Here is a 48,513-nt window from a genome sequence, read left to right as displayed (position 1 = left end):
TACAGACTAATAGTAGATGAACCATTTAAGGTAATTTCTTTACTTAAATCGATATGGTCTGTCTCTGTTATCGTGGCCATGACGTTATAGTCCATGGAAAAGACGCTCCCTTTAACGATTTCGCCATCTACATTTAAGAAGTTATAAGCGAGTGGACTTCTTGCACCCATATATTCAAAAACTTTCGTTGGCGTAGCAGCGCCTTTTTGGAAAGGCGTGGTCGCGGTACTAGCAAAATATTGGTCAATGCCATCAACTTTTAACGCAGACAATGTAGCAACATAGTTACCAATACCTTGACCTAAACTGTCAGTGCCCAAACCAAGATTTAAGCCATAGCCAGAGCTCGTTCCACTTGGTTGTAATTGCTTATAGCGACCAATGGTATCCATTAAGCCAATTGCTAAGGTAGCAGATCTATTATCATCCCAGTTAATCGCAACGCTGGTCACTGCAGAGCAGGTAATAGTGACCGCATTAGACAGCGTTTTTATAGGCAGATTAGTACTATAAGTACTATGCAGCGAAGAGGTAGATATATGTCCATAGTCAATTACTCCATTCGCGGCAAGCGCAACCGAACACGGCGGTGGCGTATATTCTCCAGTCACGGTGAGTTTGCCGGAAGGCCCTACTGCAGGGTCGGCAAATGCGCTAGAAATTGACATAGCCAGTAATGGCAATGCCAACAATTTTAGCGATATTTTTACTTTCTTTCCTGACATTTTTCTTTCCTTTTTATCGAAATAATAGAACAAGCACACTACTTAATGAGACACACTCGCCTCATAGGGTTTTACAAAATAGCCATACAAATTTGCCGGCGTGATGGTCACTTTTTGAACATCAGAAATTTGATTATTCAGTTTTACGTTAACCGTATCTCCAGGCAATAAATAAGAGCGAGGTAGTGAAGCACTGATTTTTTGCGGTTGTACGCTTATGATGGGTGACATGCGGATAACATAAGCACCTGTATTTGTTACCTTTAAGGTATCTTGACTCACCTGTTCCCATTTCAGCAACGTCCAAGGCTCTAAATTCTCTTTCAGACCCGCTGGGTGAATAATCAATGGCACATTTTGACGCAGCGTAATCTGTAATTTATCGGCCGTTTTATCAGAAGCTGGGATGCCTTCAAAGATGGCGCGTTTAAACTGCTCAACGGCTTTCGCTGGCGTTTTCATCATAAAACGCACGGTCTGGCTATCACCGGGATTCACCCGAACAACGGGAGGAGTAACAATCAATGATTCCTCTTTATCACCCGGCAGGTTTTCCACCGATGAATAGAGCAATACCGGGGTAGGATCGGTGTTTTTAAGCGTCATCACCCCTTCCCCTTCTTCCGTATTCACCACCACAACAGAAGTTTCAAGTTTCATCCCGGATGCATGTGCATAATTAAGAGGAAATAATAATGGTGATAAACAAGATAAATAAATAATAGAAATCTTTTTCATCTTCGGTGTAAAACTAAATTTAATTAACATATTCAAACACTCTCCCTAACATAATAAGACAGAAAAACGCTATCTGCTGCATATGAGAGCTTCAGATAGCGCTTTTATTAGCTATAATTAATTCAGAATAAAAAATTACTTAATGCTTGTTATAAAAATCATACCTACAAGTTTTATTTAAATCACTCTAAGAAAACCCCATTCCAATTAACTTTCCATAAGATTTTTTTATCACGTTGATTTTATTGAATTTGTTTGCGTAAACCATACCTGAAATCATTCTTTAATTTTGCTACATATAACTAACCACATGATAAATAATGAGTTAACTAAAAATCAATAAAAATGGCCACTTCCATAAAAAAAACCTGGTGTATAGTGAGCCTCGTCAGTTAGCTCGTTGCCAAAGTAAAGCGTCAGGAAATATCTAATATTATTTCTCTGATATGAATGATGCTATATGGATAACAGTATCTGCTTGGAAACAATTAAACATTCATCTATGTCATTAATACTAATGCATCAGAAATCTGAATGAACTAAACACATATGAATAAAGGAAATATAAATATGAAAGCTTCAAAAATGTTGGTGTCTGCGTTATCTGTTTTGACCATGATGGCGGCAGGTTCTGCAATGGCAGCTCCGGTTGCTACACCAATTACCGTTAATGGAGGTTCTATTAATTTTACGGGAGAAGTCACTGATGCCGCATGTATCGTTAACCCTGAATCAGTTAACCAAACTTACGCATTGAGCCCTCTCAAAACAAGTGAAGTAGCAGCAGGTAAGACCGGAGCATCAACTGAAGTCAGAATCTATCTGGAAGAATGCAGCACTGAAGTCTATAAAACCGCGTCCTTTGCTTTTAAAGGCGTGCCTGATCTCAATGACCCAACTGTGCTGGCAAACGCCCCTGGCGCTGGTGGCGCACGCGGCGTAGGCGTACAGATGAAAGATATGGATGGCAAGGTTATTAACTTCACTGCCGCTGACGATAAAGGTGCGAAAATGCAGCTGATTGAAGGCACTAACGTTGCAATTTTCTCTGCTGCTTTAGTTGGTACTTCAGAGACTGCAACACCAGGTCATGTATCTGCAACAACTGACTTTAAAGTTCATTACGAATAACATTTTATTCGTCGTGTATAAGTTATAGAAATTAATTTCTATCTAACGCCATAATTTTTTATGGCGTTCATTTAGATTATAGATAACACATTGAATACACTTAATTAATACTTTTCATCCAACCTCTGCTATCTCGATAAAAATTAATTAAGTGTCATCACCATAAATCTAAGATTTTAACCTCACTTTTTAAGTGCTATCAGAAAATATAAACCAAGGCTATAGGTTATGAAAAACGTAAAAGTCAACTCGCTAATAAATTTATTACTCTTCAGCTCAATTTCTCTCTGCGGATCATCAGCTGCCATAGCCGGTGGAGTCGGTCTTGGTACGACAAGAGTGATTTATCCACAGAATAGTTCGCAGGCATCTTTATCTATTCAAAACACCGATGCCAGCAAGGTTTTTCTGATTCAATCTTGGGTATCCAATCCTGATGAAAATAAGAGTGCTGATTTTATCATTACCCCGCCTATTTTCGTGATTCAGCCCAAAAAAGAAAATACGATGCGGATCATGTTTGTGGGGAAAAAACCACTACCAACCGATCGTGAATCTCTTTATTACGTAAACAGTAAAGCAATACCTTCAGGAAAACCTGAAGAAGGAAAAAATACGCTCCAGATCGCAACGCAAACAACCATTAAAATGTTTGTGCGTCCTGATAATCTGCCTACACCAAGCATCGACGCGCCTAAATCTTTGCGCTGTAAACTAATCGGCAGCAACCTAAACGTAAAAAATCCTTCTCCTTATTATGTGACGCTAGTTAGCCTCAAAGTTGGCAATCAAAAAATGCCAAACACCATGGTTCCGCCAAAATCAGAGGCACAGGTTCCATTACAAGGAGGCCCTGGCGGAAACATTACATTCCAGACCATGAATGATTATGGTGCCATGACCGATCAACAAACATGCTCCATATAACATGCCAGAGAACATGCCAGAGAACATCGTCAAGGATTGGCGTTATCTATTTCTATATTTTTCAGGATTGAAAGTAAGATGAAAAAGCAACTTTATTTCGCATCAGTTCCACAAGCGAGATCTGCTATTAGCCGTTATGCCCCTGTTGTTTTTTCATCACTGGCTATTGTTTCTCCCGTGCAAGTACTCGCTGAGCAATATTTTAATCCGGCATTTCTATCCAGCGATCCTTCCGCTATTGCGGATCTCTCACGCTTCAACAATGAAGGTGGGCAGGCTCCGGGGAGCTATCGCGTCGATATCTATATAAACGATACCTTTATCTCTACGCGTGACGTGGACTTCAAATATTCAAAAGCATCGGCGGCGGAGCCGGAGAAAAATACGACAGCACCTGTCGAAGCATCATCAAAAACGAAATCGTCGGATACAACTGATACGCTCGTGCCATTTTTCAGTATCAAAGAACTGGAAGCGCTTGGCGTAAACACAAAATCCCTGCCTACTCTCAAAGAGACCGCGCAAGATGATCAAGATCATAAAGAGGTCAATCTGGAATCCATAGTTTTAGGAAGCAGAGCCTCTTTCGATTTTGAAAAGCAGCGTCTTGATTTGAGTATTCCGCAAATTGCGATGAAAAATGATGCTCGTGGCTATATTGCCCCAGAGAAATGGGATGAAGGGATCAATGCCCTGCTGTTAAATTACAATTTCTCGGGTAATGAAACGAAGGCTAACAACGAGCGCCAGTCTGACAAGTTTCTTAGTTTGCAAAGTGGAATTAACCTCGGAGCATGGCGCTTACGTGACAGCGCCTCGTGGAGCAGCCAGAGTTCTAACAGCGATCACTCTAGTGAGATTCAACATATTAGTACCTATGTTGAACGTACTATTATTCCGCTGAAATCTGAACTTGTTGCCGGAGATACCAGTACGTCTAGCGACGTTTTTGACAGTGTTCCCATTCGTGGTATACAGCTTTCGTCTGATGATAATATGCTACCCGATAGTCAGAGAGGCTTTGCGCCAACAATTCGCGGTATTGCAAAGAGCAACGCAAAAGTAACGATAAAACAAAACAACTATGTTATTTATCAAACCTATGTAGCACCCGGTGCATTTGAAGTTAACGATTTATTCCCAACTTCATCCAGCGGCGATTTACTGGTTTTAATTGAAGAAAGTGATGGCAGTATTAATTCTTACTCTGTCCCTTTTTCCGGTGTACCAATTTTACAACGAGAAGGTCGGGTAAAATATGCCGTCAGTGCCGGAAAATATCGTAATGGGGGTAATGAGCAGGATAGCCCTGAATTTGGTCAGGCAACAGTAATTTGGGGTTTACCTCATGGAATAACTGCCTATGGTGGTACACAGTTATCTGATAAATACCGTAGTTTCGCGGTTGGGTTGGGCAAAAACTTCGGTGATTTAGGCGCATTTTCTGTTGATATCACTCAGGCGAACAGCACGCTGGCAGATGACACTACCCATCAAGGGCAATCAATGCGTTTTCTATATGCTAAAGCGCTCAATAATTTTGGGACCAACTTCCAATTGCTCGGATATCGTTACTCTACCGAGGGTTTCTATACCTTAAGTGAGACCACCTATAAAAGAATGAGTGGGTATAATGACACCGAAAACGAAGGTAATAAAAAAGACAATAACGATCAGCCCAATTATTTTGATTATTATAATCTGAACTATACCAAACGCGGGAAGTTGCAGGCCAATATTAGCCAGCAAGTGGGAAAGGAAAGCGGTCTATTTGTCTCTGCCAGTCAACAAAGTTATTGGCATACCGATGAAACTGATACCCTGATACAGTTCGGATTTAATAGCACCATCTGGAATGCCAGCTATACCCTGGCATATAACTATAATAAAGTGCAAAACCAACCAGATGCAGATCAGGTTGTCTCATTCAATATTTCTATTCCTTTGGCTCAATTGTTATCTCCGGCCCAAGACGATATGGCGCAGCCTGGACATAATGCGTATGCCACCTACAGCGGAAATAGAGATAAGAACGGTAACACAACTCAGCAGGCAGGTATTAGCGGAACGTTACTTGACGACAATAATCTCAGCTACAGCGTGATGGAAGGCTATGGAAATAACGGTGTCGGCAATAGCGGCAGCGTGAGCGCCGGCTACCAAGGGGGTTATGGTAGCACAAACGTTGGGTACAACTATGGCGCTGACTATAAGCAGTTAAACTACGCTATATCTGGCGGTATTGTTGCCCACCGCAATGGGATCACGCTCAGCCAACCTCTTGGCGATACCAACGTGCTTATCGCCGCGCCCGGTGCAGATAATGTCAGTGTTGAAAATAACACTGGGGTGAAAACTGACTGGCGTGGATATGCCGTTGTGCCTTACGCAAGCAGCTACCGCCAAAATCGTATTGCGCTCAATACCAATACATTAAATAACCACACTGATATCGATGATGCCGTGGTTAACGTTGTACCTACGCAAGGAGCGATTGTGCGCGCTAACTTTACCGCACACAGCGGCGTGAGAGCGTTATTAACCTTCATGCACAATGGTAAACCCCTACCCTTCGGTACCAGCGTGAGCAGAACCGATATTACTGCCAGCGGCATCGTAGGTGACGCAGGGCAGGTGTATATGTCAGGGCTACCGCTAAAAGGAACCTTGAATTCACAATGGGGCCCGGCCGCAAGCGACCAATGCCAAGCTAATTATGTATTACCTGAAGACAGTCTTAATAAGGCTATCGTCTATGCCAATGTGGTATGTAAATAGAAAATTTTTTCATGACGATATGTATGCAATATGGCAGGAAAAACGTGCCAGCAATCTCATATTTTATTAACCAGGTCATGACGATTAGAAACAGGTTTTCAAGAAAAAGGAACGACATGCGCAGCCTATTTACCTTATTTCCTCCTCGCTCAGCCATATTACTTGGGCTGTTTGTTATCAGTTCATATAGCCATATGGCTTATAGTGCCGATCCAGGAATATGCGCCCCCAGCAATGGCATGGTGCCCGAATTGCATATTCAAATGAATATGACTACACCACCAGTTGGCGTTACTACAACTCAAGGGTATAGCTATCCCGTTGTCGCGGCGATGCCAGGACCTATCAAATGCCAGCCGACAGACCCAGCGCCAAAAATTAGTACCGTATATTCATTTAATAATGGTTACTTAGGTCGTGACGCTGGGGCTAATATAACTATTGATGATCCTTACCATCAAGGATACAGGATGAGGTTACAACTGGGTACAGTACCCGGATTCACCACCTTTAACCGATGGGCAATTCCAAATACGAGCGCACCGACTATTACGGAGGCCGTTTACGCCGCGGTTATGGTTTTTCCACCAAGTACCAATCTTGATCCACATGATATCATTCTAAATCATGTTTTTTTGGGATATTACGCCGTATCAGAATTAAGTACATCTGATATCGGTATTCCTGAGAGCACCGATGGTTTGACTGCAGTTTATGTTTCAGGGAAGCTACATATTCCGCCTAAGTGTCAACTTCAACTGGATAAACCTGAAGTGATAATGCCAGATCACTTTGCCGCTGATTTTACTGCGGCAGGCGCGGGCGGGATCTTAGATGATGCGCCCACCCGCTTGGGCATCCAAGGACTATGTTCAGGCGGAGGAGGCTCTGGAGACGGTGATTTAGTGCATATTTCCATATCATCACTCTACTCAGGTGATGGGCAAAATATTATCGGCATTCAAAATACGCCAGAGATTGGTTTGATAGTACGCGATGGTCAAGGAAATATACTTCCGGTCAACAGTTCTGAGGTAGCCCAAGTTCCAACAACTCAAATGACTGTGGGTGAACGACATGAGGGATACTTTGAATATCCATTGTCATTCCAACTAGTCTCACGGACCGGGACGGCGCCAAAGCCAAAAAACTATAACGTACAGATCTCCGTCATATTATCAATGGAATAGTAAAACCATTATGAAAAATAAATGGAACATAGGTTTTTTCATACTTAGCAGCCTCTTACCTTATGCAGGATATGCTAATATAGTTTACAATGGTTCAACGCCTATAAATATAAGAGGAACTATATTACCCAGCTCATGTACTATCGCCAAGAAAAGCCAAGCACAGAGTATTAATCTTGGCTCCTATGCAAATAATACATTAACTGCCGTGGGGAAAATATTAACGACAAGAACGTTAAGTATATCGCTGACGGGATGCAACGATGGAATTATAGGTACCGTAGTGACGCTTACAGGAGATCAAGACCAAGACGATAATACGTTATTGGCACTGAGCAATCCAGAAGCAGAGGGTACAGTAAAGGGCTTAGCTATACAAATTAGAGATAACGCTGACAATACTATTCCTATAAATAGCCAATCATTACAACAGAAGTTGGTCGCGGGTGATAGTAATGTATTAACGTTTAAACTGGCATATAAAGTAACTAAACTGCCAGTAACGGTAGGAGATGCTAACTCCGTGCTATATCTCGATTTGGCTTATCAATAGGATTAATCATGCTAAATAATAGCACCATTCCTAATAAAGGAATTCATAGTAATAGTTTTCATAAACTACTGTTGGTAACCATACTCTTTTTAAGTTCTGGAATCGCTCTGCCAGCGCTTGCTCACGACGTTACAGTAAATATTACCGGAAAGGTAACCAATGGCACCTGTTCAGTATCATCCGATTCCATAGATAAACCTGTTTATCTAGGAAGTGTGCCCATCAGCCTATTCTCTCGTGGTAGCACGAGTTCGCCTCCAGTGCAATTTACCATAAATCTGGAGAATTGCGGCACTATTAGCCGTGGTGTGCAGGTTACATTCACTGGGACGCCTGATGAGAATGCCCTTGATTATTTCAAGCTCTCATCAGACAGTACAGCAAGCGGTATCGGTATAGTCATTACGGATGATACTAGAAGAGTAATTCCAGTAGGTGGAACATCAAAATCTTATTTAATCACGGATGGAGCAGCCACTAAATCACTTATTTTTTATGCAAAAATGGCTGCCGACGGCTCTGCCTTAAAAACCGGAACAGTATCGTCGAGTGCGACATTTACTACCGCTTATCCATAGAGATACTTTATGAGACCCTTTGAGAATAAAAAATTTCACAGTCTGTTTTACATTATATTAGTATCCGTATTACTTTCAGAAAATGGGTATGCCGGAATAATGATAGGTGGAACTCGTTTTATTTATCACGGGGACAGCGAAAAAGGTCTCCCTTTTCTGGTTAAAAACTCAGATGACTTACCCTATTTAACTCAAACAAAAATATTACCTGACAACACGCAAGGAAATAACATACGGCAGGCGTTGCCTAATTCTGAATCAGCGAATTTTGTTGCTACGCCTCCCCTGCTGCCACTGAGAAAAAAACAGGAAAATTACATACGCATCATCCGCACTGAAGGAAAACTACCCGATGACAGAGAAAGCTTATTTCAATTAAGTATCGCGGCGATCCCATCTGGCAGGCCGACAGGAAATGATTTACAGCTGGCCATTCGTTCACGATATAAATTGATTTATCGTCCCTCGGGTTTAAAAGGAGAACCAAACCAAGCCTACCAACAATTACGCTGGCAGCGACATGGGGCACAGGTCACGATTGAAAATCCAACGCCCTATTACGTGACACTATTCCAGATGGTTATCAATGGAAAATTACAGCCGGCTGAAGGCGTAGTGGCTCCTTTTGGCAGCCGAACCGAATCATGGTGTCCAAAGAATGGCGGGTGTGGTTTTAAATGGCAAAGCCTTGACGATTTGGGCACACCAACATCTGCTTGGGCGATTACTCCCAATGGAACAGCACAATTAGGAAACGCCATAGGCAAAGTAACCCCAGTGGTCGAAGCGAAGGAACAGGATAAAAAAAGCACAGAGGGTCATGTCAGTCCTAAGCTCCCATAGCCATTTGTTTGCATGTCCTTCAAGGCCCTCTTGACGTATTCCTGCGTATTTTCCGGCAAATTTTGTGCATTACTCCACATCAGCCCGGCGCATTTATTGGGCTCTTTGTTAACCGGAACGCCATCAAAACGCTTGGCTTCAAACCATAAGTCAATATACGTTCTTTCATCAGATTTACGATGCAGCGTATAGATCAGTTTTAAAGCCGATGGAGGAATGACAATGCCAATTTCCTCTTCGGCCTCTCGCACCGCAGCGGTCAGTGCCGACTCTCCCTCTTCAACATGGCCAGCAGGCAATGACCATTTACCATCATCAAATCCCGTATTTTTGCGCTGAAGCAGTAAAATACTTTGCTGCTGGCGGACAATAATATACACCGCTAAATAAGGCCGAAACTTAGGCATCACAAACTCCCTCTGCGCTAAAAGTATTATGGTATCAGCCTTTCCGCGCGCGTTGCATCAATAGCCCGCCACCTTTCTGCCAGCTATAGCCAGGATTGCTAACTGCGTCATAACGTGAGCACGGCACTTATGCTATGCTCCGCCCCTCAAAATTGACAAAGGACAAAGAGAGTTCTCATGCGCAAGATAACCATCGTCATGATCATCATGGCTGCCGCGGTATACGCATATAACTATATGTAAGTTTTACCCATAAACTGGCGCTGCTTCTCTTGGCATCGCCCTTTATCATCTCCTCACGCTTCTCACCGTCTCATAATAAATCCCTGTGTTTTGTTCCTGATAGCTCATAATAAATTTCAATTGTTCTCTTAAATCTATTAGAGTTGCCGTCCAAAATCATTAGGCACATAACAATGATCGAGCTTATCCACAAAAATGCGCAACACCTAACGCTACGCGACCGACTAAAAGTCGCCGAGATACGCGCCTTAAAAATGAACGTAGGCTGGTTGTTAAGCGTGCAAATCGCATTTGTTTTATTTGTTTTTTGTCGCGATTATTTTTACGTCAGTCACCAAATGCCTGCGGATCCCGCTTTATCTACCCTTCTCGAAACCGCGCTCGTCGTAATAATGGCAATACTGTGCGGTTATGTGGCCGTTTTACGGTTTACCCGCGTCCTTGAAAAGCAGTTTGAAAACGTCATGCTAGTCATAACGTTAAGCATTGGGGTGATGTGGTGCATTATTCTTTCTCTGCTGTTTTACAGTGATTTCAGCCATCTTATTTTTGCTATTTCAACTTTGCTGATGCTGTCGTCGTTAATTGCGCTCTATCCTTCATCGCGGCACCTCTTTTTCGCCACCACGCCGATATGGGCCATTATCGTTGTGCACGCGATGTTTTTTAGTAAAACCTTAAGCTTGGTTTATCTCGCGGGATATCTGGTCTTTGCCGTCTTGTTCGAAACGGGGCGCCGTCTATTACGCCGCTGGTTTGTGTTGGCGGTAACGAGAGAGCATCAAAATGTTCGGCTAGCGAATAAGCTCACACTAATGTCGCAGCAAGACCCGCTTACGGCGCTGGCTAACCGTCGCCACTTTGATCGTGAACTACAGCAGGCGATTGCAAGGGCGACAACAACCGGCCATCCCTTGTCTATTATCTTGATTGATGTCGATTACTTTAAAAAATATAACGACCGCTATGGCCATCAGGCTGGCGATGCATGCCTGATCCAATTAGCCAAACGCTTCCAACAGGCAGTACGCTGCGCACAGGATTTAGTGGGCCGCTATGGCGGTGAAGAGTTTATTATTTTATTGCCGGATCAGGACAAATACGCGGCTGAAAGAGTTGCTGAACGACTCAAGGACTTAGTATTCACCTTAGCACTGCCCCACGATCAATCAGACGTTTCCCCGTATGTTTCACTTAGCCAAGGCATTGCACAGTGGCAAAACGGCGTGGATGCTAAAACGCTAATAGAAAATGCCGATCAAGCGTTGTATCTCGCCAAACAGCAGGGCCGCAATACCGTTCGTCTCGCGCCATAAACAAAAAAGCCAACCCGAAGGTTGGCTTTTAGCCTATAGCAGCGACAAAAATTACGCAGTGGTTGCTGGTTTCTTGTTGCCGCGATACGGACGACGCTGCTGTGACGATGGCGCATCACCACGGGCTTCAGGTTTACGACCTTCTCCCGCTGCACGGCGCTGGCCACCATTGTTGCTACGTGGCTTCTCACCGGAGCGAGCACCATCGCGCGACTGACCATTGCCTTGGCTGCGTCCTTGAGACTGGCCGCGACCTTGGCCTTGCCCACGTCCCTGACCTCGACCTTGGCTTTGACGGCCATTTTGGATCGGATCGGCTTTGATGCTTGGATCTGGCTCGTAGCCTTCAATCGCAATACGTGGGATCTCACGTTTCAGCAAACGTTCAATATCACGCAGCAGCTTATGCTCATCCACACAGACTAAAGACAATGCTTCGCCGGTGGATTCTGCACGGCCAGTACGGCCAATACGGTGTACATAATCTTCCGGCACGTTTGGCAGCTCAAAGTTGACCACATGCGGCAACTGATCGATGTCCAAACCACGTGCGGCAATATCGGTTGCCACAAGCACACGAATCGAACCGGCTTTAAAATCAGCCAGCGCGCGCGTACGAGCACCCTGACTTTTATTACCGTGGATCGCTGCGGCGGTAATACCATCTTTGTTCAGCTGTTCAGCTAAATGGTTAGCACCGTATTTGGTACGGGTGAAAACCAGCACCTGCTGCCAGTTATGAGTGCCAATAAGCTGAGCCAGCAGCTCACGCTTGCGGCGCTTGTCAACGAAATGCACTGACTGCTCAACCTGCTCAGACGCGGTGTTGCGGCGAGCCACTTCAACGGAAGCCGGATTAGTCAGTAATTTGTTTGCCAGCTCTTTGATTTCATCAGAGAAAGTCGCAGAGAACAGCAGGTTTTGACGCTTGGCAGGCAGCTTAGCCAGCACACGACGGATATCGTGGATAAAGCCCATATCCAGCATGCGGTCAGCTTCGTCCAGCACCAGAATTTCTACGTTGGATAAATCAACCGCACGTTGATGTTCCAAGTCCAGCAAACGCCCCGGCGTGGCGACCAAAACATCAACGCCACCGCGCAGTTTCATCATCTGCGGATTAATGCTAACGCCGCCGAAAACCACCAGCGAGCGGATATTTAAATATTTGCTGTAATCACGTACGTTCTCGCCGATCTGGGCAGCCAGCTCACGCGTTGGCGTTAGGATCAGCGCACGCACAGGACGGCGGCCTTTTACCGGCTGCGCATCCTTAGAAAGCAGCTGTAACAGCGGCAGCGTAAAGCCTGCGGTTTTGCCGGTACCGGTTTGGGCACTGGCCATCAGGTCACGACCCTGTAAAACTACCGGGATCGCTTGAGATTGAATAGGCGTAGGTTCGCGATAGCCCTGTTCTTCAACAGCGCGCAACAATTCGGCACTCAGGCCGAGAGTATCAAAAGACATATTAGGGTAAAACTCCAAATCCACCTTGACCCGAAAGGTCGGGTGCAGTTTCCGGGTGGATTTATCAGACGCGGTAGATAGGTGATCACCACGAGGGATAGGCACAAACTGCGAGTGCAACATAATTGTGGGGGATTCTAACAGAAAATGTGATCGGCGTCTGATATGTTTTTTTAGTAGAGGAAATTAGAGGGTTATTCGATAGCTATATGTTACTGCCGTTGAAGGTTTCGTACGCCGGTCAGCAAATACGTTTCTATGGAACCGCTGGCGTAGGCGTCCGATGAGAGTCCCGTTGCGCGGGGACTCTCAACTCGCGCGCTTTTACCGCGTCGTGTGGCCGACCGGTCTCAGAGCGCACTTCCTGTGCGCCCTCGCCCTGCCACCAGCATCCCTGCTGGCGGCTCTAAAATGCATTCTTTCAACATGAAAAAACACAAGACAAAAGACAATTTTAGTTTTTGTCTTTTAAGTGTTTAAGTCTTGGTAGGGAGAGCCGCCGATACAGGGATGTATCGGTGGAGTTTGGGGCGCCCTGGATGGGCGATACCAAACCGGAGCGGAGATGGCGTCTCGGATAAAAGCGCGCGAGTGCAGAGACCACGCGCTGGTGGTCTCTGCCCGTACGCCTTCACCCATGCAGCAATGAAACTCGGTATAAACTGGCGGGCGGAATATTACACAAAGGTGTCATCAACAGCAGTAAATCCTCACCGCTCCCTCAACGCCTCTTTCACCTTATTCAACGGCTTAATCAAATAATCCAGCACGGTTTTCTGCCCGGTTTTAATCTCTACGCTCGCCACCATGCCGGGTAGGATCGGGAATTTTCGCCCTGCTTTGTTACTCAGCTCCGCGCTCTTGGTGCGCACATACACGCGGTAATAATACTGATCGCGACGCACTTCATCTTGCAGCGTATCCGGTGAAACGATTTCCACCGTGCCATTCAAGTTGCCATAAATAGAAGAGTCATAGGCGGTAATTTTCACCGTTGCCGCAAGCCCTGGGCGGATATAGGCGATATCACGCGGGTTAATGCGCGTTTCAATCAACAGCTGATCTTCCAGCGGCACGATTTCCATCAGTTTGCCGCCGGGTTGCAGCACGCCGCCAACCGTCATCACCTGAATATCCTTCACAATGCCGCGCACCGGTGAAATCATGGTGACACGATCGAGCTGATCCTCTTTCCCCGCCATCACTTCGAGCTGAGCGTCCAAATCCGCATTGTTTTTTACCTGTTCTTCACGCGCCCTTAGCGCGTATTGGTTGCGCGCATCATCAATTTTTCCCTGTAGTTCGCTGGCCTGTCGCTGCAAACGGATCACTTCAACCTGACTCGCCGCGCCTTTCGCCACCAAAGGCTGCGTCATTTTTAGCTCAGCGATCACCAATCGATACGACTCTTGTAGATTCGCCACGGTTTCATTGAGGTTACGGCGGCGTGAGTCATAAAGCTGCCGTTCACGCGCCACCAACTCAGGCTCAGCCAACGTGCTAGCACTAAACTTAAGTGGTTCTCCGGTCAGCTCCGACCGTAATCGTTCCGATGATGCTCGTAGCGCACGGGCTCTGGCCGCTGCTTCGCCGTAGTTTGACTGAAAGCGCTTCGGATCGAGCCGCGCCAAAACCTGCCCTTTTTTGACAATATCGCCTTCGTGCACCAGCAGCGCAGAAACAATACCGCCGTCTAAACTTTCAATCAGCTGGGCACGGATCGAGGTTGTTACCTTACCCGTACCGACCGTCACTTCATCCAGCGTGGCAAAATAGGACCAAACAAAAAAGAACGTCATTCCCGCTAACGTTAACCACACCACCGAGGAGTAAAAGCGCGACTGGCGTGCCATGTCTTCCTGCATTGTGAGCTCTGCCATACTGCCTCCCGTTAGGCCACAACCGATGTCACGTTGCTATTACGCTGGGTCTGGCCGAGGATTTCATCTCGCGAACCGTCAGCAACCACTTTTCCGCCGTCCATCACAATAATTCGGTCAACCAGAGATAGCAGCGCCGGACGATGGGTCACCAGTATCAAGGTTCTTCCCGCCATCCAGCTTTGTAGCTGCCTTATCACATAGCTTTCGAGCTGTTCATCCATCGATGCCGTTGGCTCGTCCAACAACACAACCTGTGGATTACGCACAATCATGCGGCTCAGCATCACCATTTGCCGCTGCCCACCGGACAAACCACGCCCGCCTTCGTTGATCATACGGTCGAGGCTGGCGGCATCTTTTTGCACCATGCTCAATGCACCGCTGATGCGCAGCGCTTGAATCAGCTCCTGATCCGTTGCATGCGGATGGCCTAACATCAGGTTTTGCCGCAGGGTGCCAAAAAATAGCCGTGAATCTTGCGAAAGCAGCCCAATCTGGCGCCGCACATCGACCGGATCGATATGCGCCATATCCACGCCGTCGATAATCAGCTTGCCCTTACTGGCTTCGGCTTGCCCTGACAGCAGCTTCAGCAAGGTTGATTTACCGGCCCCCACCTTGCCAATCAGCGCCACCCGTTCGCCCGGCTTAATTTCCAGCTCAGGGATATACAGCGCCTGCTCACCCTTTTCGATGTCATAGCTATATTGCAGATTGTCGAGCTGATAATGTCCCGCCAGCGCCGGACAGTGCGCCATCTTGTGCTCGGGATCGCGATCGAGCGGCTTCTTCAGCAGGTCGTTCAACCCCGTCATCGCGCTCTTAGCATGTTGCCAACGTGAAAACACCATAGTGAGCTGCATTAAAGGCGCAATCGTGCGCGACGACAGCAGGCTACAGGCCACCATGGTACCGGTCGTAATATCGCCCGCTAGGACCAGATACGTTCCCAGCACCAACATACCGGCATAGGTCACTTGCTGCACGGTAGAAGCCCACCCGCTCAAACGAGCGCCCCATACGCGCTGCTTCATCCCTATGGCCGCGCTCACATGATGCGTTTGCTCCCATTGACGCTGGAAATAGGGTTCTGCCTGTAGCGCCTTAATATCCTCAACGCCTTCAATCGACTCCACCAGTACCGCATTACGAATCGCGCTTTCACGCATGCCTTCTTTGGCAAGCTTCGCCAGCGGCCACTGGATCAGAATGCCGGGGATCACAATCAGCGGAATGGCTATCAGCGGGATCGCCACCAGCGGCCCACCGACCATCGCCATAATCACCAAGAACAGCAGCACAAACGGCATGTCCATGGCCGCCCCTACCGTGGTGGAGGTCAGCAGTTCACGCACCTGATCGATTTCACGCAGTTGAGAAATAAAAGAGCCGGTCGATTTTGGCCGCGCATCGTTTTTAATCGCCAACGCACGGGCAAAGAACATCGACGACACTTTTAGGTCGATGTGCTTGCCCATCAAATCGGAGATATGCGTCCGCGAGAGGCGGATGAAATACTCTAAAAATGCCGCAAACAAAACGCCCACAAACAGCACCCACAGCGTAGGATATGACTGCGCAGGGATCACGCGGTCATACACCTGCATGGAAAACAAAATTCCCGCCAGTGCCAACACGTTGCCCAGCACCGACGCCATAGAGATTTCTGAAAGCTTGCGGCCTGCATGTTTAAAGTGATGCCAAAACCAATGCTGCTGATAGGGCTGCACAAAATCATCAATGCGTGAATCGTGCCCGCGCGCGGCGATGCCAAGCAGCACCACGTCTGGCTGAATGCGCCCTAGCAGAGCATCAAGCTCTTCCTCTCTCACCATGTCGCCGCAGTCGCTTAGCCAGTAGCTGACGTGCTTTTCAGCATCGAGGTTTTCCAAGATCAGCACCGAACCATCTTCTAGCTGCGCCATCACCGGCATCACTTCGTTGCGCCAGCTCACGCTGTTTTTCGGTCGAATGGTTATCTGTAAACCCAGTAACGCCCCTATCCGCTCTAAGCGGCGCTGTAACGGAAGATTTTCAAACCAGCGCATTTGCTGCTGTAGCGCCGGAATATCACAGGGAAGTCCAAAGCGCCCTGCGGCGCGCACCATCGCTAAAATCCACTTATCGGCGCCTGAATGTTGATCTGCCATCACATACCTCTTCTGGATTTAACGCGCTTGTTATAATGCAGGCAGAGTGTCGCCCGTGACCTTTGGCCGAGAAATATTCAGCATATCTAATAAGTTATCGACTGCACCCGCATAGCGAACCGCCGCATCCCAAACGTCATAGCGAGCCACAATCGCCGCGCTATCGGCCTGCAATACGTCTTGCTCGACGCTGAGCAGATCGTTCAGGCTACGTTTGCTGAGCTTGTATTCATCCTGATACACGCTGCGCGTATGTTCAGCCGAGCTAAACTGGTCTTCACCCGCTTCCTGACGCTGCTGTGCGCCAATCAAATCAGCATAGGCCACCGACGCCTTTTGGTTGAGATCCAGCTTGCTGGCCTCAACCTCTGCCAGTGCCGCTTGGCGATCGCCTTCAGCCGCATCTACCTTGGCGCTGGTCGCTCCCCCTTGATAAATCGGTGCTTGCACCACCAACTGCACCCGATCGTCCCAATAAGAGCTGTCGCTATTTTCATAACGGGTTCGCCCTGCCTGTACAGAAATCGTCGGCCAATGCTGCGCTTCCGCCTGCCGCACGCGCTGCTCAGCGGCCAATTGCTTAGCCTGAGCGCTACGCACCGCGCTGTTCTGTTCATAAGGAAGGTCTTTGATGGTGATCTTTTGATCGAGCAGGTCTTTGGGAAGGTCAGGAAGGTTTTCTGATACCACGCCGGTCAGCACCGTCAGGTTAGCCTGAGCGGAACGTTCTTGCGCACGGTATTGTTCATAGGTGGCGTTCATGCCAGCGATGCGGGTTTCTGCTTGTAAAACGTCAGACTGAGAGCTAAGTCCGGCATCTGCGCGCAGCTTCGACATCTCTCTCACCGATTCAAGCGAGGCCAAATTGCGCTTGGCCGCCGCCATCAGCTCCTGATAGCGTTTTACCTGCAAATACGCCTGAACCGTTTGCTGCCCCACGTTATTGAGTACCGTATAGAGCTGATAATCATAGGCCGCGCCCAGATTTTGTTGTTCATCAATACTGCCGCTGGTTTTGCCAAAATCATACAGCAGCTGATTTAACGTCACGCCCGTAGACGCATTGCTATTGAGTGAACCAGAGGAGTCTGTTTGATGCGAGCGCCCCGCCGCACTTTGCAGCGATACCTGAGGATACCAGGCACTTTTTGCCACGGTGAGGTTCGCTTCGCCTACGTGGATCTGTGCCGATGCCTGAGCAATTTGCGGATGGCGGCCAAATGCTCGCAGGATAGCTTCTTTAATCGTGAGCTCATCTTGCGCCTGTTCAGACGGCGCGGATTGCCACTGGTAGTTCGTTGTGGTGGTTTTAGCCCATACCGGTAACGCAGCGAAACAGCCCAAACCACAACACATCCAGACCGTTACCGGCCATTGTTTTATGCGCTTTATCATGTTGCCCCACCTTTACATCGTGATGATGGCTTATCGGTTTTATGTGTTAGAGCTCATCCTGCTCTGTGTTCTCTTTTCTAAAACAAGGAAAGAGAAAATCTTTATTGCACTCACTTACTGTGTAAAATTCCGCCCGCCTCTCCGCTCCGCATTTTCATGTTGCTCCGCGTAGGCGTTCGGGTTAGGGACGCCAGCGCGTCCCTAACTTTATCCGTGATGGCATTTCCGCATCGGGTCGGCATGCGCCATCCTTGGCGCCTCCTCCCCTCACGCCAACACCCCGTTGGCGTGGCTCGAACAACCAAGACTTAAACTAAACACCTGACGAAAACAGAATGCTTCGTCACTACATCAAGTTCACATGCAGACCTTGTTGAATCAGCACGTCTCCCAACGTGCTGCTGCCGGTTGAGGAGTTGTGGTAAACGTCGTAGGTCACGCCGTTTACTTCACGTTGCCCGCTGACATCCCAGATATCGCCCTGTCCATGCACCAAATTGACCCGATCGCCGATGCTCCCTTTGATCAACAAGTCATCCTGAGGTTTATCCGTGACGTTCAGTGCTTCCTTGAGATCCAAGGTGATAGAGTTATTACCCGTCTTGCCCAGATCGAAAATCTCAATGTGTTCGACTTTCAGCCCCAGCGAGGTGAGATCCAGGTTGAGATTGCTACCGTCCAACACCAGCGTATCGGTGCCCGCTCCGCCATCGATATGGGTGAAGCCCAAATCGCTAACGTGAACCTTATCGCCGCCTGCGCTACCGGTGACTGAGCCGCCGCTGCTATGCGTGCCGTCGGCCAAATCAATAGTAACGCCGCCGATGGTGAAGGTACCGGAAGTGGATGTGGCCGCCGAATCATCAAGACTGGTCGCAGAGTGACTCTGTGACAGATGATCCTGTGAGTCAGACTGACTGGCCGCGACATCATCGAGACTCATGGCCATCATCATTGCCGGTGCTGGCGCAGAGGTTGGCGTGATATCAATAATGTGACCATCCAGACCGACGTTAACGACCACGCCGTTGCCCGCTGAGTCGTGTGCGCTGAGGTTCACCACCTTGTTGAGCAGGAGAAGCTGCAGCAGGTTTAGGGTTAAGTTTAGTGAAGCAGACCAGTTGCCGTTGCCATCCACCGTGGTGTTAGCAGAAAGCGTATCGTTGAGCAGCGAAACATGCACCGCGGCGCCATTCTGCAGATTCTGGGAGGTTCCTGTGATCACCAACAGTTTGCCGCCAAACAACAGGTCGGTTAACGGTGGCAGAGTCACAATGTTGAGTCCCAGCAGCGGTTGAGCTAGCTTGACCCCCACATCAACGCCGGTGCTGTTGGTGTTGCCTACCACGTCGGTGACTTTCACGCCGATGTGCAATGGACCATCGGTCAGCAATTTCAGCTGAGTTGAGGTTAGATTGAGCGACCACGTGCCGTTCGCATTCACCGTGGCCTGATAGTCTATGGTACCGACTGTCACCACCACTTTGGCACCCGGCAACGCGCTCGTTACCGTACCGGTAAGCAGCTGTGAAACGCCGGACTCGGCGATATTCAAAATACCGTCACCGAATATGCCGCTCGTAATGCCCACGGTTGGCTGGTGGGTGATCACGTTGAGTGAACCACCCGCACTGACCGTATTGCCGATCGGGTTAGTCAACGACACGTTGACGCCTAAACTGCCATCGCCCAACAGTGACAAATCGGTTTTCGGAACGTTAATGCTCCATGAACCGTCATTCCCTACCGTCGTTAGATAAGATTTACCGCCCAATGTTACGGTCAGCTGAGAGCCTTGCGCATTGGTACTGGTACCGCTAATCACCTGTGCGCTGGCTAAATCAGTGATATTCAGGCCACCGTCGCCAAAAACGCTGCCGATAGTCAGCGTTGGCAGAGCATGCGTAACCACCGACAATATGCCGTTGGCGCTCGCAGGGTTACCCGCCGCATCCTTCGCCGTGACTCCAACCGTTAAGCTCCCATCCAGCAGCGCTTTAAGATCCAATGGCGATACAGACAGGCTCCATGCCCCGCCGCTGCCCACCGGCACCGTGTAGGTTTTGCTGCCCAGCGTTAGCGTGAGCGAACCACCGGCCAAATTCGTGGTAGTACCGCTAATCAGCTGCGACGTCAGCAAATCACCGACGCTCAGCACAGAGTCACCAAACAGGCTACCCAACGTAATGGTCGGCAAGTTGTGAGTCAGCGTGGTCAGTATCGTCGGCAACGAGCTGGTGTTGCCCACCGCGTCGGTCACGCTCACGTTGATATTCAACGGTCCATCAGGTAATCCGCTCAGCAATCCTGCCTTCAGCGTAGCGCTCCACGTTCCGTTCGGGTTGATCGTCGCCGTTAACGGCGTACCGTTAACCGTGATGTTCACCGTACCAGAAGTCAGGTTTGTCACTTTGCCGCTGATGACTTGATCCACCAGCGATTCCGCTTTGTTGAGGAACCCGTCGCCGCTTAACAACGGATCGAGCGTGATGGTTGGTAGATTGGTTAGCCCTACTTTCACGCCGGCCGTGGCCGATGACGTATTGCCGCTTGGCGTGGTCACGGTAACCGTTGCCGTCAGGCTACCATCGGGCAGTTGAGCGAGATTGGCAGGCGTTAACGCAATGCTGAATGTGCCATTGGCTAGCGTCACACCCGTAAAGGTTTTGCCACCGATCAGTACGTTCACCGTTGAATCCTGTGGCGCACCGGTCGCCGTACCGGTAATTAGCTGGTTAGTCGTCGCATCTACCGCGTTTAACAAACCATCACCGAACAGGGAAATGCCGCTGAGAACGGGTGGTGTTAGGTCAAGTTTAAGCCCAACGCTCTGGTCAACCGGGTTACCGGCAATATCATTGCCTTTCACCTCAACCGTGACGTTGCCACCAACCACACCCTCAAGAATGTCGAGGATTTGCGGCGTGACGGCAATGCTCCACTTGCCGTTGGCGCCAACTACCGCCGTCGCTACCTGAGAGCCGCCAATCAACACCTTCAGCGTTTGTCCTACCATGCCGCTGGTCGAGCCGCCGATCGTCAGACCGCCAGCCAGCGCTTCGGTTAATGACAGCACGCCGTCGCCAAACAGCGGATCCAGCACCACCGTTGGCAGGTTATGGGTAATCACGTTCAGGTTGGTGCTGCTGGTCACCACGTTGCCCGCTGGATCGGTGGCGATAATCACCACTTTTACCGAGCCGTCTTGCAAGCCTGCCAAGACATTTTGCGGAATGGTGGCACTCCACGTGCCGTTGGCGTTGACCGTTGCTTGGTAGGTACCAATCCCCAGCTGTACGGCAACCGTGGTACCGGTGACCATATTGCCAATTGTCCCTGTAACCACATTGTTTGCGGTACTTTCCAATTGGTTCAGGAAGCCATCACCTATCGCAACCACGTTTTGAATCAGCGGTAGATCGGTCAGCGCCAAGTCCACATGCACCGGCGTATGCACAATATTGCCGTTGGCATCAGTCAGCACCAGATCGAAGTCCAAGGTTTTGCCGGTCGCGAGTAGCCAACGGCTTGGGTCGATATTGATACTCCATTTACCGTTGTTGCCCACGCTAACCGTGTATGTCTGCCCGAGGATCGTGGCCGACACGGTTGCACCGGTATAGTTGCCGCTCACGGTCCCCGTCAGGGTTTGCGTCAGCAGCGACTCCGCCAGGTTCAGCACGCCATCGCCACCAATCAGCGTATTGAGCGTATCGCCAAGGCCCGGATTTAACGCCACGTTCAAGCCCACGTTGACTGGAACGCTCACGTTGCCCGCGCTGTCGGTGCTGGTAACGGTAATCACCTGCGGCCCATCGGTGAGGCCTTGCAGATCTACCTTAGCAACGTTTAACGACCATTTACCGTCGTTGTCGGTCTGTACGGTCACGCCAGCCAACGTGCCCACTTTAATCGTGACGCTGCTGTTCGGCTCCGCCGAACCATTCAGCAAGATCCCCGCGCCGATATTGACAGTGTTGAGCAAACTGTTAATTACGCCGCCAATGCTGAGCGGGTTAATGCTGACTAACGGGATCGTGGTATCAACCAGAATTGGACGGTCAACCTCAACGCTGTTGCCTGCTTTATCCGCCAGCGTCGCGACAATTATTGGGCTGCTCTGCCCAAGCGCGGCCATATCAGTAACTGGAATAATCACTGACCATTTGGCACCGCCTGCACCATCGGTAACAACGGCGGCGCTGTAGGTTTTGTTGTTGAGCGTTATCTGTACGTTCTGGCCAATTTCCGTCACGCTCGCCGTACCGCTGAGCGTTTGCGGCACCGCCGCCTCAGAGGCGTTCAGAATATTATTGCCCGCAAAAGCATCAATAGTCAGCGTTGGCGCGGTGAGATCGACCGTGACATCCAGATTTGCCGTCAGTAGCGGTAACCCCAATGTTACGTTCGCCGTAATGGTGTGGTCTCCCTCAGAGAACACAGAGCCGGGAGCCGTTATCTGCCACGACCCATCGACACCGATAACTACCGGGATGCTGAAAGGAGGTGTGCCACTGATCGTCACCTGAAGCGTACTCAGAGGGCTTAGACCCGAAGAGTGACCGCTGACAATCACCGTGCCTGACGCGAGGTCGCTGCTTCCTAGCAGATTGTCCACGCTAATTGGGTCAATCGTCAGCACCGGCACCGCTGCCAGAGGGTTGACGACGTAGATGGTTGGCAGTGATTCCGCTGGGTTACCCGCCGCATCGGTGGCCGTAACGACCAGAGAACCGTTCGGGATATCCACCAAATCAGTAATTTTCAGCGTATAGCTCCATGAGCCGTCGCCGTTTACCGTAGTCGTAAATGGTTTTCCACCAATGTTGACCGTGATGGACTGCCCTACTGATAGCCCGGTTGATCCGCCGGAAATAGTCTGCGAAGCATGCAGGTCGGCATAGTCGATCACGCCGTCGGTAATAAAGTTAGTATTCACCGTAATCGTCGGCGGCGTCAGCGCAATCAGCGCCTGCCCGGTCGAGGAGTTAGTGTTTAACCCTACGTCGGTTACGGTCACCTTAATATCTTGCAGGCCGCTGCCCAGATTTATCGCCGTCATATCCCCCGGCTGTAAATCTAGGGTCCATGACGTACCGCCCGGATTTATCGTGGCGGTAAAGTCGTGGTTGTTGATGGTGACGGTGACAACCGAACCGGCAACCGTTGAATTATTCAACGTTAACGAGCCATGCAGCGTTTGCGTAATTCCGCTCTCGCTGATGCTCAGTGCACCGTCGCCAAACGGCGTATCCAACGTCACGCTTGGCGGCGTCAGATAAGCGGTAAACGTCGGCGCTGGCGTGATGGTGGTTGAGTTACCCGCTGCGTCTTGCGCGGTCAGCGTAATTTGGTGGTCACCGTTGCCGATACCCAATAGGGCTTTCGGCGGCAACGTAATCGTCCAGTTACCGCTAGCATCGACCACGCCGGTATAGATGGTGCCGCCGATATCAATGCTCAACTTAACCTGTTGGTTTAGGCCACTAGAACCCGTTGTTCCCTTCAGAGTCAGCGTGTCATTAGCCTCACCGATATTCAGAAGACCATCGTTAAACAACGTGCCAATAGTTGGGTTAGGTGGCGTTAAGCTGGCGATGTAGCTGCCATCTATCGAGCCAACGTTGCCTGCATGATCGGTCACCTCAACGTGAATCAGCTTAGAACCATTGCCTACGGTAACTAACACGTTTGATGGCACCGACAGCGTCCACTTGCCATCATCCGTCACCAGAGCATCCAGAATTTGCCCACCCACGGTGACTTTAACAATCTGCCCGGCGCCGGTAATACCCGTGCTCCCCGTCAGAGTTTGCGACGTACCCGCTTCGGCAATACTCAGCAGGCCATCACCAAACGGCAGGTTAATGGTTGGCAGCGGCACCACGTGAGTCAGAACCTCGGCGGTTTGCGTCGGTGAGGTCACCACGTTACCCGCCGCGTCTTTCACGGTCACCGATAGTGACCAAGTACCATCTGGCAGCCCCTGTAGGGTGCCAACGTCTAGCGGCAGCGTCCAACTGCCGTTAGGATTCACAATAGCGTTTACCGGCGTACCGTTGATGTTCACGATAACGCTCACGCCCACGTTGGTGGTTAACCCTGACAAACCATGCAGGGAGGTCGCCGTTTGTGAATCCACAAAGTTCAAAATGCCGTCGCCGAACGGTGTATCTAAGGTTGGGATCGGCAGCGTCACTTTAGCGGTAAAGTTTGCGGAGCTGCTGGTTTCAGTATTTCCTGCGCGATCCGTTAGCGTCACGCTCAGGGTATGAGAGGTATCGCTCAGCGCACCGAGCACGTTAGACGGCAGCTGCACCGTCCAATTACCGTTCACGTCCACGGCGCCCACGTATTTGTTGCCATCCAACGTGATGTACACCGTTTGCCCGGCACCCAGCAGACCTGAATTACCGGTCAGCGTTTGCCCCAGCAGCGCTTCAGCATTGTTCAGCACATTGTCACCAAACAGCGGCAGCGTCAGCGTCGCCGTCGGTTCAAGGTGCGTTAAGACATCCAACTGCCCCGTCGCACTGCCAACGTTGCCGTAGATATCGGTAGCCGTGACGTTGATCGCTGCTTTACCATCCAGCAACGTATCGAGCAGGTGACCAGAGACCGGAATCGACCAGATACCGTTGAGTCCCACGCTACCGATAATCTGCACGCTGTTAACACCACTGCCGATAGTGATAGTGATCTGCGTACCTTGCAGCAAGTGCGTCGAGGTGCCGGTTAGCACGCCGCCCGCCGCCGATTCCGCAATGCTCAGAATGCCATCAACAAACGGCGTATCTAGCGTGAGGGTCGGCAGTAGATGTGTGCCAACGTTCAAAGACAGATCTTTGCTGGTGGTGTTGCCTGCGCTATCGGTTGCCGTCACCGTGATGGTATTAGTGCCATCCGGTAGCGCCTGGAGATCGCCGGCTGAAACCGTCAGTTTCCAGATGCCGTTGCCGTCAGCGGTTACCTGCACCGTTTTATTGTTGATAGTGACGCTGACCGTTTGGCCCGCGTCGGTTTTGCCACTTAATATCTGCGAAACCAACGCTTCAGCGTAGTTCAGCACGTTATCCGTGACGAACAGATCGATGCTCAGTAATGGTGCCTGAGTGTCTACCTGTACAGCGTGGGTATCGCTGGCTGGGTTTTTCGCCACGTCGTTCACATTGGCAACGATGTTTTGCGATCCCTGATCCAGTTTTTGTACGTCAGCAGCAGGAACCGTAACGCTCCACAGCCCGTTGGCGTCTACGCTGCCGGTATAGGTTTTGCCACCCAAGGTAACGGTGACCGTTTGTCCATTAGTGACATGCGTTGTGGTACCGGTAATTTGCAGGTCGCTTTGCGCTTCTTTGGCGTTAATCACGTTATCACCGGCTACGGTATTCACGTGAATCGTCGGCAAATCAGCAGGCTGCGCAATAACGGTCACATTGTGAGAATCCGTTGCGGGGTTACCGCTGGTATCGCTCACCGATACGTTGATGCCATCAATGCCGTCAGGCAGCTGTTTAACATCAGCGATAGGGACGTTATAGCTCCAGCTGCCGTCCGCATTCACCGTGGTGGTGTAGGTTTTTCCGTTGAGCGTAATCGTGACGATTTGGTTCGCTTCAACGTTGGTTGACGTACCCGAAATCGTCAGCGGAGCGTTAATCTCGGTGGCGTTGATATAGTCATCGCCAGAAACAGTGCCAATGTGAATGGTGGGCTGGTTCGCCGCCGAGGCATCCAATTTAACCACTTGGTTGATGCTGCCGGTATTGCCTGCGGCATCGGTGAGTGAGGCGTTGAACAAGATATTGCCATCGCTCACGCCGTTAAGCGCCCCGGCAGGGAGTGTGAGGCTCCAAGTACCGTCTGGATTAACATTGGCGGTGTAGGTCGCGCCGTTGACTACCACTTTGACAACCACGGTCTGGCCGCTGTCGCCAACCGGCGCGGTGCCTGAAATCACAATCGGGCTGTGCGATTCTGCGGCGTTAATTACGTTGTCGCCGGTGATCGGATCAATAGTCAGCACCGGCAATGTTTTATCGATCTGGGCGCTGCCGCTGATGTTATTGCTGTTACCCACCGCGTCGGTTGCCGTCACGGTAATCGTCTGTGGGCCATCCTTCAGATTGGTGAAATCACCGCTTGGAATATTCACCGTCCAGTTGCCCTGAGCGTCAACCGTGGCGGTATAGTTTTTACCGCCAAAGTTAACCGTTACCTGCTGGCCTGCGCCCGCTACGCCCGTTGTTCCACTCAGCTGTTGGTTACTGCCAGCCTCTGCGGCATTCAAATAACCATCGCCAAACGGCGCATTTAAGGTTGGATGCGGAGCAGTATGGGTAATAATTTCAAAGTTCTGACTGGAGGTGACAGGGTTCCCGGCGTTATCTAATCCAGAGACCGTCAGCGTGGCGGTGCCATCAGGGATCGCCTTGGCGGCAGCGGCAGGCACGGTTACGCTCCACACGCCACCGGCCTGAATGGTGGTGTTATAGGTGACCCCGTTGAGGGTAACTTCTATTTTCCCACCAACCGGAATATTAACGGAGGTTCCGTTAACCACCAGCCCTGAAGCCACTTCGGCTGAGTTAACCAGGTTGTCGCCGGTGAGCGGCGATACGGTTAAGGCGCTAGCGGTGGTATTAACCGTGAAATCATGGCTGGCCTGCGCACTGTTGCCGCTCACATCGCTGACTTTAACATCGAGCGTATAGCTACCGTTGTTTAAACCGCTTAATGCACCCGCCGGAATATTGACCGACCAACTCCCATCAGCCTTGACCGTGCCGGTATAGCTGCTACCGCCAATGGTCACCGTCACCACCTGACCCGCTTCCACGTACATGGCTTTACCGGTGACCGTTTGCAGATTCTGTCGTTCAGTGCCATCCAGCACGTCATTGCCTGCAAACACGTTAACGCTGAGCAGCGGCGCAAATTTTGGATCGGAGTCAACCAAAATAGTTTCTTGTAGGCTCGCCCCGTTACCGGCTTTATCTGTCACGCTCACGCTGATGGTGGTATCACCATTGCTCAGCGCTTTTAAATCAGTGGAAGGAATCGAGGTTGTCCAGTTACCACTTGCGTCTACCGTAGCGGTATAGGTTTTGCCATTCAGAACAATGGTCACTTTTTGGCCCGCTTCGGCCCCAACCGCGGTGCCAGACAGCGTTTGTGCCTGCGTAGCTTCCTGAATGTTCAGGCGATTATCGCCAGCAAAATTGTTAATGGTAATCACCGGCGCAACGGTATCGACCGATGCGGTGAGCGAGCCTCCAATCTGGTTACCGGCAATATCGCCAGCGGTCACCTTGATGACCTGATTACCATTTTGCAGCGCCTGCAAATCGGCCTGAGGAACCACCACTTTCCAGTTACCATTCGCATCAACTGTGCCGGTATAGTCATGGCCATTTAAATTCAGAGTGATGGTTTGTCCTGCGCCCGTGATCCCCGTTTTACCCGTAATCGTTTGTGCGCTCTGTGCTTCGCTGGCGTTAAGCACGCCATCACCAAACGGCACATTGATCGTTGGGTTTGGCAAGGTATGCGTGAGCACGTTGAGATCGTGCGTTGCACTGACCGAATTACCTTCTTTGTCTTTCACGGTGGCGGTTACGGTGGCGACGCCATCTTGCAGCGCTTTTAGGTCAACGCTGCTGACCGAAGCCTGCCAACGTCCATCCGCACCGACGGTCGCCTGATAGTTTTTGCCATTTAGCAAGACGCTAACGGAGCTGCCAGCACTCACGTTAGTCGTGGTGCCGGTAATATTGAGTGAGCCATTGCTTTCGGCAACGTTGAGATAGTCATCGCCGGCAATAATCGAAATCGCAATACTGCCGTGCGAAGTATCAGTATCAACGTTGAAACTGAATTTGCCGTTAACGGTTTGTCCCGCCAAGTCGGTAACGCTGACATTACCATTGGCAAGACCTTCAGGTAATTTTTCCAGATCGGCGGATGGGATCGTCAGGCTCCACGAGCCGTTGGAGAGCACATGCGTGGTGTAGGTTTGCCCGTTGAGCGTTACCGTAATCGTGCTGCCGGTTTCGGCATTGGTGGTGGTGCCTTTGAGCACCTGAGCGGTTTGGGCCTCGCTGTTATCCAGCGTGCCGTCACCGGCAAAGGTGGAAACGGTTACCGTTGGCAGAAGATTTTTCACCACGAAACTATGGCTGCTGCTGGTGCTATTGCCCGCGCTGTCGGTCAGCGTAGCGGTAATCGTGTGATTACCATTGGTCAGCGGCGCGAGATCGTTGGCCGGAACGTTAACGCTCCAGCGGCCATCAGCCCCTACGGTGGCGCTGTAATGCTTACCGTTGATCAGCACATCGACCAGTTTGCCTTGTTCAGAAACAGAGGCTGTTCCTGACACGGCCTGTACTGTTTTTTGTTCGCTGGCATTGAGCACATCATCACCCGCGAATACGCCAATCGACAATTGCGGCGCAATGGTATCAACGCTAAAGCTGCCGTTTATCTTGCCATTGTTGCCTGCCACATCGGTGGCAGATACTTGATACGACAGCGAGCCCTGCGGGAAACCGTGCAAATCGCTGACCGGAACCGATACTTGCCAATTACCTTGCGCATCAACGACGGCGTTATAGACTTTCCCCCCAAGGGTGATCGTCACCGTTTGCGCCCCGTGGATGCCTGAAGTTCCGTTCAGAGTCTGAACCTTGCCCGACTCCTGCAAATTCAAAATACCGTCGGTGAACGGCGTATCAATGGTTGGCGCAGGTAACTCATGCGTCAACACGTTGAGCGTATGTTGGCTAGAAACCACCTTGCCCAGTGAATCCGTCACCGACGCCGTTATCTTGGTGGCACCATCAGCCAGCAGCGCGAGATCGGCTGGCGGTACACTGACGGTCCAATTCCCAGCGATACCGACCGTGGCACCATAGGTTTTACCGTTGAGAAGCACCGTGACATGGGCTCCAGCGCTGACACCCACGGTAGTACCGTTGATTGCCAGCGGCTGCTGTGCCTCGCTGGCGCTTAAGTAATCGTCGCTAGAAACAATGGAAATAGCGATGGATGAGTTGTCACCCGAGGCTTTAAAGCTATGGCTACTATTCGCCGTTTGATTCGCCAAATCGGTAACGCTAACGCTAAAACTATGGTTACCCACCGACAGCGAACTTAAATCACTAGAAGGAATTGTGACTTTCCAAGAGCCATCAGATTGCACGGTGGCGAGATAGGTTTTGCCATTGTCGAGTTTGATGGTGACCACGCGCCCGGCTTCAACGTTGAGCGTGCTTCCGCTGAGTACTTGGGCAGTTTTTGCCTCCGCGCCGCTCAAGGTGTCATCACCGGCGAATTGTGCAACGCTGATCGCTGGCGTAGTGGTTTTTACATCAAACTGTTCAGTCTTGGTGCTGGTGTTGCCATATTTATCGGTAATAGAAACCAATAGATTGTTCTGACCCTGCGGCAGATGCTGTAGATCCCCGCTGGTGACGCCAATGCTCCACGTACCATCAGCCCCGACCACCGCCGTGTAGCTTTTCCCGTTTAACGTGAGCGTAACTTTTTGGCCGGCATTATCTGCGCTGGTTTTCCCGCTCAGGCTCTGAGTTAGCGTACTCTCTAGCTTGCTCAGAACATTGTCGCCCGCAAAGGCATTGAGCGTTAAATCCGGCAGTGCCGTTTTGACGTTGACCACCAGCTGCGTGGTGGTGCTGTGGCCTGCGCTGTTGGTCAAGCTGGCGCTGATATTCAGACTGCCCTGTGGCAACGTCTGCAAATCAGCGGTTGGAATATTGATACTCCAATTCCCATCTTTGCCCACGATCCCAGTGTAGGTTTTACCACCAAGGGTGATCGTCACCGTGCGCCCCGCATTCGAGGCCGTGGTGCTGCCGCTTAACACTTGGCTGGCTAAGCTTTCGTTGTGGTTAAGAATGTTATCGCCCGCAAAAGCGTTCACTTTTAGGGTTGGATTTCCCGTCAATGTGGTGTCGACATTGAACTGCTCGGTCTTGGTGTTGGTGTTGCCGTATTTATCGGTGATGGAGACCGATAACGTATTCTTGCCCTGCGACAGGTGCTGTAGATCACCGCTGCTGACACCAATACTCCACGTGCCGTCTGCCCCAACCACGGCGGAATAGGTTTTCCCGTTTAGGGTGAGCGTGACTTTTTGGCCGGCGTTAGACGCGCTGGTTTTCCCACTCAGGCTCTGAGTGACCGTGCTCTCCTGCTGGTTCAGGATATTATCGCCCGCAAACGCATTGAGGGTGAGATCAGGCAGCGCCGTTTTGACGTTAACCACCAGCTTGGTCGTGGTGCTGTGGCCTGCACTGTTGGTCAAGGTGGCGCTAATATTCAGGCTACCCTGCGGCAGAGCCTGCAAATCGGCGGTTGGAATATTGATACTCCAACTCCCATCTTTGCCCACAATGCCAATGTAAGTTTTCCCGCCAAGGGTGATCGTCACCGTGCGCCCCGCATTCGAGGCCGTGGTGCTGCCGCTTAGCACTTGATTGGCTAAGCTTTCGTTGTGGTTAAGCACGTTATCGCCCGCAAAGGCGTTCACTTTTAAGGTTGGATTGGTTGTTCCTCCATTGCCATTACCATTGCCGCCGTTGCCATTGCCATTGCCATTGCCATTTCCATTGCCATTTCCACCATTTCCATTTCCTGAGCTGCTGTCTCCATGCCCTCCGCCTCCCCCACCTGCGGCCAGTGCAATACCGCCGCCGATAGCTAATGCCCCGAGAACTCCGCCAATCACGCCAGCAGAGATACCATCATGCCCAACTAACGTCGTGATCCCGTCACCCAGCGTCTCATAAGTCGGGATCACTGTTTGCGCGGTAGAAGAACCTGCCATGTCTGCAAATGGGAAAATGGCATGGTGTGTCGTTTTGCCATCGTCGAAAACGAGTTCGCTGTGCTCACCGTGCTCATCGAGAAAGAAAAAGCGTTGATAGCGCACGGTCGATCCATCTTTCATGTGGACAATCAAATCATTGCCCTGCCGCTCATAGCTGGCCACTAAGGAAGAGTCACCGTGGATTTTCACCACGCTAGACTCTGTCAACGTCACTACTCGATTTCCTTGAGCATACTGAGCAATTTGTTTCCCATTGGAACGAGTAACAATATCAACGCTTCCTGAACCAGCAGATACGCCAGAAGATAAATTTGACTGTGCCATAACCACTCCTTTCAATCACTTTGCTGTGTATAAAGCGCGCCTGAACGCAGCGCAAACTTAGCCGCAGCCCAGCTGATAAGCCGTGCTGTGAAATCATTGACCTGGTTAAAAAACTTAAAAACAGAGAATCGAAACGTGTAGATACTTTCTAAATTATAAATTCTTACTTAGAAATATATAAACAACGATTGATATTAAGGCAATTGGATATTTACATAAATTTAACTACATCTCACACTTTAGACACAATCCAGCGATATCCCATTGAGCGGATTTTTTATGAAAAAAATTATTACCAGCAAATACATGATGTTAAAAGTAAAATTTCATGACGAAAAATAAAATGTTTAATGTTAATGATTAGTAATTTTATTCATTCATAAAATCCATTATTAGCCGCACTAATCATAATTTCTAATTATTTGTTATCGGTCTTTACAGCCATATCTTTAACGCCTAAAGTTAATCAATCATATGATTAACTTTATAGCTTGAAATGAAACCATCGACAAAGCCATCAGATTCGCCGATGACTTCTCGCGGCGAACAGGCAAAGCAAGCACTGATAGACTCCGCCGTTGCCTTGTTTGGTGAACGGGGCTTGGAAGGCGCAACGACGCGCGATATCGCTTTAAAAGCGGGGCAAAACATTGCCGCGATTACCTACTATTTTCAGTCCAAAGAGGGGCTTTATCTCGCCGTTGCTCGTTGGATCAGCGACTTTATCCGTCAGGCTTTTGCCCCCCTACAGCAAGAGTGTTCATTATTTCTTTTGCAGAAAGACCCCAAACCTGATGCGTATTTAGCTTTCATTCATCGAGGGCTTGCTATCTTCTGCCACCTGATGACACAGCCAGAAACGCTGCACCTCAGCCAAATTATGTCACGTGAACAGCTGGCGCCCACGGCCGCCTATCCGCTGATTCACCAACAGTGCATCGCGCCACTGCATCGTCTCATGACACAGTTGGTTGCGGGTTACAGTGGACTCCCTGCGGATAGCGCAGTGACAACGCTGCATACCCACGCCCTGTTAGGCGAAGTGCTGGCTTTTCGTATGGCACGTGAAACGATCCGCATTCAGGCTGGATGGGAGTCAATCGGCCCCGAACAGGCCGACCTGATTAACCAAGTTTTACAACAACATATTGATTTACTTCTGAACGGATTGCGTATGACTTATTCGTCAACGGCGCAATCGACTACGGATGGGATGAGTGATGAATAACAAAAAACTCGTTGGAATCGTTGCTGTTTTAGTGATTATCGCGTTGGCGATTGGCAGCATTTATTACTACCGCAGCCAAGAAGAACGGGGTTTAACGCTGTACGGCAACGTTGATATTCGTACCGTTAACCTTGGTTTTCGGGTAAGTGGTCGCTTAGCTTCACTGGCCGTAGATGAAGGCGACGCCGTCGCCCCTGGCGCGCTATTAGGAAAGCTCGATGACGCCCCGTTCATCAACTCGCTTAATGAAGCCAAGGCCAATGTGGCCGCCGCTCAGGCTCAGCTGGATTTGCTGCTAGCAGGATATCGTTCAGAAGAAATTGCCCAAGCACGCGCTGCCGTGGCGCAACAACAGGCAGCGTTCAGCTATGCCGACAGCTACTTAAAGCGTCAGCAAGGCCTATGGGCCAGTAAAGCCACGTCTGCCAATGATTTAGAAGATGCTAAAACCGCACGTAATCAGGCCTTAGCCAATTTGCAGGCCGCCAAAGATAAACTGTCGCAGTACGAAACCGGCAATCGCCCACAGGAAATCGAACAGGCGCAGGCCGCTTTAGCCCAGGCACAGGCGGCAGCCGATCAGGCCGAACTGAACCTAAAAGACACCCAACTCTTTGCACCTTCCACCGGTACCGTTCTCACTCGCGCCGTTGAACCCGGCACCATGCTGGCCTCTGGCAGCACCGTATTTAGCGTTTCACTCACCCGTCCAGTATGGATCCGCGCCTATGTGAGCGAAGAAAATCTGAACCGTGCGATACCGGGAGCCGAGATTGAAATCTACACCGATGGCCGCCCAGATAAGCCTTACCACGGCAAAATCGGCTTTGTTTCGCCAACCGCAGAATTCACACCGAAAAGCGTCGAAACGCCGGAATTACGTACCGCGCTGGTCTATCGTCTGCGCGTCATTGTCACCGACGCCGATGACAGCTTGCGTCAGGGCATGCCAGTGACCTTACGTTTTAACGATAACGGAACAAAACGCTAAGGGATGTGATGATGAGTGCGCAACATGAAATCGTGCTCGACGGCGTAGAAAAACGTTTTGCGGGCATGGATCAACCGGCGGTCGCGAGTCTTTCCACGCGCATTGCCAGCGGCGCAGTAATGGGGCTGGTTGGCCCCGACGGCGCAGGTAAAACCACGCTGATCCGCATGCTGGCCGGTCTGCTAAAACCCAGCGCCGGCACAGTGAGCGTCGTGGGTTTAGACCCGCTCACGCAGGACAGCGAATTACACGCCATTTTGGGCTATATGCCGCAGAAATTTGGCCTGTATGAAGACCTCACCGTTATCGAAAACCTAACTCTGTATGCAGATTTACGCGGCGTCATCGGTGAGGAGCGGCGAAAAACCTTCGAGCGCCTGCTTAAATTTACTGATTTAACCCGTTTTACCGAGCGCTTGGCGGGTAAGCTGTCAGGCGGCATGAAGCAAAAGCTAGGATTAGCCTGTACGCTGGTCGGCGAGCCTAAGGTTTTATTGCTTGATGAGCCGGGCGTCGGCGTCGACCCTATTTCTCGGCGCGAGCTTTGGCGCATGGTGCATGAGCTGGCCGATGAAGGGATGCTGATCCTCTGGAGCACTTCCTATCTCGATGAGGCCGAACAGTGCCGTGAGGTTCTGCTGATGAACGAAGGCCAGCTGCTCTACAGCGGCGCGCCGCAGCAGCTTACCCAACGTATGGCCGGGCGCACCATTTTGCTGCGGGCTAAAAATATCTCACATCGAAAATTACTTCAGCGCGCCATCTGCTTGCCCTCGGTCAGCGACGGCGTGATCCAAGGCAAATACCTGCGTCTTATCCTGAAGGATAACGTCGATCACCACGCATTATTAAATGACTTAGACCAGCCTGACGCCGAACTGCTGGAAGCTGAACCGCGCTTTGAAGATGCCTTTATCGATCTGTTAGGCGGCGGACCAGATCATGAATCTGAACTGGCAAAAATAATGCCGCAGGTGAAAGTTGATCCCAGCGAAACCGTGATTGAAGCCCAGCAGCTCACCAAAAAATTTGGTGATTTCGCCGCCACCGATCACGTTGATTTTCAAGTTAAACGCGGCGAAATTTTTGGTTTACTGGGGCCAAACGGCGCGGGTAAATCCACCACCTTTAAAATGATGTGCGCCCTTCTCAAACCCACCAGCGGTAAAGCGCTGGTGTTGGGTATGGATCTGAAAACAGATTCAGGCCGGGCGCGCCAGCATCTGGGCTATATGGCGCAAAAATTCTCGCTGTATGGCAACCTTACGGTGGCGCAGAACCTGAAGTTTTTCTCCGGCGTTTACGGGCTGAAGGGGAAACAGCAAAAGGAAAAAATTGCTGGCATGGTCAACGCGTTTAACTTCACTCCCATTTTGAATCAGACCCCGGACTCTCTGCCACTCGGTTTTAAGCAGCGGCTGGCGCTGGCCTGTTCACTGATGCATGAGCCCGACATTCTGTTTTTGGATGAGCCCACCTCAGGCGTCGATCCTCTCACCCGCCGAGAGTTTTGGCTGCACATCAACGGTATGGTTGATAAAGGCGTGACGGTGATGGTGACGACACACTTTATGGATGAAGCGGAATATTGCGATCGCATCGGGTTAGTCTATCGCGGCAAAATCATTGCTGCCGGTTCTCCCGATCAGCTCAAACACAGCGTCGCCAGCGATGACAATCCCAATCCAACCATGGAACAGGCTTTCATTGAACTGGTTCAGGGCTACGACAAGGAGCAGACGGCATGAGTGAAAGCGTCAACAGTATTCACTTTTCATGGCGGCGATTGCGCGCGCTGTGCCGCAAAGAAACGGCTCAGATCCTGCGCGATCCCAGCAGCGCGCTGATTGCGGTGGTGATCCCATTGCTATTGCTGTTTATTTTTGGCTATGGCATCAACCTCGACTCCAGCAAACTGCACGTGGGTATTTTGATGGAGCAGCAGTCAGAAGACGCCCGCGATCTGACCAATACATTTCTTGGCTCACCTTTTATCGCAGCCACGGTCAGCGACAATCGACAGGCGCTGATTAAGCAAATGCAGGCGGGTAAAATTCGTGGGCTAATCGTCATCCCCGTTGATTTCTCTGAACAACTGGCGCGTCCGCAGGGAAAATCCCCTATTCAGGTGATTACCGACGGCAGTGAGCCAAATACGGCAAACTTTGTGCAAGGCTACGCGGAAGGCATTTGGCAGATATGGTTGCAGCAGCGCGCCGTTGATAACGGTGGAGAATTCAAGCCGCTTATCGACGTTCAGCTACGCTATTGGTTTAACCCTGCCGCTATCAGCCAGCACTTTATTATTCCTGGAGCGATAACCATTATTATGACGGTTATCGGCGCCATCCTGACATCGCTGGTCATTGCCCGCGAGTGGGAACGCGGCACCATGGAAGCACTGCTGTCTACGCAGGTAACACGTACCGAATTACTGCTGTCAAAACTGCTGCCTTATTATGTACTGGGCCTGCTGGCCATGACGCTGTGCATGGCGGTTGCCGTCTTTGTGATGGGGGTTCCTTACCGAGGATCGCTGCTGATTTTATTCGTGATGACCACGCTGTTTCTTGCCAGCACACTCGGGATGGGGCTGCTTATTTCCACGATTACTCGTAATCAGTTCAATGCCGCAATGGTGGCACTCAACGCGGGTTTTCTGCCTGCCGTTATGCTTTCTGGCTTCATTTTTGAAATTGACAGTATGCCCGCCATTGTTCAGGCCGTGACCTATGTGATCCCCGCCCGCTACTTTGTCAGCACCTTACAAACCCTATTTTTGGCCGGTAATATCGGCAGCGTGCTGATGGTTAACCTGCTGTTTTTAATTATTTCTGCCGTAGTCTTTATCGGACTTACCGCGTGGAAAACCAAGCGCCGACTGGATTGAGGATTTTTCATGTTCTATAGGCTGTGGACATTAATCATTAAAGAACTTCAATCGCTGCTGCGCGATCCACAAACACGCGCCATTTTGATCATGCCGGTCATTTTGCAGGTGGTGCTGTTTCCTTTTGCCGCAACGTTGGATGTCACCAACGCCAGCATCGCGATCTATAGCGAGGATACCGGCCAGTCGTCGGTAGAACTCACCCAGCGTTTTGCCAAAGCCGAAGCCTTTAGCAACGTGCTGCTCCTGCACAGCCCACAGGAGATCGCTCCAACCATTGATAACCGTAAAGCGCTGCTGCTGATCCGCTTCCCCGCCAATTTTTCGCGCGATATTTTGTCAGGCCATCAGGCACCGTTACAGATAATCTTGGATGGCCGTAGCTCCAACAGTGCACAAATCGCGGCAAACTATGTTCAGCAGATCGTCCGTGACTATCAACAAGAACTTGTCAGCGGACAGCCTGTATCCACTCACGATCTGGCCCAGAGAAACTCCGAGCTCGTCATACGCAACTGGTACAACCCAAATCTTGATTACAAATGGTTTGTGGTGCCGTCGCTGATTGCCATGATCACCACCATCGGCGTGTTAATCGTAACGTCGCTGTCGGTGGCACGCGAGCGCGAGCAGGGAACGCTGGAGCAGCTGTTGGTTTCACCGCTGAATACTTGGCAAATATTCGTTGGGAAGGCGATTCCCGCCCTGATTGTCGCTACGTTTCAGGCCTCAGTGGTGTTGCTGATCGGGATTTTTGCCTACCAAATTCCGTTTGCCGGATCTCTTTTGCTGTTTTACTTCACTATGCTGGTCTACGGGCTTTCGTTAGTGGGGTTTGGTCTGCTGATCTCTTCGCTGTGCTCAACGCAACAGCAGGCATTCATTGGCGTGTTTGTGTTTATGATGCCCGCGATTTTGCTGTCCGGTTATGTATCGCCGGTAGAAAATATGCCGGTTTGGCTGCAAAATCTCACATGGATAAATCCAGTTCGGCACTTCACCGATATCACCAAAGAGCTTTATTTGAAGGACGTGAGCTTCGATATTATCTGGCATAGCCTGTGGCCACTGCTGGTGATTACCTTAACCACCGGCAGCGCCGCCTACGCAATGTTTAGACGTAAGATTGCATAGCGAACACTTAGACAACGCATAAGCAGCTTCAAGTATGAAGGGGATAAGGACTCTTGCTATACTGCGGCATAGTCTTTGCCGCAGACGCAATGTCATCATCTTAGATAGGGTTAGATCAGCATCATGTTAAGTCCGAAGGAATCATCCAATAGTGCCGATGCCTCTCTCTCTGGGATCACGCGCAGCTATATGCTGTTTATTTTCCTGCTGGTGCTGGCTAATTTGCTGTATGGCTATAACTATGTGAATGCCTATATCAACAGCAAGCAAACCATGTTGGCGACGGTTGCCGATCAGTTGCAAAAGCGTATCGAGACCTACCGTTTTGTGACCTATCAGGTGTATGACAACCTTTCGGCTTCTAATTCTGTGCAACTGCCCTCTCCGGTCAATGAGATTCGGTTACGCCCTGATATTTATCTATTGGAAAAGAGCCGCCATAAAACCGACGCCTTGATTTTTGGTCAGCATGACGCTAGCACCAGCGATTTAGCGCTGCGCATGTCAAACTATCTCGATATTTTGTGGGGCGCGGAAACTGACACCTATTCCATGTATTACCTGAACGGGCAGGATAACAGCCTGATCTTGGTCTCGACGATGCCGATGAAAGATCTGTCTGCACGTTATAAAGAGGGATATTTGGGTAACGTGGTCGAGTCTCGGAAAACCGAAATGCTGCAACAGTCTAACTCATTAGACGAACGCGAAGGTTTCTCGGGATTGCGTAAATTCCGTTTCCTGAACTCCTACTATTTCACGTTGCGCACCACCTTTAATAACCCTGGGCATTTAGCTACCGTCGTCGCTTTCGATCTACCTATTGGCGATATTTTACCGCGTGATTTGCCGGTTCAACGATTCCTGATCACGGAAAATCCTGAATCACCGTCAGAATTAATGTCGCGTGAAGAACTGCCAGAGGCTTTCTCGACGCTAAGATGGCCGTGGTTAACGATCAGCGCCCCGCTGTATAACACACCGCTGAAGATCGATTTCAATATTCCGATGACAACGCTCACCGTGGATATGCTGAGGAATAATTTCTGGCTAGTGCTGATTAATTTATTGGTGTTGGTGCTGTCATTCACCGGCTTTTATTTCGTGCGCCACCAATATATTCGTCCGGGAAAACGCATGGCTGCCCAGCTTAGCGCCCAGCAGGAAATGAATCAGGAAATTATTACCCATTTACCGATTGGCCTGCTGATTTATCGTTTTGACACCGATACCGTGGTTGCCAGCAACAAAATTGCCGATCACCTGTTGCCTCACCTTAGCCTGAGCAAAATTGCCAGCATGGCTCAAGAACATCAGGGCAGAATTCAGGCAACGGTCAACAATGAAATGTATGAAATCCAGATGGTGCGCAGCCAGCAGAATATTAAATCTGCCCTGTTCTTAATGCGCGATCTGGATAAAGAAATGATGGTCAGCAAAAAACTAAAACAGGCGCAGAGCGAATATGAGAAAAATCTGACCGCCCGTAAAATCATGACCACTAATTTAAGCCGCGAGCTTAATGCGCCGATGAGTAATATTCAGCAATTAGTTGCTGATATTCAAAATAATAAAAATGATCCACGCCTGTTGGATTTACTGTGGGGCGAAACACGCCATGCGCAGGCTCTGATTGATGAAATTACGCTGCTGACCGAAATTGAGAATCGGGACTGGCGTCCGATGACCGAAACATTCAACCTCAACAAACGCATCGATGAGTTGCTAAAGCGTAGTTTACCCGAGCTGCGTCGCAAGGGGCTAACGCTAATCAACCACACGGATATTGATCCAGATAAAGAGTTTATCGGTGATATTCGTTCGCTGGAACAAGTGCTTTCCATGCTGCTGCACTATTCCATCATTACCACGGTGTATGGAAAAATCACCCTGAAGGTGACGCAGAAACCGGAGTCTCCTGACCACATTTGCTTTGAGCTCAGCGATACCGGAACCGGCGTATCCAATAAAGAGATCAATGGATTACGCTTTCCAAACCTCGGTGAGCCGCAAAGCGATCGCTTCGCTAGAGGGTCAGGAATGACCTACTATCTTTGCGCCCAGCTGTGTAAACGCATGAGCGGCAGATTGGATATCCAAAGCAAAGACGATATCGGAACGCGTTACAGCTTTAGCTGCATCATGCATCCCGTTGAGCATCCAGAAGAAGAGTCGGAAAAGCTGCTCGATGGGATCACCGCCTATCTGCAAATCACCTCCGATGAAATTCGTAGCCTGATCACGCATAAACTGGCTGCTTTTGGGGCCGCATCCATCATTGCCGACGGCCGCGATGCCAACGAAGAATATGATATTACGCTCACCGATGCGCCTGAAAGTGCGGAAGATTACACCCTGCTGTTAGTCTCCGATATTGACGGCTTTGAAGAGTACGCGCCGCATCGCATTAAGGCTAACTTTAACCTCACCGAGCCGCTCATTGACGCCATTTTGCTGTTGATTGAGCAACAGATTGCGGTCACAGAATCGCCAATCGATGCGGAATATGCTGAAAATGCAGATCCTTCATCTGATAGCTCTCCTTTTAAATCAAAGGATTACTTTTCTCTGTTTGTGGAAACAGTACCGGAAGATGTACAGAAACTGTATACTGAAGCTGAACGGAGTGATTTATCCCCGCTTTCTCTGACTGCGCACCGACTTAAAGGTGTTTTTGCCATGCTTAATATTCCCACCGGCAAAACTCTATGTGAACAGTTAGAACTCGCCATTAAAGAAAGCGATGTAACAAATATAAAGATTTTGATCAGTCAGATTGATACTTTTGTCAGCCGACTGCTTCTACTAGGTAGCCAACAACATGAATAACCTAAATGTAATTATTGCTGATGACCATCCAATTGTCCTATTCGGTATTCGGAAGTCACTTGAACAAATCGAATGGGTTAACGTTGTCGGGGAATTTGAAGACTCAACGGCATTAATCAATAGCTTATCTAAGCTGGATGCGAATGTACTGATCACCGATCTTTCCATGCCGGGCGACAAATACGGCGATGGCATTACCTTGATTAAATATATCAAGCGCCACTATCCGCACCTGTCCATTATTGTTCTCACCATGAACAATAACCCTGCAATTTTAAGTGCGGTTCTGGAATTGGATATTGAAGGGATTGTTCTTAAGCAAGGCGCGCCAGCTGATTTACCAAAAGCTCTGGCTGCATTGCAGAAAGGCAAGAAATTCACCCCAGAAAGCGTGTCCAAACTGCTGGAAAAAATTAGCGCGAGTGGCTATGGCGACAAACGCTTGTCACCCAAAGAAAGCGAAGTATTGCGCTTATTTGCCGAAGGTTTCTTGGTAACAGAAATCGCCAAAAAGCTAAACCGCAGCATTAAAACTATCAGTAGCCAGAAGAAATCAGCCATGCTGAAACTGGGCGTCGATAACGATATTGCGCTGCTGAACTATCTTTCTTCCGTCAATATTATGTCGGTGGATAAAGACTAAGTTTAGACCGAGTCTCAATATGGCATTATGCCGGAACGGTGCAAGGTTTCGTTCGCCAATCAGAATCTGCATTCCATGAAACTACTGGCGTAGGCGACCGATAAGGGTGGATCAGAGCGTCCACCCTTAACCCGCGCTCTTTTATCCGAGATGCAATCTCCGCTACGGTTTGGTATCGCCCATCCAGGGCGCCCCAAACTCCGTCACGACATCCCTGTCGCGCCGGCTCTCCCTACCAAGACTTAAACTCAGGCCAAATTTTCTCTTTGGGTGTTGGCCTTTTCCGGCACGTTGTTCTTCAGCCGAATAGAGGAATGTAGGCTAGGATTCGCCGACAGGGACGTCGGCGAAAGAACGGAGGAGCCAGGATGGCGATTGCCGTTCGTTCCGTTAAAGCCGGAATGACGACATTCGGGTACCTGCGAAGCAGGCTGAAGGACGGTGCCACGCTGGGGTGTCGGGGGGCAGCGACAGGCCCCCCGACTCGGACGCATGCGCGATGCATATGCAGATTTCGGTGCTTTAGGCGTACGAAATATTACAGCGGCACCTATAAACCTAGGCTGACAGAAACCTTATACCTCTCCATTAATCACTTTTTAGCCTTCCCTTCCTCACCACCTCAGCAAAATGATACAGTGATTTTTGTAACTCTTCTAGCGTCACCGGCTTCGACAAACAGCTATCCATCCCGACCTGAATACAGCGTTCCCGCTCTTCCGCCAACGCATTCGCCGTTACGCCGATAATTGGCGCGGTGCGGCCTTGCTGGCGCAGACGCGCAGTGAGTTGGTAACCGTCCATGTTTGGCATGTTAACGTCGGTAAGCACGATATCGGCCAGCTGTTTCGCCAGTGCGCCTAATGCATCCAAACCATCGCTCGCCGTTGAGACCGACTGGTATCCCAATGAAATCAGCTGATCGGCCAGTAAACGACGGTTGATCGGATGATCGTCGACGATCAGGATATGCACATCGCTGTAATCTTTGACTTCAATAGGGACATTATCTTCAGAAAGATCGGGGAGTAATGCCGTGTCTTCTGGCACAAAGATGCGACGTAGAATACTCAGCAACTCCAGCGGAGCCGCCGTGCTGAGCACCCATGAGCCATCTTCGTTACGCTTAGCGTGGCCTATATATTCTGCGGATAGGCGTATATGCGTCTTAACCGGCGTGTTCAGGGTAATATCATGATCTGAAATCAAAATCCCCTGCTCGTCGCAGCGTTCGCTGGCGCTGCACAGGCGAACATCTGCACCCGCCATCGTCAGGAGTTTCAGTAGATAACCTTCCAGACGCGCGTTGTGGATCTCAAGCCAAACGGCTTTTTGGGCTAATGCTGTAATTTCAGGCGCTGATTCCACGGCCTGATACATCGGAATACGTACGGTAAATATGCTGCCCATTCCCGGCTCCGATTCCACGGCAATATCGCCATCCATCAGGCTGACCAATTTTTCACAAATGGCCAGACCCAGACCTGTTCCTTGGAAATGGCGCTGCACACCGGTTCCTACTTGGAAGAATGGATCGAACAGCTTCATCACATCGCGGAACGGAATGCCTAGACCGGTATCACGTACGCGGAATTCGAGATAGAAATCCTGTACCCGCACCTGAAGAATAATGCAGCCCGTATCGGTAAATTTGATCGCGTTGCTTAATAAATTCGACAGTACCTGCTGAATACGCATGATATCGCCAGCCACGGAATCCGGTACTTCAGGCTCAATAAAGCAGTACATCGCTAAACGCTTGCGCACCACCAGCGGCAAATAGTTGCCGATAATATGCGGGATCACCTTACGCGGCTCAAAGATCCCCGGCTCTATTTTGAGCTGTTCGGATTCTATCTTGGAGAAATCGAGAATATCGCTGATGATTTTAAGCAGCAGACCAGAAGAGTTGCTCATTGCCGCGAGCAGGCGCTGAGTCTCCTCCGGCAGCGACTTAGTTTGTAGCAGGTCGAGATTGCCAATGATGCCATACAGCGGCGTTCTCAGCTCATGGCTTACCGTTGCCAAGAACATTGATTTCGACTGGCTGGCCTGTTCGGCGGCATTCGCTAACTCTTGTAATGATTCTTCAATTTTAACGCGCGCGCTTACGTCAATCATGACGCAAATCGCCACATCCTCATTGCGATAGCGGGAGTGAACAAAGCTAATTTGCAGATTTTGGTTCTGACTGGTAATAACGTCGACCACGCTACTCGGCTGTTCACAGATAATACGCGTGATCCGATGGCGGTCTTCAGAGGTGAACAGGCTAATATAATTATGCGCCAATTCATTGCTCAGAATATTGCTACCGTCTTTAATCCGCAGAATACAGATGCCAACTGGCGCAGATGCGACAATTTTACGGTTAAATTGCTCATGTTCTTCCAGACGAAACGCATTATTTTCTGCCGGAGAAAACATTTTGCGCTCAAATAACCACGTCAGCACAATGAGAATAAGTGCACTGATTAAGTTTAGGATCACCGCATTAATCAGCAGTAGATTAAACCGCTCGAGCAATACGCTGGTTGGCAATGAATAGACAATGCTTAACCCTGACGGGCTCAGTTTCTTTTTCAGCAACAGGGTGTCATAGCCGCTGTTATAGCCAAAATAGTTATCATCGTTTGGAATACCTGAAAGAGCCGGCTGTTCCCCGCCATTTTCGGTATAGGTCATTAATACGTCATTATTTTCATTCAACAATGTGACGCCTACCGGCAGCGTTGAAGGATTCGTGAAATCCTCCAAGCGAATATTTTGCTCGGTGCCTAGCAGCGCTTCCAGTTTGTTGGCGATGTAAACCGGCGTAATAACATAAAGCGCGCCCACGTCATTTTGGGTTCCGGGGATCACCCAGAACAGCGTATGTTCTTTCTCTTTATTATTGCTGTTTTGGAACATCAAAATACGCTGATGTAAATTGCGGAACACATTGCTTTGGTCGAGTGGCGTATTGCGAATACCAAAATCAGCCAAGCACAAACTGTCGCCGCCGATAAAGAAGATTCGGTTTAAGTCATACGCCGCAACGAAATTCTCTTTCCAATAGTTGATGAAATTACTAAGCGACTCTAACGAGTTCTGGTAATTATCGCTAAGTAACTGGCAATCAGACTCAGGGAAAATGGGCGTCAGCGGCGGCAGCGTATTCTTTCCACTAAATACGCCGTTGATCATATCTAGCCCAGTCACAGACCAGCTCAGTCGATTTTCTGCGATATAGCGAATATCGCGCATAATGCTTGAGGAGTGCTTGATCATCCCCTGCGCCTGATCAAAATTCAGGTTGAAGTCTTGGCGGATGTCCGACTCTTTCTCATGAAATTCATTGAGAATATAAAACGTGGTCAGCAAAGCGCCCAAGATCCACAGCATCAGCGCCAACGATCGGAATAGATAACGTGAAATTCGCAGCGTTGTTCGGAAAGAGGCTAGATATTTCAAAGGATTACCATAGCAGAAAACGGACTGTTAAACGAAAGGCCTACATGCATGTATCACACTAGTCACTAGAGATAAAAAAAGCCAGTACAAACATCTGCACTGGCTTTTTATCGAGTCAACGAAACGCTAGCAATTAGGCGTTTTCGTCGCCCTCTTCATCATCAGACTCTGACGCATCATCAACACTTTCAGCATCGTCTGCGACATCAGCGATATCGCCGTCAACCGCTGCGGCCTCTTCACCATCAAGGACTTCATCGTCCTCTTCGGGTTCAGCAACACGCTGCAAGCCAACCACATGCTCGTCTTCTGCGGTGCGGATCAGCGTAACACCTTGGGTGTTACGACCAACAACGCTCACCTCAGAAACGCGGGTACGTACTAACGTGCCAGCATCGGTGATCATCATAATCTGATCGCATTCGTCGACCTGAACAGCGCCAACCACGTTACCATTACGCTCGCTGACCTTGATAGAGATAACCCCCTGAGTCGCACGGGACTTGGTTGGGTACTCTGCTACGCCGGTACGCTTACCGTAACCATTTTCGGTCACGGTCAGGATATCGCCTTCGCCACGAGGAATGATCAGTGATACAACGCGGTCTTCACCGTTGAGGTTGATACCGCGTACGCCCGTTGCGGTACGGCCCATAGAACGCACTTGGCTTTCTGGGAAACGCACCACTTTACCGGCCGCAGAGAACAGCATCACTTCGTTGCTGCCATCGGTCAGATCAACGCCAATCAGCTCATCGCCTTCGTTCAGATTCACGGCAATAATGCCCGCGCTGCGAGGACGGCTGAAATCGGTCAGCGCAGTCTTCTTCACGGTACCGCTCGCGGTTGCCATAAAGACGTGACGACCTTCTTCGTATTCGCGCACCGGAAGAATAGCGGTGATACGTTCGTTGGCTTCCAGCGGCAGCAGGTTGATGATCGGACGACCACGCGCACCACGGCTCGCTTCAGGCAACTGATAGACCTTCATCCAATACAAACGACCACGGCTTGAGAAGCACAGAATGGTATCGTGCGTGTTGGCCACCAGCAGGCGGTCAATGAAGTCTTCTTCTTTAATACGTGCTGCGGACTTACCTTTACCACCGCGACGCTGTGCTTCGTAGTCGGTCAGAGGCTGATATTTCACATAGCCCTGATGCGACAAGGTCACAACGACGTCTTCCTGCGAGATCAAATCTTCGATGTTGATATCAGCAGTGTTTTCAGTAATTTCGGTACGACGCGCATCGCCAAACTGATCACGAACCGCAATCAATTCTTCGCGAATCACTTCCATCAAGCGATCTGGGCTTTCCAGAATGAAGATCAGCGCAGCGATCTGTTCTAGCAGATCTTTGTATTCGTCGAGCAGCTTCTCATGCTCAAGGCCGGTCAGTTTCTGCAAACGCAGATCCAAGATCGCCTGAGCCTGCTGTTCAGTCAGATAATAATGACCTTCACGAATACCGAACTCTGGCTCTAACCATTCAGGGCGCGCAGCGTTATCACCGGCACGTTCCAGCATGGCTGCAACGGTGCCCAGCGCCCAGCCACGTGCAACCAGCAGCGCTTTCGCTTCTGCAGGGTTTGGCGCATGACGGATAAGCTCGATGATTGGGTCGATATTCGACAGCGCAATCGCCAAACCTTCCAAGATGTGCGCACGATCGCGCGCTTTACGCAGTTCAAAGATGGTACGACGAGTCACAACTTCGCGGCGGTGGCGCACGAATGCCTGTAGGCAATCTTTCAGCGTCAGCAGTTTAGGCTGTCCCTGATGCAACGCCACCATGTTGATACCAAACGTCACCTGCATTTGCGTCAGTGAGTACAGGTGGTTCAGAACCACTTCGCCCACGGCGTCACGTTTGATTTCAATAACAATACGCATACCGTCTTTATCAGACTCATCGCGCAGGGCGCTGATGCCTTCCAGACGTTTTTCTTTCACCAGCTCGGCAATTTTCTCAATCAGGCGAGCTTTGTTCACCTGATAAGGAATTTCATGCACGATGATGGTTTCACGGCCGGTTTTTTCGTCCGCTTCAACTTCGGCTTTGGCACGGATATACACCTTGCCGCGCCCGGTACGATACGCTTCCTCAATACCACGGCGACCGTTGATGATCGCGGCTGTTGGGAAATCCGGGCCAGGGATATGCTGCATCAGGCCTTCAACCGTAATGTTTTCGTCATCAATATAGGCCAAGCAGCCATTGATCACTTCATTCAGGTTGTGTGGAGGAATATTGGTTGCCATACCTACGGCGATACCGGAAGAACCGTTCACCAGCAGGTTTGGAACTTTGGTTGGCAGCACCGCTGGAATTTGCTCGGTGCCGTCATAGTTAGGCACGAAATCAACGGTCTCTTTTTCCAGATCCGCTAACAGTTCGTGAGCAATTTTGGACATGCGGATTTCGGTATAACGCATTGCTGCGGCGGAGTCGCCATCAACAGAACCGAAGTTACCCTGTCCATCAACCAACATGTAACGCAGCGAGAACGGCTGAGCCATACGAACGATAGTATCGTATACCGCGCTATCACCATGTGGATGGTATTTACCGATAACGTCCCCGACGATACGGGCCGATTTTTTATATGCTTTATTCCAGTCATTGCCCAATACATTCATCGCGAACAGAACGCGACGGTGAACTAGCTTCAGTCCATCACGAACATCCGGCAGCGCACGCCCGACGATAACGGACATGGCGTAATCCAGATACGAGTTTTTCAACTCTTCTTCGATGTTGACCGGCGTAATCTCTCTGGCAAGGTCGCTCATGGAGCTGCTATCCCTCTACTGACTTCTGATGATTCATCTGCTGCCGCTACCCTAACAGACACCCTTGGGTATATTCATCGAATAGATCAAAGCGCATACACGATGACAAAGACCGCGAATTATATCATAAAGCCGGATTTAGTGCGAAACCCTGTGCGCTTTTCAATGCACGGCGGAATTAACCTCATTTCGCCAAGAATCTGTATAATCCACAGCAGTACTTTTCTCAAAAAATTATTTTCCGGTGAATGATTCACGCTGCCAGAAATATCTTAGAAGGAGTGTTCGGTGTCTGAACAAAACGTAGACCATCAGGAAATCGCTAAATTCGAAGCCGTGGCGTCACGCTGGTGGGATCTCGAAGGCGAATTTAAACCACTGCACCGTATTAACCCTCTGCGCCTGAACTATATTCAGCAGCGCGCCGACGGTGTATTTGGTAAGAAAATCCTCGATGTTGGCTGCGGCGGCGGCATTCTGGCTGAAAGCATGGCGCGCGAAGGTGCGGATGTCACTGGATTAGATATGGGCGCGGAGCCCTTACAGGTCGCCCGTTTACATTCACTGGAAACCGGTATCAAAGTCACCTACGTTCAAGAAACCGTTGAACAGCACGCCGACGTTCATGCTGGACTGTACGATATTGTGACCTGCATGGAAATGCTGGAGCATGTTCCCGATCCGCGCTCCGTGGTTCTGGCATGCGCCAAGCTGGTAAAACCCGGCGGACACGTTTTCTTCTCGACCATTAACCGCAATAACAAAGCCTGGCTGATGGCGGTTATTGGCGCTGAATACGTATTAAAGATGGTGCCAAAGGGAACTCACGACGTGAAAAAATTCATCCGCCCTGCTGAGTTAATCGGTTGGATCGACGAAACCCCGCTGCGCGAACGTAATATGACCGGGCTGCACTACAACCTGTTGACGGATAAGTTCAAGCTGGCACCGAACGTGGATGTGAATTATATGGTGCATACGGTTAGGGATTTGGGGTGAGGTTTCGTGCGCCTGTTGTTTATGACACCTTTGTGTAATATTCCGCCCGCCAGC

26 protein-coding genes are annotated in these 48,513 nt (G+C 50.0%); 16 read left to right on the top strand and 10 right to left on the bottom strand.

Annotation, left to right across the window (positions count from 1 at the left end; genetic code table 11):
* Both BN1044_RS13350 and BN1044_RS13345 read right to left on the bottom strand, forming a co-directional pair.
* Window positions 1-725: DUF1120 domain-containing protein (locus BN1044_RS13350; RefSeq protein WP_072309122.1), on the bottom strand; the 725-nt coding region annotated here is incomplete at its 3' end.
* Between the two features lie 42 nt (window positions 726-767).
* Window positions 768-1,493, bottom strand: coding sequence for a fimbria/pilus chaperone family protein (locus BN1044_RS13345; RefSeq protein ID WP_081329591.1), 726 nt, complete (start codon window positions 1,491-1,493; stop codon window positions 768-770).
* 540 nt (window positions 1,494-2,033) lie between these two features.
* On the opposite strand from BN1044_RS13345, the gene BN1044_RS13340 reads away from it, so the two are divergent.
* The 7 genes from BN1044_RS13340 (at window position 2,034) to BN1044_RS13310 (ending at window position 9,463) form a co-directional block, all read left to right on the top strand.
* The gene (locus tag BN1044_RS13340) at window positions 2,034-2,594 is read left to right on the top strand and encodes a fimbrial protein (RefSeq protein WP_072309121.1); all 561 of its coding nucleotides are present in this window, start codon (window positions 2,034-2,036) and stop codon (window positions 2,592-2,594) included.
* A gap of 228 nt (window positions 2,595-2,822) precedes the next feature.
* Window positions 2,823-3,521, top strand: coding sequence for a fimbria/pilus periplasmic chaperone (locus BN1044_RS13335; protein ID WP_072309120.1), 699 nt, complete (start codon window positions 2,823-2,825; stop codon window positions 3,519-3,521).
* Between the two features lie 78 nt (window positions 3,522-3,599).
* Window positions 3,600-6,299 carry a fimbrial biogenesis usher protein gene (locus BN1044_RS13330; RefSeq protein ID WP_072309119.1) on the top strand — a complete coding sequence of 900 codons (2,700 nt, stop codon included), beginning with the start codon at window positions 3,600-3,602 and terminating at the stop codon, window positions 6,297-6,299.
* Between the two features lie 44 nt (window positions 6,300-6,343).
* Window positions 6,344-7,489 (top strand): hypothetical protein, encoded by a 1,146-nt coding sequence (locus BN1044_RS13325; RefSeq protein ID WP_175421609.1) that lies wholly within the window; start codon window positions 6,344-6,346, stop codon window positions 7,487-7,489.
* 10 nt (window positions 7,490-7,499) lie between these two features.
* Window positions 7,500-8,042, top strand: a complete 543-nt coding sequence (locus BN1044_RS13320; RefSeq protein ID WP_072309117.1) for a fimbrial protein — start codon at window positions 7,500-7,502, stop codon at window positions 8,040-8,042.
* An 8-nt stretch (window positions 8,043-8,050) separates the two neighbouring features.
* A complete protein-coding gene (locus BN1044_RS13315) occupies window positions 8,051-8,620 on the top strand; it encodes a fimbrial protein (protein WP_081329589.1) in 570 nt (189 codons plus the stop codon).
* A gap of 9 nt (window positions 8,621-8,629) precedes the next feature.
* Window positions 8,630-9,463: a fimbrial biogenesis chaperone gene (locus BN1044_RS13310; RefSeq protein WP_072309116.1), complete on the top strand. Its 834-nt coding sequence runs from the start codon at window positions 8,630-8,632 to the stop codon at window positions 9,461-9,463.
* Here BN1044_RS13310 and BN1044_RS13305 read toward each other — a convergent pair.
* Window positions 9,439-9,870 (bottom strand): NUDIX hydrolase, encoded by a 432-nt coding sequence (locus BN1044_RS13305; protein WP_072309115.1) that lies wholly within the window; start codon window positions 9,868-9,870, stop codon window positions 9,439-9,441. The two genes, BN1044_RS13310 and BN1044_RS13305, sit on opposite strands and share 25 nt — an antisense overlap.
* 416 nt (window positions 9,871-10,286) lie before the next feature.
* On the opposite strand from BN1044_RS13305, the gene BN1044_RS13300 reads away from it, so the two are divergent.
* The gene (locus tag BN1044_RS13300) at window positions 10,287-11,429 is read left to right on the top strand and encodes a GGDEF domain-containing protein (RefSeq protein WP_072309114.1); all 1,143 of its coding nucleotides are present in this window, start codon (window positions 10,287-10,289) and stop codon (window positions 11,427-11,429) included.
* A 51-nt stretch (window positions 11,430-11,480) separates the two neighbouring features.
* Here BN1044_RS13300 and rhlE read toward each other — a convergent pair whose 3' ends face one another.
* The 5 genes from rhlE to BN1044_RS13275 all read right to left on the bottom strand — a co-directional run bounded on the left by rhlE (window position 11,481) and on the right by BN1044_RS13275 (window position 31,498).
* On the bottom strand, window positions 11,481-12,896 hold the full coding sequence (rhlE, locus tag BN1044_RS13295) for an ATP-dependent RNA helicase RhlE (RefSeq protein WP_072309113.1): 1,416 nt from the start codon (window positions 12,894-12,896) through the stop codon (window positions 11,481-11,483).
* A gap of 710 nt (window positions 12,897-13,606) precedes the next feature.
* Window positions 13,607-14,776 carry a beta-barrel domain-containing protein gene (locus tag BN1044_RS13290; protein ID WP_072309112.1) on the bottom strand — a complete coding sequence of 390 codons (1,170 nt, stop codon included), beginning with the start codon at window positions 14,774-14,776 and terminating at the stop codon, window positions 13,607-13,609.
* Window positions 14,777-14,787: 11 nt separating this feature from the next.
* The gene (locus BN1044_RS13285) at window positions 14,788-16,929 is read right to left on the bottom strand and encodes a type I secretion system permease/ATPase (protein WP_175421608.1); all 2,142 of its coding nucleotides are present in this window, start codon (window positions 16,927-16,929) and stop codon (window positions 14,788-14,790) included.
* Between the two features lie 30 nt (window positions 16,930-16,959).
* On the bottom strand, window positions 16,960-18,324 hold the full coding sequence (locus BN1044_RS13280) for a TolC family outer membrane protein (protein WP_211095586.1): 1,365 nt from the start codon (window positions 18,322-18,324) through the stop codon (window positions 16,960-16,962).
* Window positions 18,325-18,670: 346 nt separating this feature from the next.
* The gene (locus BN1044_RS13275; protein ID WP_072309110.1) at window positions 18,671-31,498 is read right to left on the bottom strand and encodes an Ig-like domain-containing protein; all 12,828 of its coding nucleotides are present in this window, start codon (window positions 31,496-31,498) and stop codon (window positions 18,671-18,673) included.
* A gap of 496 nt (window positions 31,499-31,994) precedes the next feature.
* Between BN1044_RS13275 and cecR the strand changes: the two genes are divergently transcribed.
* The 7 genes from cecR to rcsB all read left to right on the top strand — a co-directional run bounded on the left by cecR (window position 31,995) and on the right by rcsB (window position 41,213).
* Window positions 31,995-32,726 carry a CerR family C-terminal domain-containing protein gene (gene cecR, locus BN1044_RS13270; protein WP_072309109.1) on the top strand — a complete coding sequence of 244 codons (732 nt, stop codon included), beginning with the start codon at window positions 31,995-31,997 and terminating at the stop codon, window positions 32,724-32,726.
* Window positions 32,719-33,717, top strand: a complete 999-nt coding sequence (gene hlyD / locus BN1044_RS13265) for a secretion protein HlyD (protein ID WP_072309108.1) — start codon at window positions 32,719-32,721, stop codon at window positions 33,715-33,717. The genes cecR and hlyD overlap by 8 nt, the downstream gene beginning before the upstream one ends.
* Before the next feature lie 8 nt (window positions 33,718-33,725).
* On the top strand, window positions 33,726-35,465 hold the full coding sequence (locus BN1044_RS13260) for an ATP-binding cassette domain-containing protein (protein ID WP_139130948.1): 1,740 nt from the start codon (window positions 33,726-33,728) through the stop codon (window positions 35,463-35,465).
* Window positions 35,462-36,607 carry an ABC transporter permease gene (locus BN1044_RS13255; RefSeq protein WP_072309106.1) on the top strand — a complete coding sequence of 382 codons (1,146 nt, stop codon included), beginning with the start codon at window positions 35,462-35,464 and terminating at the stop codon, window positions 36,605-36,607. The genes BN1044_RS13260 and BN1044_RS13255 overlap by 4 nt, the downstream gene beginning before the upstream one ends.
* A gap of 9 nt (window positions 36,608-36,616) precedes the next feature.
* Window positions 36,617-37,741: an ABC transporter permease gene (locus BN1044_RS13250; RefSeq protein ID WP_072309105.1), complete on the top strand. Its 1,125-nt coding sequence runs from the start codon at window positions 36,617-36,619 to the stop codon at window positions 37,739-37,741.
* A 123-nt stretch (window positions 37,742-37,864) separates the two neighbouring features.
* Window positions 37,865-40,570 (top strand): phosphotransferase RcsD, encoded by a 2,706-nt coding sequence (gene rcsD / locus BN1044_RS13245; protein WP_072309104.1) that lies wholly within the window; start codon window positions 37,865-37,867, stop codon window positions 40,568-40,570.
* Window positions 40,563-41,213 (top strand): response regulator transcription factor RcsB, encoded by a 651-nt coding sequence (gene rcsB, locus BN1044_RS13240; RefSeq protein WP_025798039.1) that lies wholly within the window; start codon window positions 40,563-40,565, stop codon window positions 41,211-41,213. Before rcsD ends, rcsB begins: the two co-directional genes overlap by 8 nt.
* A 588-nt stretch (window positions 41,214-41,801) precedes the next feature.
* Here rcsB and rcsC read toward each other — a convergent pair.
* Complete coding sequence (gene rcsC, locus BN1044_RS13225) at window positions 41,802-44,666, bottom strand: two-component system sensor histidine kinase RcsC (protein ID WP_072309103.1); 2,865 nt, start codon at window positions 44,664-44,666, stop codon at window positions 41,802-41,804.
* Between the two features lie 133 nt (window positions 44,667-44,799).
* A complete protein-coding gene (gene gyrA / locus BN1044_RS13220; protein ID WP_072309102.1) occupies window positions 44,800-47,460 on the bottom strand; it encodes a DNA topoisomerase (ATP-hydrolyzing) subunit A in 2,661 nt (886 codons plus the stop codon).
* A 288-nt stretch (window positions 47,461-47,748) separates the two neighbouring features.
* Here gyrA and ubiG point away from each other — a divergent pair, with 288 nt between their 5' ends.
* Entirely contained in the window at window positions 47,749-48,459 is a 711-nt protein-coding gene (gene ubiG, locus BN1044_RS13215; RefSeq protein ID WP_072309101.1) for a bifunctional 2-polyprenyl-6-hydroxyphenol methylase/3-demethylubiquinol 3-O-methyltransferase UbiG, read from the top strand.
* Window positions 48,460-48,513: the final 54 nt, after the last annotated feature.

The sequence above is a fragment of the Hafnia alvei genome, assembly GCF_900095695.1.
Classification (GTDB): domain Bacteria; phylum Pseudomonadota; class Gammaproteobacteria; order Enterobacterales; family Enterobacteriaceae; genus Hafnia; species Hafnia alvei_B.
The sequence above is the reverse complement of the archived record's forward strand: the minus strand, read 5'-3'. Positions and strand labels throughout refer to the sequence as shown.

Excerpts from the sequence above, each read along its gene's own strand:
- BN1044_RS13260 (WP_139130948.1), top strand. The coding sequence starts at position 33,726 with ATGATGAGTGCGCAACATGAAATCGTGCTCGACGGCGTAGAAAAACGT.
- BN1044_RS13290 (WP_072309112.1), bottom strand. The coding sequence starts at position 14,776 with ATGGCAGAGCTCACAATGCAGGAAGACATGGCACGCCAGTCGCGCTTT.
- rhlE (WP_072309113.1), bottom strand. The coding sequence starts at position 12,896 with ATGTCTTTTGATACTCTCGGCCTGAGTGCCGAATTGTTGCGCGCTGTT.
- BN1044_RS13310 (WP_072309116.1), top strand. The coding sequence starts at position 8,630 with ATGAGACCCTTTGAGAATAAAAAATTTCACAGTCTGTTTTACATTATA.
- BN1044_RS13305 (WP_072309115.1), bottom strand. The coding sequence starts at position 9,870 with ATGCCTAAGTTTCGGCCTTATTTAGCGGTGTATATTATTGTCCGCCAG.
- BN1044_RS13340 (WP_072309121.1), top strand. The coding sequence starts at position 2,034 with ATGAAAGCTTCAAAAATGTTGGTGTCTGCGTTATCTGTTTTGACCATG.
- cecR (WP_072309109.1), top strand. The coding sequence starts at position 31,995 with ATGAAACCATCGACAAAGCCATCAGATTCGCCGATGACTTCTCGCGGC.
- BN1044_RS13300 (WP_072309114.1), top strand. The coding sequence starts at position 10,287 with ATGATCGAGCTTATCCACAAAAATGCGCAACACCTAACGCTACGCGAC.
- rcsD (WP_072309104.1), top strand. The coding sequence starts at position 37,865 with ATGTTAAGTCCGAAGGAATCATCCAATAGTGCCGATGCCTCTCTCTCT.
- BN1044_RS13320 (WP_072309117.1), top strand. The coding sequence starts at position 7,500 with ATGAAAAATAAATGGAACATAGGTTTTTTCATACTTAGCAGCCTCTTA.
- gyrA (WP_072309102.1), bottom strand. The coding sequence starts at position 47,460 with ATGAGCGACCTTGCCAGAGAGATTACGCCGGTCAACATCGAAGAAGAG.
- rcsB (WP_025798039.1), top strand. The coding sequence starts at position 40,563 with ATGAATAACCTAAATGTAATTATTGCTGATGACCATCCAATTGTCCTA.
- BN1044_RS13275 (WP_072309110.1), bottom strand. The coding sequence starts at position 31,498 with ATGGCACAGTCAAATTTATCTTCTGGCGTATCTGCTGGTTCAGGAAGC.
- BN1044_RS13250 (WP_072309105.1), top strand. The coding sequence starts at position 36,617 with ATGTTCTATAGGCTGTGGACATTAATCATTAAAGAACTTCAATCGCTG.
- BN1044_RS13335 (WP_072309120.1), top strand. The coding sequence starts at position 2,823 with ATGAAAAACGTAAAAGTCAACTCGCTAATAAATTTATTACTCTTCAGC.
- BN1044_RS13330 (WP_072309119.1), top strand. The coding sequence starts at position 3,600 with ATGAAAAAGCAACTTTATTTCGCATCAGTTCCACAAGCGAGATCTGCT.
- BN1044_RS13285 (WP_175421608.1), bottom strand. The coding sequence starts at position 16,929 with ATGGCAGATCAACATTCAGGCGCCGATAAGTGGATTTTAGCGATGGTG.
- BN1044_RS13345 (WP_081329591.1), bottom strand. The coding sequence starts at position 1,493 with ATGTTAATTAAATTTAGTTTTACACCGAAGATGAAAAAGATTTCTATT.
- hlyD (WP_072309108.1), top strand. The coding sequence starts at position 32,719 with ATGAATAACAAAAAACTCGTTGGAATCGTTGCTGTTTTAGTGATTATC.
- BN1044_RS13315 (WP_081329589.1), top strand. The coding sequence starts at position 8,051 with ATGCTAAATAATAGCACCATTCCTAATAAAGGAATTCATAGTAATAGT.
- BN1044_RS13255 (WP_072309106.1), top strand. The coding sequence starts at position 35,462 with ATGAGTGAAAGCGTCAACAGTATTCACTTTTCATGGCGGCGATTGCGC.
- BN1044_RS13280 (WP_211095586.1), bottom strand. The coding sequence starts at position 18,324 with ATGATAAAGCGCATAAAACAATGGCCGGTAACGGTCTGGATGTGTTGT.